The sequence below is a fragment of the Laedolimicola intestinihominis genome, from assembly GCF_040096155.1.
Lineage (GTDB): Bacteria > Bacillota > Clostridia > Lachnospirales > Lachnospiraceae > Laedolimicola > Laedolimicola intestinihominis.
Window position 1 is genome coordinate 115343 of the sequence record NZ_JBBMFE010000006.1, and the last position, 56869, is coordinate 172211.

Genomic DNA, 56869 nt, shown 5'->3' on the forward strand with positions numbered 1-56869 from the left:
GTCCGTCGAAAAGGAGAGGAACATTATGAAACTGATTATTGACAACGCCAATATTGATGATATTCGTTCCATGTATGAGTATTTTCCCATGGACGGCGTAACCTGTAACCCGACCATTCTGGCCAAGGAGAAGCGCCCGCCCTATGAGGTACTGAAGGAGATTCGTGATTTCATCGAGGAAGGCGAACTGCATGTGCAGGTTCTGAGCGATCAGGCCGATGGTATGGTGGAGGAGGCCTACAAGATACGCCGGGAGCTGGGCGATGATACATTTATCAAGATTCCGACCACCAAGGAGGGTCTGAAGGCTATCCGTATTCTGGCAGCGGCAGGGATTCATGTAACAGCGACGGCCATCTATACCCAGATGCAGGCGTTCCTGGCAGCCAAATCCGGTGCCCAGTATGTAGCGCCTTATATTAACCGTATTGACAATCTGGGATCCGACGGCGTTCGCACTGCCAAGGAGATTCATGACATGTTCCGCAACTACGGCTTCAAGACCGAGGTGCTGGCAGCCAGCTTCAAGAACTCCCGTCAGGTGATTACTCTGTGCGAGTATGGCATTGGCGCGACTACCATTTCCCCGGATGTACTGGATCTGCTGATCAAGAACGACTCTGTAACGGCAGCTCTGAACGTGTTCCGCAGAGACTTCGAGAAGGTCTGCGGAAAAGGCAAGACCATGTTGGATTGCTAATTACGGATTCATATAAGAGGATATCTTATGATAGATTTGCATTTGCATTTTGATGGTTCCCTGCTTCCGCGCACCGTATTGGAGCTTGCGCAGGAGCAGGGAATCCTGCTTCCGGCCACAGAACCGGACGAGCTAAAGCTGTTTCTGGCAGCGCCGGAAGAGTGTGGAAGCCTTAACGAATATCTGGAAAAATTTGACCTGCCCCTGCAGGTGCTGCAGACGAAGGAGGCCGTGCGCAAAGCCATGTACATTCTGGTCAGCTCCTTAAAGGAGCAGGGGATGCTCTATGCGGAAATCCGATTTGCGCCCCAGCTTCACACGAAGAAGGGTATGAGCCAGGAGCAGGTGGTGAAGGCGGCTCTGTCAGGCATGCAGGAGGCGCTTATCGGTTCGTTTTTCAACTGTAAGCTGATTCTCTGCTGTATGCGAGGGGCGGACAATCTTGGGGAAAATCTGCTGACGGTCCGGACGGCGGCCACTTTTCTGGGACGCGGCGTGGCGGCAGTGGATCTGGCCGGAGCAGAGGCTCTGTATCCGACAGCGGATTTCGCGGACGTCTTTGGTCTCGCGAAAGAGCTTGGTGTGCCTTTTACGATTCACGCAGGTGAGGCCGACGGGCCGGAGAGTATTCAGGCGGCGCTTGCCTTTGGAGCCAGCCGTATCGGTCACGGCGTGCGCGCGGCGGAAGATCCGGAGCTGCTTGCTCGGTTAAAGGAGCAGCAGATCCCATTGGAAATGTGCCCCAGCAGCAATGTGCAGACCAAAGCGGTGGCGACCCTTGCGGAGCATCCTGTACTTGATTTTCTGCGCCGGGGGCTGAAGGTGACGATTAATACGGACAATATGACGGTGTCGGATACCACCATCGAGAAGGAATTCGGACTGCTTAGCCGGGAACTTGGCATGACGACGGAAGAACGGAAGACGCTGCTTCTGAACGCGGCGGACGCGGCCTTTTTAACGGCAGAAGAGCGGTGGAGACTTCGTGATGTGATAGAAAAAATATGCTGCTGAATTTAGGAAGGCTGAAAGTGACTCAAGAACGCAAAAGCTGCAGATTGAATGAATAGCCCGGAAAATGGGTAATTGCAGACAGGGAGAAGAAAATGGCAAAGAAGAACGCAAGAAATACAAGAGGAAAGATCGTCAGCGCGGCCTGGAAGCTTTTTTATGAGCAGGGCTACGAGGATACAACCGTGGAGGAGATCATTGCCCTTTCCGGTACGTCCAAAGGTTCCTTCTATCATTATTTCGATGGGAAGGACGCCCTTCTTTCCACCCTTAGTTCCCTGTTTGATGAAAAATATGAGGAGCTGATGGAGGAGCTGACTCCGGACATGACAGCCATGGATCAGCTGCTCTTTCTGAATCAGGAGCTCTTTAAAATGATTGAGGACAGCATTTCCCTGGATCTGCTGGCCAGACTCTATTCCACTCAGCTGACCACCAGCGGCGAGAAGCATCTCCTGGATCATAACCGGATTTACTATAAGCTGTTGCGGAAAATCATTGCCAAAGGCCGGGAGAACGGGCAGCTGAGTCGAACGTCCGGCGTCAGCGAGATGGTAAAGCTCTATGCTCTCTGCGAGCGGGCCCTTCTGTACGACTGGTGTCTCTGCGCCGGGGAGTATTCGTTGGTGGAGTACAGTAGCCGGGTGCTGCCGGTGTTTCTCAGCAGCTTCCTGCCGCAGAACTAAATATGGATTTGAAGCGCGCCTGTTTTATTTTTTGTACAATAGAAATTTATTATTTGTATCCTTTGTTTTATAAAATATCGTCTAGTTATAAAATGCGATTAAATCAATAAAAATATGTATTTTTAGAAATAAAAGTACAGTATTCATTCTATACATTATTCTGTATTGTAGTCTATTTTTCTCTGTGCTATAATAAGCCCCATGTGCGGGGCAGAAGAAGCTGTTTTCCGCGATCGAAAGATAAATGAGGAGGATGTAACTATGGCAGGACAGGTGGGAATTCTCGCGGCGATTGTGATTTATCTGGTCGCAATGGTGTACGTGGGATTCTATTTCAGTAAAAAGGGCAGCGGCGATTCGGCAGATGAATTTTATCTGGGCGGACGAAAATTAGGACCGCTGGTAACGGCGATGAGCGCGGAGGCTTCCGATATGAGCAGCTGGCTCCTGATGGGATTGCCGGGCGTCGCTTATCTGACCGGCATCTCTGACGCTGGTTGGACCGCTATCGGCCTGGGTCTGGGAACCTATCTGAACTGGCTGATTGTGGCGAAGCGTCTGCGCCGCTATTCTGTAAAATGCAACGCGATTACCATTCCGGATTTCTTTTCCAGACGTTTCCGGGACGAGAAAAACATTCTGATGTGTATCGCGGCGATTGTAATTCTGATTTTCTTTATTCCCTATACGGCGTCTGGCTTTAAGGCGATCGGAACACTGTTCTCCAGTCTCTTCGGAGTCGAGTATCATGTGGCGATGATTGTCGGAGCGGTAGTAATCGTAGGTTACACCGTCATGGGCGGTTTTATGGCCGTATCCACCACAGACCTGATTCAGAGTATTGTTATGAGTATTTCTCTGGTGGTTATCGTATTTTACGGAATCCATCTGGCAGGCGGCTGGGACGCGGTTATGGCAAATGCGAACTCACTGGCCGGATATCTTTCCATGGCGCAGATGCATGATGGCGCCACCAATACGGCTAGCCCCTACAGTCTGCTGACGATTGTATCTACCATGGCGTGGGGACTGGGGTATTTCGGAATGCCTCATATCCTGCTTCGTTTTATGGCCATCGAAGACGAGAATAAGCTGACGCTTTCCCGCCGGATTGCCAGCATCTGGGTTGTAATTTCCATGGCAGTGGCTATCCTGATCGGTGTGATTGGCTGCGCGGCTTCCGTACAGGGCGCGATTCCGACCTTTGCGACCAGCGCGGAGTCCGAGACCGTCATTATCCGTTTCGCCCATCTGCTGGGACAGCATAATTTCCTGCTTTCCCTGGTTGCAGGCGTGGTTCTGGCCGGTATCCTGGCCTGCACCATGTCTACGGCAGACTCTCAGCTTCTGACGGCGGCTTCCGGCGTATCCCAGAACCTACTGCAGGATTTCCTGAAGATTAAGATGAGCGCAAAGGCTTCCATGATGGCAGCGCGTCTGACCGTAATTGGCATTGCTGCTGTAGCGATTTTCCTGGCATGGAATCCGGACAGCTCCGTATTCTATATCGTATCCTTTGCATGGGCAGGCTTCGGCGCAGCCTTCGGACCGCTGGTTCTCTTCGCGCTGTTCTGGAAGCGTACCAATATGCAGGGCGCTCTGGCCGGTATGATCGCAGGCGGTGTGATGGTATTCGTATGGAAGTATCTGGTTCGTCCCATGGGCGGTATCTGGAACATCTACGAGCTGCTTCCGGCGTTCATCGTATCCGCGCTGGCAATTGTCATTGTTTCTCTGCTGACAGCGGCTCCCTCCAAGGAGATCTGTGAGGAATTTGATTCCGTAGGAAGATAAGAAATGAACGGTGTGACTGTGAAGGTCACGCCGTTTTTTTGTGCCCGTGGGTAGTGCAAAAGCAGGACAGATCTTTTCGTGTTCATATTCTCATGGTATAATTAAAATAAGAACGTGACAGGGGAATACAGCATTGCGCAGAAGGCAGTCGTTGTAATTCACAGCAGAAGGAGATACGCATTATGCCAAAACCGAAATGGAATTTAAATACCATTTACATATCAGAAAGGCTGCAGGAGAGTCTGCGGCCCATCTCCCGTTGCGCCATGACCACCGTGGTCGCCCCCATGGGCTACGGAAAGACCACGGCAGTAAACTGGTATCTGGGTGAGCGTGCCAAGTCGGAAACCCTGAAAATTATCCGCATCAGTGTGTACTCTGACAATCTCGCGATCTTCTGGAAAAGCGTGCAGGAGGCGTTTGCCCGGGCCGGTTTTGATGTTCTGTGTAACTATCCCTGTCCTACGGACGCCGCAGGCGGCGGACTGCTGGTGGACGATCTCTGCCATTCGCTGGCAGATGAGACGACCTGCTATCTTTTTATTGATGATTTCCATCTGCTGACCGACAAGCGCGCCTCGCTGTTCCTTTGTATGCTGGCAAACCGGCTGCCTGCAAACGTGCATCTGATTGTTGCCAGCCGGGACCGTTTTTTGCCTGCCGCGGAGGCAGTGCGGCTGGGGGCCAAGGTGTATCAGATTGGCACGGAGCAGCTGCGCCTCAACCATACGGAACTGGCCATCTATGCCCACCGCTGCGGAACGGAGCTTTCCGACGCGCAGGTGGAGAGTCTTCTCTACTCCAGCGAGGGCTGGTTCTCCGCCGTTTATCTGAATCTGCGGACGCTCTTTGAACGCGGCGTGCTGCCCAGCCGTCATTCTGACATCTACGCCACCTTTACTGCCGCTATGATCGATCCGTTGCCGGAACAGCAGCGGGAGTTTCTGGCGGTCATGGGGCTTGCCGATGAATTCACCGTCCAAATGGCGCAGTACGTCACAGGCAACGCGGACGCCGGGCAAATTCTTTCTGCGCTGACGGAGCAGAACGCCTTTGTCACACGCCTGCCGGACGGCGCGACTTACCGCTTCCATCACATGATGAAGGAGTGTGCCGAGCGCAGCTTTCTGGCGATGCCGGCGGAAACGCAGCGGCTCTATTGGGAGCGCTTCGGCCTGTGGTACGAGCAGCACCGACAGTATCTCCACGCCATTGCCGCCTACCGGAAGAGTGAGAATTACGATGCGCTGCTGCGGGTCATTCGCAGCGATGCGGGCATCCTGCTGGCGTCGCTGAAGCCGGAGGATGTGTTGAACGCGCTGGATAAATGCCCTGCAGAAACGCTGAAAGCATCCCCCTTTGCTATTCTGGTGCTGATGCGCCGGATGTTCACCTGGCGGAAAGTCCCGAAAATGTTGGAGCTGAAAGCGCTGCTGCTGACGGCCATCGAGGAGCATCCGGAGCTGTCCGAAGAAGAGCGCGGCAACCTGCTGGGGGAATGCGACCTCATTCTGAGCTTTCTCTGCTACAACGACATCAGTGCCATGAGCCGCCTGCACCGCAGCGCCAGCGCCCGGATGTCCCGCCCCGCCATCAGCATCCAATCGAGCGGCGGCTGGACCTTCGGATCGCCGTCTGTTCTGATGATGTTCTACCGCGCGCCGGGAGCGATGGAAAGCGAGCTTGCCGAAATGGACGAATGTATGCCCCATTACTATCAGGTCACCAATCACCATGGGCAGGGCGCGGAAACCATCATGCGCGCAGAGGCACTGTTCTGTCAGAGCCGCTTTACCGATGCACATATCGAAGTGGAACGTGCCTACGCACAGGTCAAGGACAACGGACAGATTAACATGGAACTCTGCTGTGATTTTCTTTCGCGGCGGCTCTCGCTGTACACCGATGTAGAACAGCGCTATACCTTTGAGGAGCGATATGCGGATCTGCTGCGCTATCACGACGCCTCGTGGATCAACCTTTGGAGTGCCACCAGTGCTTACTACCATGCGCTGCAGGGTAAAGTGGACAAAATTCCGGAGATTTTTTCGCAGCACCGCCTTTCTGATATCAACATGCTTGCGCCGGGCAAGCCCATGATGGAAATGATCGAAAATCAGGTGTATCTTGCCCAAGGCGCCTATGCCAAGGTAGTGGGACGCAGCACAGAACTGCTGGCCGTCTGCGAGGCGATGCACTACGCATTGGTAGCGTTGCATATCCGTATCCAGACGGCGGCAGCCTATGAGCAGCTGGGCAAGAGCGAGGAAGCCCACATATGGTTAAGAAAGGCGCTTTCTGATGCCGCGCCGGACGAACTTGTGATGCCGTTCGTGGAAAATTATGAGCATTTGAAGCCCCTGCTGGTGCGGGAGATCAAAACGGAACTGCTCGCAAAGATCACCGAGCTTGGCGAAGGGGCAGGGGCGCGAAACGCGGCAAGCGCCCGTCCGGCAGTCTTTGACGCGCTGACGATGCGGGAATTTGAGATCGTGGAGCTGATGGCACAACGCCTTTCCAACCGAGAGATCGCGGAAAAGCTCTATCTCTCCGAGGGCAGTGTCAAGCAGTATGTGAATCAGATCTATTCCAAGCTTCATATCGAGGGCGACACCCGAACCAAGCGGAAACGGCTAGCCGAGCTATTTGGACAAAAGACATAACCTTTGGTTAATGGTTATCCCATAGGATCCACCGTACAATATTTGTACGGTGGATTTTTATTTTTGCGGAAAGGAGGGTACGCACTTGGACCGAAGGTATCTCACAGCCGTCACGCCGCTGCCCAACCATGTTTTGCAGGTAGATTTTGTGTCCGGAAGCCGGCTTTTATTGGACATGAAGCCATATCTGGACAAGATCCGGTTTCGCCCGCTGACAGATGCGCGGGTGTGGAACAGCGCTGTGACCAACGGCATCTTTGTCCGCTTCGGCGATGTGGAACTGAGCCATGACGAGATCTTGTCCATGGCGGAACAGGAGCATTGACTCCGTTTATCTGAAAAAGGAGAAGAAAATGATGAAACACTTAAATAAATATCTGTCTTTTGCTTTGGCGCTGGCGCTGTGCCTGAGTCTTGCCGCCTGCGGCGAGAGTAACGAAGACTATGGCGATGACGGCAGCGATTACAATTTATACGGCGTTCCGGATTCCTTCGAGGGGCTTGTCAAGGACTCCGAGCAGATGGCGAACCTCTACCTCTACGGAGGCGCGTGGACGGGCGAGGACGGCGGTACACTGATCTCCGCCACCAGCGAAGCCGGCGACGAGGTACGCTTTGCGCTGTACGATGCCGACGAAGAGGTGACCGCCAGCGGCTTCATACAGTTCGTGCCGGACTATGACTATGATTATTTCTACAATGAGCATGACGGCGTGGCTTATCGCAGTTGGTTCGACGAGGTCGGCGCGCTGCACGTGGCTGAGCTTGGTACCTTTACGCAGGTGACCGGCGACGGCCGGGGTGATGTGATCGCACAGGACGACATCCCGGTTTTGATGGGTGGCGCACTGCCCTTTACCAATATGCAGAAGCTGCTCTCCGAAAACCATGATGACGGCACCTACCGTTATGAGGACATCACCGAGGACGGGCAGCTCCTTGTGGTCAATACGGCGGAGCAAAGCTGCTTTGTTCCGGATGTACAGGAGCTGGGCGATTATCTGGCAACCTGTGCTCTGTCTTTAAGTGATGCGGATACCTATGAGCTGTTGTCTGTCGAAGAAAATGAGGAATACAGCAAAAACTTAAGCTATCCGGTTTATATCGTAACCTATACCGCCGGTGAGAACGAAGACACCCGGGAATGGACCGTATTTGTCGTGGACACCGACGTTTGCACCTATCTTTACGGATTCTGCGTATCTCCCGATGCTGCGGCGGATATGGGTGAGATCTATCAAAATATTTTTTCGCAGCTGTATTTGAGCGACGAAGAATAAGGAGGATGTTACATGAAGAGAAAAAAGCCATATCTTCTGGCAGGACTGGTGTTACTGCTTTTCCTGCTGTGCACAGCCTGCGGTGATACGGAGGGACAAATCGCCCCGCAGGACGACCCCAACGAGGGCCTGGGAGGCGACCTTACCGAGGACACCGTCAACGACTTCAGCGGCTTCGAGGGTATCTGGCTGGGCGAAGCGAACAATGACTACGATTCCATGGAGATCGACGCCGAGGGCAACTGGACCCTCTATCTCAGCGGGGAAGTGGTGGATGAAGGCTACCTCCGCTATGAGCCGGAGTGGGAGGCTATCTATGCCTACAGCAACCTGGATGATTCCGGCAGCCTCATTGCCATGGAGGAAGGCCAGCTCTACAGCGCCGCTTACGGTTACTTCAACTACGGCGATGGGATGGAGTACCTCTGGTATGAGGACGGTGGCAGTCCAGATGGAAACCCGGACTCCTATTGGAGCTGGGATTCCGACCTCTGCCAGCGGAATGTCTCGGAATTCAAGGGCATCTGGTACTATGACGGCGATCTTTCGTCTGAGACCTATATCGTCATTGACGGTAATGGAAACTGGAGCTATTACCAGCGCGTTCCCGGCGTTGAGCCTGCGGAAATGGACTGCGGAGTGTTCACCTACTCCATGGACGAGGTGAGCACCTATTATGCGGACTCCACCATGTATGACGGCGTTTCTTACCGGGTCTTTGAGGTTGACGAGGATGCTCTGGTCTGGGGCGATGAGGGCGTTTACTACATGATGGAATGATGGAAAGGAGGGAAAACCATGAAGAATCGATGGAAACATATTTTTATCTCTGTGCTGGCTATGGTAATTTGCCTGAATCTTGCCGCCTGTGGCAATTCTGACGATGTAGTGGGAGATGACTGGCGCACCACCGGCGTGGTGGCTGGCAGCGGTACCATTACCCATGATGGTGAGAGCGTGGACGTGCTGGTCACGGTGAGTGAGAGCAGCGCGGCCTTCTACCGGGATCTGCCGGAGCAGATTCTCTTTGACAGCGTGTCTTTTCCCATGAATATTCCCGATGCGGAGCAGGCATTCAACGCCATCTCCTTCGAGGATATCGACGGCGATGAGGAAAGCGATGTGCTGGTAAGCTTTATCCACGAAAACGGCGACGCCACCGAGCTGATCTGGATCTGGGATCCGGTGGAGCGCTATGTCTTCCGGGAGGATCTCTCCACCGTTGCCCTCAGCGGCGGTGACTTAAGCGGCGATGATCTCAGCGAGTATGTGGGCCTTTGGGAGTATCAGGGGGAGAATCTCTGGCTGCGCATCCGCGATGACGCCACATGGGAATTTGTGAACGACCAGGATGATGTTATCGAATACGGCACGCTGTGGGTGGAGGAAAATGGCTTGACGCTCCACTTCGACGGCAGCGGCGACACCTTGCAGCTGGACCGCACCGTCAGCGGCGACCTCATCGACAGCGTAAACGGCGGCACGCTCCTGCCTGTGGAGGGTATCCAGTCTAAGGAGCCGTACTTTACAAGAAACGGGCTTGCGATCAATGCCGCCGTGGAGATGGGGACCTTCCTGCTGAAAGATGGGGTTTGCAGCTATGCGGGACTTGGCGACGGCTACAACACCGACGACTGCTATTGGGAGATCATAAAGAACGGCGATTACACCCACGACGGCATCCGCGAGCTGCACTTTGACGCCATCTGTTATGTTCCGGAAGGCTCCATTCCCTACTTTGATCAGCAGTATACGACTGTTACCAGCAGTGAACTCTATGACTTCTATACCGGTATGTGGCTCACCACCTCAACGGCCTACGGCAACAGCCAACGCGGGGACAACTATTATCTCCACACCGTCAGCTGGCAGGGGAACAGCTACCTGATTGAATTCGCGTATTCAACCGACTGGCAGTACAACGTGGGGGACTGGGCGCAGGTTCTGACCAAGAGCTACGCCGTCTATCTTCCGGAGGACTATGACGGACTCGTTTTTGCCGCAGAGGCCCAGCCGGACAACTATAAAGACAGTGCCAAACGTATGCAGCTGGACAGCATTTCGCCCGAAGCTGCCCTTATGGATATCGACACGGTAGAGCCCTATCGCAGCCTGTACTTCAGTCTGTGTTACTAAAAGGGAGGAACGGCTATGGGAATGAAACGCAATGACTTTGGCACGCCGGGAGCAGGGCGCATGACGGATGCGGAGCTGTCAAAAAAGCTGGGAAGCTATCAGAGAATGGAGAGCATCGGCATATTGCTGGGCGTTATTCTGGTGATCACCGGGTGCATCATGATGTTTGTGTATCGCAATCTCATGGTGATCTCCATTCTGGTCTTTACTGGTGTGGCGCTGTTCCTGTTGGTGGCAAAGCCCGCCCAAACGAAGAAAAAAGCGTTGATGCAGCAAGAACTGGGCGGCTATTTCTGCGCAGAGCTGACAAAAGCCTTCGGCCCGGAGCCGGATCCGGCCACGTTGCCCATCGACTGGGCGTACCTGGAGGCAGCAAAGCTGTCGGCGGTCTCTTTTACGGAGTGTACCGTGACGGACTTTCACGAGGGCGAGCACAAGGGGCTGCGGTTTTCCGCTGCCAACGTGGAGCTGCGCCGCACGGTGGAAGAACGCTCCGGCCCCGACAACGACAACTGGATGACTCGAACCGAGACGCTGTTCCGCGGCATCGTGGTACGCTGCAAGGGCATCTGTGACCCGGCGCTGGATATGACCGTAAACGACATGTTCCAGGAGCGGAAAAAGGACGATATTACCGATTCCGTTTTGTTTAGAAAGCATTTTTCTGCCCACAGGTCGGACGGGAAGGCGGCGGACGATCAGGTGACGCAGCAGCTTCGTGAGCTGGTGCAGAAGCTGGAGGCATCTTCCAACAGTTCCAAGCTGTGCGGTCTTATCCTCCGTGACGGCGATCTGACGCTGGCCCTGAACACCCGGTATGTGTTTGCGGGCGTTCCGGAGGAGCTGGATCTGCGGGATATCGACGGCATCCGAAAGTGGTTCACCGCCTCGCTGACCGGTATGGGCAATCTGCTGGATCTGATAACGGAAAGCCCCGCTCTGACAGGCACGACAGAATAAGGAGAAGAATATGGAAGAAAGGGACATGAACATGACGGATGAACATATGGCGCAGGAGCTGCGTAAGAGTAAGGGTAGCAAGTTGGGCGGAAAAATTCTTTCGCTGCTGGGCGTGGTGATTGCCGTGGTGGGCATCATTCTGGGCGGCAACCTTGTGATGATTGTCATCGGCGGTGTGGTTCTAAGCCTGGGGCAGATGGTGCAGGGTAAGTCCAAGGACAAGGCAGGCCGGCAGACCTTCGACGCCATCGCGCCGGACATCGTGGGCGCTGCCCTTGAAAACGTGCAGATGAACCCTGCGCCGCATCTTCTGGACGCAGAGGACACGAACATTCCCCTGCCCGGCCACACCCATTGCAGCGGCAGTGGGTATATCCGCGGAACATATCGCGGCCTGACCACGGAACTATGTACCGTAAGGCTGACGGAAGTCAGCGAGTTTCAACGGGAGGAGACCGGCCTGTGGGAAAAGAACGAGCAGGTGGTTTACACCGGCCAGTGGATGCTGTGTGAACTGGGACAAGAATTTCAAACATGGCTGACCATCTGGCCGCGGGACAAAATGGATAAGCTGTTCAACGCCCGAACGATCAAGACAGGCAATGAGATGTTTGATAAACGATTTAATCTGAGCAGCGGCGATGCGCAGGCGGTCCTTTGCATCCTGAATCCCGGCTGCATCGAGCAGATCCTGGCACTGGCAGATGCCTCCTTCGGTAAATTTGCCGTGAATCTCAATCCGGATGGCAGGCTGTATCTTGCCGTCCACAGCGGTCGCGGTTTTTTTGATATCGGCAAGGGTCGGGAGATGCCGGATCAGCTGCGCCGGCGCTTTGCCTGTGAACTGCGCTGGTTCACAGATTTGATCGACGTATTCCGCGGCGTATAAGGGAGGTGGGGCATATGCCTTTTTGGCTCGCTGTTATGTTGCTGTTGCTATCGATGTTGGGGAGTGTTCTCTCACACCGTTACTTGCGGAAACCGGTTCAAATCGTCTGCGTTATGCTCTGCGTCCTGCTGGCAGTGGTATGTGCCGCTTATATCGGACTGACTATTTTGTTTGTGGATGCCGTGCGGAACCAACCGTCGGTGTCGTAGGAATCCCCGCCCATGGCGGCAGGAAGGAGGACGTATGAAGAATATGAAAGTAATCGTGATTGGTTTCATTCTTGCGGTAGTGCTTGTGGCATGGCCCGTGGAATATACGCGATATATTACAGCGGGAACCGGCTTTGTTCTCGGGGCTGTACTGGTGGCATGGCTCGGGGTCCGCCAGCGGAAAGGCGCATGGAAGGGATACAAGGATGACGTGCGGCGGTACACGGGCACCACGATGATGAAGGTGGTATGGATCGAGGAATCGGTCGATGAAAGGTGGGAGCACCAGGAGGACGGCAGTGATCGGCTGCGTCGGGAGACGGTCTATCTTCCAACCTATGAGTACACTGTAAATGGCAGGACCTACCGCTACGCAAGCCGTCAGACGTTGTCCGGCAAGCGGGAGCTGGGGCGGCAGGTGGTGGGATATTATGACCCCAAGCAGCCCGACCGCATTACGGAGGACAGACCTCGAAAGCCCGTTTTCGGCGGATTCCTTTTCTTCGTTTTTGCTGTGTTCCTGCTGTGGTTCGGCATTATGACCTTCACCGGTCAGGTCTCTATTTCCTGATACCGAATATCCAGAATCAAATAGAAGCAAAAAGCGAAGGCATCCAAAATGCCTTCGCTTTTTGCTTCTGTTTTTTACAGCTTAATATTCTTGAAAAGGTCTCCCAGGGTGGTGGTCAGCTCCTCGGCCTTCGGGATTTCGATTTTTTCTTCCGGAAGATCTTCCGCAGCGGTTTCGTTCAGCGCCTTCATGCTCAGGGACAGCTTGCCGTCCTTGATAGCGATAACCTTTACCTTTACGGTGTCGCCGACCTTCAGCACCACATCCGGGCTCTTGATGCGCTTTTCAGAAATCTGGGATACGTGAACCAGTCCGGAGAGACCGTCGCCCAGATCGATGAATGCGCCGTAGGGCTGGATGCTCTCGACCTTTCCTTCCGTTACCAGACCGACCTGTACGCTGGCCAGCTTTGACCGACGCTCCTCGGCAGCCTTCTCGCGAAGCAGCTCTCTTGCGGAGAGAACCAGCTTCTGGTTCTCCGGATCTGCAGTGATAACCTGTACCTGGATCTTCTTATTCAGCCAGTCCTCCAGGTTCTCCACATAGCCAAGAGAAAGCTTGGAAGCCGGGATAAAGCCGCGGATTCCTTCTACGTAAGCGACTACGCCGGACTTGACAATGCCGCCGATTTTTACGGTGAGAACGGTCTTGTCCTCCAGATACTGTACCAGAGTCTGCCACGCCGGATCTGTGATGTCAGCCACATCATTCTCCTGTGTATCCTGGAAGGAAGCCTCCAGCTCTTCCTTGAAATCGTCCATTGTTGTTTTTTCTTCCATTTCCCAATACCTCATTTCCTATAAAATTCAGATTACAGACAGATTTCTGAGAAATCCGCTGTCCAATAGTTTTATTATATGGTAAAATGGTGCAAAAAGCAAACGGAATCAGGAGAAAAATAGATGAATCGAGTGAAAATAAGAAAGATTGTTTTTGGAGAAGGAAGACCGAAGATCTGCGTTCCGATAACGGGCCGCACCAGAGAGGAGATTGCGCTGCGGACGGCAGAACTGAAAGCGGCGAAGCCGGATCTGGCGGAGTGGCGCGCCGACTGGTATGAAGAGGTATTTGACAGGAAAAAACTGGAAGAAATGTTGGAGCGGCTGCGCGGAGAGCTGGGTGAACTTCCGCTTCTTGTGACTTTCCGCACAAAAGAAGAAGGCGGTGAGCAGAGTATCGGCGCTGAAGCTTATGCGGAATTTCTGCGGACTGTGCTGGCGTCCGGGCAGGCGGATCTGATTGACGTGGAACTGTTCCGGGGAGAGGCGCTGCTCCGGGATATCTGTGAGGAGGCCAGAAAAAAAGGGATCAGAGTCATTGCGTCCAGCCATGATTTCGAAAAGACGCCTGCAAAAGAGGAAATTATCGAGCGGCTGACCCGGATGCAGGACTGCGGCGCGGATCTGCTGAAGCTGGCTGCGATGCCCCGGGACGCAGGCGACGTACTGACTCTTTTGTCTGCCACTTGGGAAATGAAGGAGCAGTATGCAAAGCAGCCCGTTGTCACCATGTCCATGGGAGCAAAAGGAGCGGTGAGCCGTTTGGCAGGAGAAGTCTTCGGCTCTGTTATGACCTTCGGAAGTGCAGGCGTAGCTTCCGCGCCGGGGCAGGTGAGCGTGCCGGAGCTTAAGATGGCGCTGGAGGTGCTGCGGCAGCAGGAGTGAGAGGCTTTTATATCTGCTGCTCTGACTTTTGATGGAATTAGAAAAGCATAAGATAATTTTTTCTAAAATAATAGATGGCAAAATAGGGAGCCAGGTATAGATCGTGCATAATCTGTGAATAAGAAATAGAAAATGTGGTGATTTAATGAACAATCCCACCATAGAAAATGTACTGAACCTGGCCCTGGACGCCACCCCACAGGAGCGCGCCCGCTCTGAAAATCTGGACGTAGGCTTCGACAGTGCGGAAAAAACCTGGGAGCTGATTGTGAAATATTCCGGGCCGCTGGATGAGCTTCAGCAGGCTGGCATTACGGTGACGGAGCTTCTGAATGAATATGCAGTGCTGCTTGTGCCGGAAAATCTGGTGGAGCTTCTGGCAGGCGTTCCGGAAATAGAATATATCGAAAAACCAAAGAGGCTGTTTTTCTCTGTAAATCAGGGAAAGACAGCTTCCTGCATTACAGCGGTGCAAAGCGGGCAGTATGGCCTGTACGGGGAGGGCGTGCTGGTGGCGCTGCTGGATTCGGGGGTGGATTACGCCCACCCGGATTTTCGAAATGAGGATGGTACAACGCGGATTGTGGCGCTGTGGGATCAGACGATACCAGGCAGACCGCCGGAGGGCTACCGTATCGGTACGGAATATACGGCTCAGGAGATCGATGAAGCGTTGACGGCAGAGACGGAGGCGCAGCGTTACGCCCTGGTGCCGAGCCGGGACATAAGCGGCCATGGCACCAGGGTTCTCGGCATTGCGGCGGGCAATGGCCGGGCCAGCGGCGGACGCTACCGGGGAATCGCAAGCCGCAGTCCGATCCTGGCCGTGAAGCTGGGAACGCCCCGGGAGGACGGCTTCCCCAGGACCACGGAACTGATGCAGGGCTTGGATTACTGCATTCGAAAGGCACTGGAGCTTCGCCTGCCCGTGGCAGTGAATATCAGTATCGGCAATACCTATGGAGCTCATGACGGCACATCCCTTCTGGAAACCTATATTGCGGACATCGCCAATGTCTGGAAATCTGTTATATGTATCGGTACGGGAAATGAAGGGTATGCAGCCGGGCACACTGCGGGTGTTCTGCGGCGACAGACGTCGGAGATGATAGAGCTGGCTGTGGGCGAATACGAAACCGCTTTCAATATCCAGATCTGGAAATCCTATCTGGATGAAGTTGATATCACACTGATAAGTCCGGGCGGGAGAAGAGCCGGACCAATCCAGAAGGTTCTGGGGGCTCAGCGCTTTTTGCTGGAGGAGACAGAGATTCTGCTGTATTACGGGGAACCTTCGCCCTACAGCCAGTCCCAGGAGATTTATCTGGAATTGCTGCCCCGGAGCGATTACGTGGACACTGGCATCTGGACACTTGAACTGTCCGCCGGCGAGATTCGCGATGGCCGCTATCACCTGTGGCTCCCCAGCGCTGTCGCCCTGAACGGCGGCACCCGGTTCTTACACCCATCTGCAGACACTACCCTCACGATTCCATCCACCGCCCGCCGTGTCGCAGCCGTCGGCGCTTATGACAGCCGCACCCTTACTTACGCCGATTTCTCCGGCCGTGGTAACACCCGTGATCTTCGTGAGAAACCGATTCTCGTTGCCCCGGGCGTCCGTGTTCTCACCACCGCCCTCGGTGGCACCTACGCCGAAGCCACCGGCACATCCTTCGCCACCCCCTTCGTCACCGGTGCGTCCGCCCTTCTGATGGAGTGGGGCATCACAGACGGCTACGACCCCTACCTATACGGTGAAAAGGCCATTGCCTACCTAAAGAAAGGCACCCGGTCCCTGTCGGCCTTTTCGGAGTATCCGAATCCGCAGGTGGGGTGGGGAGCCCTCTGCATAAAACAAAGTCTTCCCGAAATATAAAACTATCCTTTCGAATAGTGTCCTCTGCCTGCGGCATCTGTTATAATACTATCATAGCGGGAAAGGAGGAATCTGCCATGTCAAAGAACACCAAAACCACCGATGATAAATACATCTGCCCGGAGAAAGCGGTGCGGAAGCTTCGGTCGGGCCGGCGGTTTCGGACGCCGTTGTATCTGTATGGCGTGACCGGAGTGGGAAAGACATCACTGATTATCCATAATCTGAATATGAAGCGATGCATTTACTACAGTGCGGCAGAGACGGAAGCCAGTCAGATCGCGGTCCGGGAGCAGGGCGTGGAGCATACGGTCGTTATTGACGACCTGCAGAGTGTGACAGGCGTGGAAGAACGGGAGGCCTATTATAAGGTGATTCAGGAATTGTTGGGACGGGAAGATGTCTGGCTGATTTTGATTGCGCGCTGTCCCTTCCCCCGTTGGCTGCTCACCCTGCGTACCAAATACATCTTTGTGGAAATAGAAGAATCCGATTTTCTCTTTTCCATTGAAGAACAGCGTGCATACCTGGAGCAGTACGGGATCTGTCTTCCGGACGAGCTCCATGAGAGGGCATGGAGAATGGGCGGCGGCAATCCGCTTTCGTTGCTTTTCTTTGCCATGGAAAAGGGCGATCTGGAACGTACCCAGAAACGTGAATGGGATTATCTGGAAAGCCATGTATATGAGCAATGGGATGTGGAGCTACAGGAATTCTTTATGAACATCTGCATCGTGGAGACCTTTACAATCAGGTTGGCGGCTATGCTGACCGGTCGAAGCGATGTGGAGAAAGTGATCGCCAAGGCAGAAGAAACCGGCAATTTCTTTGAGACAGCCGGAGTGGACGGTGTCTGGAAATGCCGCTGGCCCATGCGGAAATCCATGCGTCAGAGACTGGGCAGAAGGAAAACGCTGGAACAAATCCGCCGGCTTTATTATACTGCCGGATTATACTATGAATTGGAGAATCAGATACCGGAAGCGCTGTCCATGTATGAGGAGTGCCGGGATATGGAGAGCATTTCGCGACTTCTGATTTCCAATGCAAATAAAAATCCGTCCAGCGGGTGGTATTATGAACTGCGCCGCTATTATCTGGAACTGCCGGAACAAATCATAGAGGAGAGTCCTGCGCTGATGGCGGGGATGAGTCTGTTGCACTCCATGCTTATGAACATCGAGGAGAGCGAGCGATGGTATCAGGCATTGGAGCAGTATGCAGATACGCACACAGGCGGCCAGCGAAGGGAAGCCAGAAGCCGGCTGATATATCTGAAAATTGCGCTGCCCCATCGGGGAAGCATGGATATGATTGATTTAATTAAAAATGCGGATCTGTTTCTGCGTGAGTGGAGAAGTACGCTCCCGGATCTGTCTGTGACCAGTAATCTGCCTTCCATGATGAATGGCGGGAAGGATTTCTGCGAATGGAGCAGAAAAGAACGGGAAATGGTGGTGAGTATCGGAAAGCCCGTTGAATTTATTCTGGGAAAATATGGTAAAGGCTTGGTGTCACTGATACTGGCAGAGAGTTTTCTGGAAAAAGGCGAGGACACCTTTGAGATATTTTCTCAGGCGGAAAAAGGAAAAATGGAGGCCGAAAGCGGCGGAAAACTGGATCAGGTATTCGTGGGCATTGGGACACTGGCCTGGTTGTCGGTGCTGAAAAATAATGCGGAAGGGGCAGCGGCATCCCTTGCAGGCTTTCGGACGCGCGCGGAAAAGGAAGCGCCGAATTTACTGACAAATATCGATGCCTTTCTATGCCGGATTTCCCTTTATCAGGGAAATGACGGGGCGTCCTGGATGGAGCAGGCGCCTGACGAGACGCTGGAATTCAGTATCCTGGAACGTTTTCGTTATCTGACCAAGACACGCGTGTATATTCAACAGAAGCGTTATGAAGAAGCGTATTGTCTGTTGCAGCAGCTGCTTTATTACGCGGAAACCATGAATCGGACCTACATTCTGATGGAGTTGCATCTTCTTCTGGCAGTGGTGCAGTACCGAACCGGACAGGAGGAGTGGCGGGAGAATCTGCAGGCATGCGTCAGTCAGGCAGAAAGCTATCATTTTGTGAGACTGTTGAGCAGGGAAGGGAGCGTTCTGCTTTCGATGCTTGAAGAAGGAGAACCGACCTGGAAGGATCGCTCATTCCGTAAGCAGGTGCTGGAAGAATGCGGACAGATGAAGGAATTTTATCCGCGGTATCTTGGCGGCAGACAGGAAGATGAAATTATTCTGAGTGAAAATGCGATAAAAATTTTGAGATATCAGTCCGAGGGGCTTTCCTCAGCGGCCATTGCGGAAAAAATGAAGCTGTCAGAAGCTACAGTGAAATACCACAGTCGGGAAACTTACAGGAAATTAGGCGTGAAAAATAAAACAGCGGCTATCGCAGAGGCAAAAGAGAGAAAAATGATTTAGATACTTGACTTATTTTCCAGAATCTGGTATTCTTCGTGTATCAGAGATTCTTACTGATTCACAGAGGAGCATCTCCTCACGATTCCACGAAGAAGAAAACATGCAGACAAAGCGGCAGGAAAGGCAGGTAGTCAGGTGTAGAAGAACGGAGGACGCTGGACGACGGTTACTTACGAAGGAGGATGATACGAAAAGAAAGAAAGGACAGATCATGGAATGAAATGGAAAAAGTGGTCCGGGAAGCGACTGCTGACACTGATGCTGGCATTGACGCTGTCAGTGTCTTCTTTGGGTCCTCTGATTGGAGGAGGAAGCATAAGCTATGCGGCAGAAATATCGGAGACACCGGATGTATCAGAGAGTCCCGGAAAGGCCGGGGAGACGGAAGTGACCGTTCGGCTGGAAGAACCGACAGAAGAAGCGACAGATACAGAAGAGCCGGATTTGGATACAGAAGATCCGGCAGAGAGCGTCAAACAGCCGGAAAACAGCGGGGTATCGGAAACGACAGAGCAGGAGGAACCGGAGGAGCCCGGAGAGTCTGAAAAAGGACTCCGGACACTTCGGATCCGCTGTGAGGATCCGAACGGCAATCCTTCCGAAACGCTGTCGGCAGAGGCGGACAGCGACGAGCTTTACGAAGGAACCAAGGTAAAGATCCGTGTGACCAACACGGGAATGAATATCTGGGCAGCTGAAATCACCTGTGAGGATGGCGAACTGGAGGCCGGAGAGGAAGAAGATATCCTGACCTTTGAAATGCCGGATGCAGACGTGGAAGTTCGTATTTATGAACTGGAAAGTCAGGAGCAGGGGGAGCTGTCCGGGGAAGACAGCAGCATTCCCGGAGATTTCCAGGGAAATCAGTCCCATACAAGGAAAGACAATGAGCCGGATATTGAACTTGAAAAGTCTGCCCGCTGGACCAATATCGAGGATGGTTACGCGGAACTGACGATCACAGAAAAAGATACTTCAGATTATTCTAATATTCCCACCGATTATATTATCATTCTGGACAGAACGAGAACCATGGCGCTGAGCGATTACAATCATGAAGACGGAAGCGCGTATAATTACATGGGTTATCATTCTCCATGCATCAATCCCGCCCATTATTATTACAAGGGTGGTATTTATTTGCACATGATAGATTACTTTACAGGGTATGATTACATAAAAAATGTGTGGTTTTATAATCTGCCGGGCAGCTTTGATTTCTGGGAGCGCCATTACAACCAGAATGGAACCAAAATCATGCCGACACTGGAAAATGGCTGCTATGATCGGCTTTCCATGGCAAAAAAGGGAATCCAGGAGCTGGTGGATATGATTGCGGCCCAGAATGCGAAAGTGACCGGAGACGGACTGCGTTCCCGGGTGGCGTTCTGGAGTTTTGCGGATGAATACAGTAAAATCACAGGCGATAAGCGGGATAAAGGACTGTATAATTATACGCCGTTGACGGACAATTACGAGCAGGTGAAGCGGGCGGTCAGCGAGGTGAAGAATTATTCCGGAACCTATTATCTTTCGTCCCTTCAGGAAGCGTATGATATTATCACAACACGAAACGCCACGGACAGCCGTCGGAAAAATGTATACACCAAGGTCATATTTATCTCGGACGGCGAGTGTGAAACGGATTTGGCAAATGTGAGGGCGAAGGCAGCACAGATTCGCAGTCTGCCCAATACGGAGCTGTTTACGCTGGCAATAGGCATGACCGCAGACGCGTCAGGTGCGAAACTCCTGCAGGAAATAGCGGGAAGCGCCGATCATGCAGCCAATTTCTGGCAGACCCTATCCTTTGACGGAGGAAATGGTTCCGCATTTGCCCAGACACTTTTAAATATTGAGAAAAAAGCGTCAGAGGTTAAGGCAGTTCAGAAGACGCTGACGGATCAGATTGAGACGAAATATTGGGAACCGGTGGAAATTCTGAGCGCTGACGGCGGACAGGCATCCCTTAACCGGGCCAATGGAAAGCTTACCTGGAAAGTGCCGGATGAAGCGGGAACGACCTATCGCTGCACCGTGAAGCTGCGTTTGAAGGAGAAGTACCGTTATCTTCTGGCGGATGCTGTCTATCCCACCAACAGGGATGAGACAGGCGTAGGACAGCCGGAGATTTCGGCAGATCCGGTGAAGGCAGGCGCAGTGCTGGATTACGCCATTGAAGGCGGTATGTATCATCAGCAGACGCGAAAGGCAGGCGTGGTCACACCAACGCTGAAGTATGGAACCTTGCAGTTTCAGGGGAAGAAGAACTGGACTGTTTCAGGTTCCCGGGCAGACAGTCTGGTTGTACGCCTGATGCGGACACTTCCGGGACAGACCACGGCTACGCAGGTCAATAATACACGAACTAACGGAAGCCGGGGATGGCGTTACAGCTTTAATCGACGCGTCATGCCGGATGGAAGCGAGAAGCCGCTTATCAAATATGACGAAAGAGGCAGACTCGTTTCCTATCAGGTGACGGAACAGACGCCAGGCTATTATACGCAGCTGGAGAGTCTGGTGACCGGTGGAGACGTGACAGATACCCAGTTGTACAATGAACCCTTCAAGGTAAAGGTTCAGGTGGAAAAGACCGACAGCGAGACCGGCAATCCCTTGAGCGGCGCGGAGTTTTCTGTCTTTATGTGGAGCCGGCGAGCCGGAAAATATCTGCCCTATAAGGGAACCACAGAAGGAACAGGCCAGACTTACGAGACAGGGACGTTGAACGGCGGTTCGGAAGGCATGAAGCTTACGGAAAACCAGAAAGGGATATACATAAGCCCGGCCTGGCTGTACTACGCGCCGGATAATCAGGGTAAATTCCGGGTTATCGAGACGCAGGCGCCGGAAGGCTATTACGGAGACTGGAAGGGGGAGAACGAAAAAAATGTCTATGACCTGGTGATTTCGCCGGATGCGGCGAGAAACCGAGAGACGATTTCGCTGACCAATGGGGACAGCGGAACCTTTGAAAATCAACGGGTCAGGGGAAAAATCCGGTTTACGAAAAACGACGCGGAGGGAAAGGAGCGCGTTTCCCAGGGCGAAGCCAGTCTGACCGGTGCAGCCTACAAGCTGTTCGCAGCGGCGGATTTGATCCATCAGGACGGCGCCACAGGTGCTCTGTACCGAAAGGATGAGGAGATTCGACTGCGCTTTACCGGAAGCCGGGACGGTGTGCGGTACTATCGGCAGGATCCGTCCGGAAGGGACACGATAGAGATTGGGACGGGCTGTCAGATCTGCATCGAAAATTTGGAGCTTGGCTGCTATTATCTGCAGGAGCAGGAAGCAGGCGAGGGCTACCTGGTCAATCCGGAGAAAGCGGAATTTACCCTGGAGTGGCAGGGCGAGGAAGTACCAGAGGTGGAAATCAGGGATTTCAAAGTCTATGAGCAGGTGAAAAAGCAGCGGCTGACCTTCTACAAGGTGGCAGGAACGGATCGGACCGACCGGTTGGATCCTCTGGAGGGAGCCGGATTTTCCATTTATGCCCTGTCAGAATTCGCAGATGGAAGATATGCGGATCTTTCCGACGTGGAGGTGGTGCAGGCAGTCATAGATGATTTTCGGGACGGGCAGACATTGGATTACCGTGCCGTGCGCGCTTTTTGCCCGGCACAGGTCTTCGCGGAGGCGGACAGTGCGGAAGTGAAGGCTGGAAAGCTGGTTAAGAAACTGGACTATGGAGAGGGATATGTCTATGAGGCAGAGAGCCCGAACGAGTATCTGACAGGCGAGCTGTTCAGCGACAGTCGCGGTATGGTGACGACGCCGTCCCTGGCCTATGGCCGTTATCTGATTGTGGAGACAACAGTTCCGAAGAACCGGATTGCTACCCGGCCCTTTGTGGTGCAGATAGCGGGTGACGATCGGGACGGAACGGTCGAGGGAGACGGACGGGGACGGAAGCTTTCGGATCTGGTGATTCTTCAGGACCGTCCGGTCAATGCCCTGGTACGGATAGAAAAATACGACAGTGTCACGGGAAAGCCGGTGCAAAAGCCGGGTGCGTCCTACGTGATCCATGATACGGAGGGAAAATGGTTCTCTTATTACACAACGGAATGGAGCTCGGCCCAGAAGAAGGCCTATCAGGAGCAGTATGGCGATCTGGTAGTGCAGTACAGCCAGGGTGCGCAGCTTGGAACCTATACAAAGCCGTATACGACCCGGCAGGTGAAGAAGGATGGAACCTGCTATGTGGATACGCCCACAGCGCTTCCGACCGGTATCTATGAGCTGGAGGAAGTGTCCGCCCCAGACGGATATATCCTGCAGGGGCATGAGGGCGTCATTGCCAAAAAGAGTATTTTCGAAAGTGGAAACGGAACCTTTTACGAAACGGAGGCCGATGGAAAATGGAGGCCGACGCCGGAAGGCTCTGTGAAATTCATCATTTCCTCGGGAGAGGCAGTTTATGACAGCGAAGCAAAGGCTTTCGTAGTGAAGGTGCGCCAGAAAAACACCCCGGCAGTGGGTAAAATCAGTGTGTACGCGGAGGGGGAACAGCTGAAAGGAGCACAAAAGACGGAAACAGGATATCAGTTTACCTATGAGGCTCAGCCGGTGGCGGGCGCGGAATTTGAAATCCGCGCGGCAGCAGATATCTATACGCAGGAGGGAGTAAACAAAGAGAAGCTATACGAAGCCGGAGAACTGCTCATGACCCTTGTGACCGATGCAAAAGGCCAGACCTGGACCGGACAGAAGGATCTGGAAGGAACCGATATTCCGTGGGGGCTTCCGCTTGGAAGCTACACGGTGACGCAGGTGAAGGCGGGCGCAGGTTTTGCCCTGAGTACGGAAAACGCGAAGCCCCGCAGTATTGAGATTACCTGGGCGGGCCAGGAGGTGCCGGTCATTTACCGGGATACGATGTATCAGAATCCCCGGCAGCAGGTGCGGCTTGCCATAGAGAAACAGGACGCCGAGACCGGGAGGGTGCTGGCCGGAGCAGCATTTGGACTATACGCGGCGGAGAATATTGCCGATTACAGGGGAAAAATCCTGGTGAAAAAGGATACCCTGCTGGGTCAGGCGGCCACGGCGCTGAACGCGGAAGGAAAGGTAGAACGCGCGGTCTTTGCCGTAGATTTGCCACTGGGCAGATATTACGTGAAAGAGCTTCATGCCCCGGCAGGATACGCAGGCAGCTCCATGCGCGTCAATGTGGACGCTTCCTACCGGGCGGATCAGCGGGAAACCATCAGCCTGAAGGGCGTGGTAAAAAATGCCCCGATCCGCGTACAGATTAACCTGATGGACTGGTTTACGGAAAACGAGCTGACCGGCGCAACTCTGCAGCTTTTGGACGAAAATGAGTCCGTTGTGGAAACATTCACGACTGTTTCAAAAAACAATCCGATTATCCGGAAGCTGGAGCGGGGAAAAACCTACCGGGTAAGGGAACTGGTAACTCCGTCGGGCTATGAAGAAGGATTCCTGCTGAAGGACGGCTATGTAACGGACAAGACAGACAGCCTGGAGTTGTCCAAGCAGTATGCTTCGAATAACGGGAAAAAGGATGTGGCCTTTACCGTACTGGATACGGGAAAGCTCCAGGTGGTGAGCCTGTTCATGAAGCCGGAAGCCGGTGTTCTGGAAATTACGAAGGAGGGACCGGTTCCGGTGGGAACGGAAAAAGAAACCGATGAAAATGGTAACCGGATTGAGACCCCGATATATGAGATTATGGGACTTCCGGGAGCGGAATATGTGCTTCAGGCGAAGGAACAAATCGGCTATCCGGACAGCCAGGAGGGGGTACTTTTTGAAAAAGACGCATTGGTGCTGGAACAGTATGCGGAACAGAAGAAAACCGGAGCCATGCAGTATTTTACCATAGATGTGCCGGAAGGAAAGGGCGAGCTGGTGAAAGCAGAACGCATGCTGCCGGATGGTACGGAGGCAGCGCTTGTGCTGCGGACCGGGCAGGATGGCAAGGTGCAGGTAACCGGACTTCCGGCGGGAAGCTACCGTGTCGTGGAGGTGAAGGCTCCGGCTGGCTATTATCGGGATCCGGGAATGTGTACGCAGACGGTGGATCTGGGAGACATCATTTCCGTACGGTTTGAGAATCCGAAACAGGAGATCGAAAAACCGGGTGAAGATCCGGATAAGGATCCAGATAAAGATCCGGATGCTCCCCGCCGGATCGGCATGCTGGCAGAAAAATACGGTGTGGACGGAGAAGAACGGATTCCGGTATCCGGCGCCGCCTTTACCCTATACGCGGCAGAGGACGTCCGCAATATTTTTGGTGAGCTGATTTACCGGGAAGGAACGGAGGTGGAGACGGCCCTGTCCGGAGCGGACGGGCTGGCGCGCTTTGTGACAGATGTTCCCATCGGTCTCTACCGCATCCGGGAGACGAAAGCGCCGGACGGCTACTACAGCAGCACGAAGGAGATTCTTTATGACGTGGCGAAGGACAGGGAGGATGATTCCGTTCATTACCTGAATTTCAGTGATTTTGTGGAAAATGCCCCGACGAAGCTCACGATCCGCCTGCAGGACGATCTGACCCATAACGAACTGGCGGACGCCTGCCTGGAGATTACGGATGAGAAGGGAGAGCCTGTGGAAACCTGGATGACCAGAGTGGATAACGGGTATACCATCCGGGGGCTCTCTGTGGATAAGTGTTACACCATCACAGAAAAGCTGCCGCGGGAGGGCTATCTGGTGAAATTTACAGAGAGCTATACAGAGAGCGGCAATGTGGAACTGCGGGAGCCGGAGGGAGCAAAAGTGGAGTTTCGAATTCCAGACGCGCCGGGCAGTGTGACAGAGGGCGGCCATCTGAACCCGGCCTCAGTGCCGGAGACGGGCTGCATTGTCCTGGAAAATCCCTTTGTAACCGGCGATGTGCATCTGCAAAAGGACGGAGAAATTCTGGAAAGCTGGACACCGGCACAGCATGTGGGCCAGTGGCTGCGTTCGACCTTTGGATACCGGGAAAAGGGTCTGGGTCAGGTGGAATTCGCAGTCTATGCGGCGGAGGACATTGAACATCCGGACGGCGTCACGGGAATTTGCTTTCGGAAAGGTGAGCAGGTGCTGACGGGTGTACGCTCTGAAAAGCAGGAGGCCCGGGGCGTTACAGATAAGAGTGGCATACTGGAGTTCAAAGAACTTTATCTGGGCCAGTATGAGATTCGGGAACTGAAGACAGCGGAAGGCTATGTGCGCGATGAAAAGCCGATTCTCTTCACCCTTGCCTACCGGGACGGCTACACCAGTACGGTAGATGCGCGGCAGGGAAGCGTCCGCTGGCTCAATCCCCGTCAGAGGAGTGAAGTGACCGTGCATAAGACAGATGCCGCCGACGGTAAAGCCCTGGCGGGAGCAGAAATCGGCCTGTATACGGCAGAACCCGTCAATCGGGCGGATGGCACCTGTCTCCTCACGGCGGACACGCTTCTGGAAACAGGCGTTACAGACGCGGACGGCACCCTTGTTTTCGCAGCAGATCTGCCCTTTGGCTGCTATTATGTGAAGGAGATCACAGCTCCGGATGGGTATCTGCTTTCAGAGGAGAAGCAGCCGTTTACCCTTACTTACGCCGGGGAAAATACAGAACTGATAAAATTAAGCCTGACGATTCAGAATATGAGAAAACCGGAAGAACATGCAGGAGGTCCAGGCGCGCTGACCAGTGCCCAGGCTGCGCCGACCGGGGATGAGACGCCGGTGGAAATCTATCTGTTTCTGCTGCTTGTAAGCTTTCTGGCAGCGGGCAGAATCCTTATGGAAGTACGGGAGAGAAAACGCCAAATGAAAAACAGGGATTGACTTTTTATCTTTTGTTGTTATGATTTTAGTATCAAAGGATTCTAAAATCAGCACCTGGAATTCAGGCGCGATAAAGTAGGAGGACGTATGGATTTTATTACAATTGGAGAGATGGTAATTGATTTTCTTCCCGGCCAGGAAGAAGGAAGCTACATTCGTAACGCAGGCGGCGCGCCCGCAAATGTAGCAATCAGCGCGGCAAGAAACGGACTTCAGGCAGGCATGTACTGCAAGGTGGGCAATGACGATTTCGGAAAGTTTCTGCTGAAAACCCTGCGGGAGAATCATGTAACGCCTCTGGCGCCGGAGATGACAGATGAGGCTACTACGACCATGGCGTTTGTGTCTCTGAACGAGCACAATGACAGAAGCTTTACCTTTGCAAGAAAGCCCGGCGCGGATATGCTGCTGGACAAGAGCGAGATCCGGGACGAGGATCTGAAGGACTGCCGTATCGTACAGGCAGGCTCCTGCAGCCTTTCTGCAGGACCGGCGGTGGAGGCTACCGAGTATGCCATGGCCAGAGCAAAAGAGCTGGGCAAGCTGGTAGGCTTTGACATCAATTACCGGAATCTGATGTGGAAGGATGACAAGAAGGCCTGCACCGAGAAGGTGCTTTCCATTCTGAAATACGTGGATTTCCTGAAGCTCTCCGATGAGGAGATTGACATGGTAGGGGGACATGATAACCTGTTAAATGTGATGAAGGAGTATGACGTTGCAGTAGCGGTTCTGACCCTGGGCGGCGATGGCGCGGAGGTATTCTACGACGGAAAGTCTTATGTGGTTCCGGGCTTTCCGGTATCCCATGTGGCAGACACCACGGGAGCCGGAGACGCGTTCTGGGGAGGTTTCCTTTCCTGTGTGCTGAATCACGGGGTATCTTCTGTAGACCAGCTGAATGTGGAGCTTCTTAAGGAAGCGGTAAAATACGGCAATGTGAGCGGCTCCCTTTCCGTACAGGAGAAAGGAGCGATCTCATCTCTGCCTACCAGAGAGAAGGTTGAGAAGTTTCTCGCAGAGAACTGATAAATGCTATGGCTAGACTAGGGGTAAATAAAGATTATCTGAAAAAACGAAACCGAGGTCTGGTACTCCAACTGATCGCTACGGGAAAATGCACCTCCAGAATCGAACTGGCAAGAGAGGTGCATCTGACCAAAACGGCGATCTCCGCGATTGTCAATGAACTGATTGAGCAGGGATACTTAAGAGAAGCAGCAGTGACGACGAAGGCAAAGCTGGGAAGAACACCTGTAAAGCTGGAGATTAGTCCTGAAGCTCCGAAATACATAGGAATTCTGTTTGGACGCGGCTGCCTGGAGGCGGCGATCTGTGATTTGAACATGAATATCATTGCCTACGAACGGGTAGAACGGGAATGGTCGGGCGGACAGGAAATCATGGAGGTCGCCTACCGTCTGTTGGATCGCCTGCTGGAGCGGGAAGAAAAGATCATTGCCATCGGAGTAGCGACGCCGGGACCGGTAGATGTGAAGAAGGGCCGGATTATCAATCCGGGTTATTTTCACGGAATACAGAATCTGGATGTGGCAGAGCCTATACAGAAGCGCTATGGAATTCCGGTGTTCCTGGATCATGATGTCCAGAGCGCGGCACTGGTGGAACAGCTCTACGGAAACGGGCAGGGATATCAGGATGTGCTGGTACTGGGTATTGAAAAGGGCGTCGGAAGCGGTATCATGACCAATGGGCACAGATACCAGAGCAATTCCGGTTATCCTCCGGAGATGGGACACCTTTCCATCAACCATCATGGCCGGAAATGTGTCTGCGGCAATATCGGCTGCCTGGAGGCTTACATCGGTTCTGACAGAGTGCAGGAAAAGATAGAGGCCGCCTTTGGCAGGAAGATTCCGTATCGGGAATTCTGTCAGATGGAGGATCCGGAAGCAGAGCGGATTATGCAGGAGCTGATTAACGACTTGTCCTGCGCGATCATCAGCCTGCAGAATATCATGAACTTCGAGATTATTCTGTTGGGAATGGACAGCATCTACTGGCAGGAAAAGTATCTGAAGCGGCTGGAGGACATCATCAATGAACGGAAGTTTGCCAACAAAAAGGTACGGACACTGGTGAAAAAGGTAAAGTTCATGGAAAAAATGCCGGTCCTCGGCGCTGTATGCAATGCGGTAAGCAAGACCTTTGAAGGTGAAATGCTGGATTAAATGTTAAAATAAAATCAATGTACAAAGGAGAAGAATGCTGATGGGAGAATGAACCAGCAGACTTCTCCTTTTTTGTGTAATTTATACAAAAAAGAAAACAGCTTTTGTGTAAAACATAAAAATTGGAATTGCCGGATTGACAAATGATGAGAATGATGTATAATTTGTTCATATAAAGTTAGTAAGGGCAATGCACTAATATGCAAGATGTAGGAGAAAAGGGAAAATGAACGAGAAAATTTGGGCAAAATCCTGTCATATCTCTCCATCTATGATTACACTGGATATGTGTAACCTGGAACAGCAGTGCCGGATGGTAGAGGAAGCCGGACTGGAGATGATTCATGTAGATATTCTGGACGGACATTTCAGCCCGAGCATGCCGCTGGGTCTTGATACGGTAAAGCAGCTTCGAAAGAAAACCAATCTGGAGTTCGAAGCGCATGTAATGGTAACAGAGCCGCAGTTCTTTATCGATGAACTGATTGAGGCAGGCGCTTCTCAGATTGTATTTCACATAGAAACCTGTGACCACGTGGACGGTATGCTGAATTACATTCACAGCAAGGGTATCCGCGCTGGTGTGGCTCTGAAGCCGGCGACGCCGCTGTATGAGCTGGAGTACATCCTTGATAAATGCGACGCAGTGCTTCTGATGCTGATTAATCCGGGCTTTGCCCAGGTGAAAGGCGAGGCACAGACAGCTTACTCGGCAAAGAAGATTCATGATTTACATGAAATGATTACCGCCAGAGGGCTGGATACCAGAGTGATTCTGGACGGAAGAATTTCCCCGGAGAATATTTCTACCTACGGAATGTCCGGTGAAGCGGATATCTTCGTAGCGGGAAGCACCTGTATCAAGAAGGATGACCAGACCGGAAGCCTGAAGAGACTGAAGGCCATGGAAGATGAGATTAACAGCAAGAGGTCATAAAGATGGGATATTACAGTGATAATTATAATGAAACCGTAAAATCAGTCCTGGGTGAGCTGGACAAGGCTCTGGGAGCCGTAGAACCGGAAACGGTTGAAAAATTTGTACAGGCAGTTCTGGAAGCAGACCAGGTTTACTTTGTAGGAGTCGGAAGAGTACTTCTTTCCTTACAGGCTATCTGCAAGAGACTGGCGCATCTGGGAATCAAAACCCACTATGTGGGAGAGATCACCGAGCCGGCTATCACCGATAAGGATCTTCTGATTGTAGGATCCGGAAGCGGCGGCTCCCTGTTCCCGTTGGGAATTGCGAAGAAGGCACATGGAATCGGCGCCAAAATCGTACACATCGGTTCCAACCCCAACAGCGAGATGAAGGACCTGTGCGAGTTCATGGTTCGTATTCCGGTGAGAACCAAGAATTATCTGGAGGACGAGATTGATTCCGTACAGCCCATGACATCCCTGTTTGAGCAGAGCCTTCTGCTTTTCGGAGATGTGGTTGCGAAGATGATTATCGACGAGCGTAAGATTGATATGAAGAGCCTCTGGAGATATCACGCAAATCTTGAGTAAGCGGTTGAGAGGATGACAGCAATGGATAAGAAGCTGATGAAATATTGCGGAAGCCTGCAGCAGATGGTATACGCCCGTCCGATTGTTTATAAAGAGGGACGCGCGGAGCACATGAACGCCATTGAAGCAAAATGCGGCGACATTTTCTTCCATTCCGCAGCGGATAAGGCGCTGGATATTACGGATTTTTCCTATAAGGGCATGAACATGACATTCCTTGCGAAGCCCGGGCTGGAAGGAAGAAATCAGTATGACACCAACGGAGAGGAAGCGCTTCGAAGCATCATGGGTGGGTTGTTCTTCACCTGTGGCCTGGAAAACATCTGCGCTCCCTGCACCGTAGACGGAAAGGATTATCCCATGCACGGCCGTATGCGTACCACACCGGCCGAGCATGTATGCACAGATGTGATTACCGAGGGCGAGACCTGCAAGCTGGTGATTTCCGGCGAGATGCGGGAGGCAGAGCTGTTCGGTGAGAATATGGTCCTTCGCAGAAGGATAGAAAGCGTTCTGGGAGAAAACAGTATTACGGTAACGGACGAGATTGAAAATCAGGCGTTCCGTCCGGAGCCGCTGATGCTCCTGTATCATTGCAATGTGGGATATCCGTTCCTGAATGAAAACTGCGAGCTTTACGTACCTTCCAAAAAGGTGGTCGGAAGAGAAGAATTTTCTGAGAAGCACGTAGAACGATGGAACAAGCTGGAGACGCCCATTGACAATGAGTGCGAGTACGTGTTCATCCATGATATGCAGTCCGACGACAAGCTGGACACTATGGTACTGGTAGCCAACCATGAGCTGGACATCGGCCTGACCATTGAGTTCAACCAGAAGAATCTTCCATATTTTATGGAATGGAAATCCATGGCATCCGGAGATTATGTCCTGGGTCTGGAGCCGTCCAATTCCAGCGTATATGGAAAGCTTCATCATATTGAAAATAATACCGTACATTATCTGGAACCCTTTGAGAAGGAGACCAACGTTCTTAAGTTCTCCGTCATCGAGGGAAAAGATAAGATAGATGCAGCAATAGAAAAAATCAATGCGATAAAAGCATAGAAGGAGTCAGAGTTATGAAGAGATCAGAAATTAATGCAGTTATCAAAAAATTTGAGGCATTACTGGCAGAGTACAAATTCGCGCTTCCGCCGTACTTAAGCTTCACTCCGGAGGAGTGGGCAGAGAAGGGTCATGAGTATGATGAGATTCGTGACAATGCTCTGGGCTGGGACGTAACAGACTACGGTGAGGGTCATTTCGATACCCTGGGTCTGGCGCTGATTACCATCCGTAACGGTAATGTACATAACCCGAAATATAAAAAGCCCTACGCAGAGAAAATTATGATGTGTGATTCCGGTCAGGTTTCTCCGATGCATTTCCACTGGAATAAGATGGAAGACATCATCAACCGCGGCGGAAACGACATTATCTTTACATTCTATAACGCAGATCCGGAGACAGGAGATTTCCTGGATACTGACGTTATGATTTGCCAGGACGGCAGACAGTACACCATGCCGGCAGGAAGCAAGGTAACCCTTCACCCGGGCGAAAGCATGACACTGTATCCGTACCTGTATCATGAGTTCATCATTCCGGAAGGCGGCCCGTCCCTGATTGGAGAGGTTTCCGCAACCAATGATGACAACACAGACAACCGCTTCAAGAATCCGCTGGGAAGATATCCGTCCATCGAGGAGGATGAAGCACCGTACAGACTGCTCTGTACAGAGTATCCGGCAGCAAAATAAGAGAGACCGGAATAAAAGGGAGAAAGTGTATACTTCCGGAGTGGGAAGTATTTAAATACACTCTAAAAAATCTTTTCAAAATTAGGAGGATGAAAAAGATGAAGAAAAAAGTTTTAGCAGCTCTGATGGCAACAATGATGGTTGCATCTCTGGCAGCATGCGGCTCCAAGCCGGCTGAAAGCACAGACGCAGCAGCAGACACAAAGACAGAGGAGACCGCAGAGACTCCGGCAACTGACGCTGACGCTGACGCTGACGCAGCAGGCGAAACAAAGGATCTGGCAGACCTGAAGCTGGCATTCATCGTTGGTACAGAGAACGACGCTTTCTATCAGAGCGTTGAGGAAGGTATCAAGTCTCAGTGTGAGAAGCTCGGTATCCCGGCTCCGACACTTGGCGACCAGGAGCTTGACGGAAACAAGTGCTCCGACCTGATCAACAACTACGTAGGCGCAGGCTATGATGCAGTTGCACTTTCCGCAAACGACCCCGCAGGAACCATGCCGGCTATCCAGGCAGCTAACAAAGAGGGCGTTAAGATCTTCACATTTGACTGTACACTGGATGACCAGTATCTGGATCAGTACCTTGCATTCGTAGGCTCCAACAACAAGGCTGGCGGTGTTACTGCTGGTGAGTACGTTGCTGAGCATGCTCCGGAAGGATCCATCGTTGGATGTATCACATACGCTTCCGCACAGTCCACTCAGGACCGTCAGGCTGGTTTCGAGGAGACCATCCAGGCTGCTATCGACGGCGGCAAGGATCTGACTCTGATCGAGTCTCAGGATGCTGATAACGACCAGGCAAAGGCTGCTGATATCATGCAGAACCTGATCACAAAGTATGGCGATGACCTTTCCTACATCTTCGTAGTAGGTGACCCGACCGGTTACGGCGCACTGTCCTCTATCCAGGCAGCAGGCGCAAGCACAAAGATCGTTGGTTTCGATGCAGGTGAGACAGCTTGCCAGTACATCGCTGACCCGGTTGTTGGTAAGATTTGGGAAGCAGAAGTTGCACAGGATCCGGTTGGTATCGGCGCTGGTATCGTAGATAAGATCGCTGAGTACTTCACAACTGGCGCAATCGCAGGAGATCAGAAGGACCTGATCGAGTGTAAGCTTGTAACTGCTGAGAACGTTGCAGATTACCTGAAGTAATTTCTATAGGAAATCAGACTAAGTAAGTATTGGTCTAAAGTGCCCAGGCCATTGGTTCTGGGCACTTTTTAATAAAGAGGGAAATGGAGGACAGATATGGAACCGCTCTTACAGGTAAAAAATATTGCCAAAGAATTTCCGGGCGTAAAAGCGTTGGAGGATATCAGCATTGATTTTTATCCGGGTGAATGCCATGCTCTGGTCGGTGAAAACGGCGCCGGAAAATCTACACTGATTAAAATTATTGCTTCAATTTATAAGCCCACAAGGGGCGAAGTCATTCTGGACGGAAAAGTATGTAACTTTAAAACTCCGAAGGATGCTTTGGATGCAGGTATCGCAGTTATTGAGCAGGAGACAGCAATTGCTCCCCATCTGACCGTAGCTGAGAACATGTATCTGGGATGTGAGCCGAAACAGAAAAACGGTTTACTGGATCGTAAAAAAATGGAGGCCGATGCGCAGGCCGTTCTGGACGAAATGGGTCTGGAAGTAGATGCGCATACCCTTTGTTCCAAACTGACCGCTGCACAGCTGCAGATGGTTGAGATTGCAAAGGTTATTTCCAAACACGCAAAGGTAGTAGTCCTTGATGAGCCGACTTCCTCACTTTCTGAGAAAGAGATTGATTCTCTTTTTGAGCAGGTCCGGAAGATGAAAGCTGCCAACACCACAATGATTTATGTAACACACCGTATGGCAGAGCTTCCTATCATCTGCGAGAAGTGTTCTATCTTCCGCGATGGTCTGAAGGTGGCAGAATATAAAGTAAATGAGGTAAGCGAGCAGACCATCGTCAACAGCATGGTTGGCCGTGAGCTGGGCGCTTATGTGAAACCGGAACATACCGCGAAGGAAGAGATGCTTCGCGTTGAAAACCTTACTCAGAAGGGTGTATTTGAAAATGTAAGCTTCCATGCCAATGCCGGCGAGATTGTAGCGTTCTCCGGTCTGGTTGGAGCAGGACGTACCGAGGTTATGGAGGCGATCTTCGGAGCTACCAAGATTACTTCCGGTAAGGTATTCCTGTATGGAGAAGAAGTACATATTAAGAACCCGGCGGATGCAATTCGGCGAAAAGTCGGACTTGCTACTGAGGACCGTCGTCGTACCGGACTTCTTCTGAAAAAATCAATTGAAGAAAATATTGCGCTGCCGAACCTGCCGTTCCACGCAAAGAATGGTTTTGTCAATGTTCCCTGGGAGGTATCCACCAGTGAGGAGTACATGGACAAGCTGAAGATTAAAGCGCCGAACATCAAGGCACTGTGCGGAAATCTGTCAGGTGGTAATCAGCAGAAGGTTATCCTTTCTAAATGGCTGGCAGCCGGTGTAAAGCTTCTGATTCTGGACGAGCCTACCAAGGGTATCGACGTAAATGCGAGAGCAGAGTTTTATGCATTGATGAACCAGTTTGTTGAAAACGGCGGATGTATTATCATGATTTCCTCTGATATGCCGGAGGTTATCAAGGTTGCTGACCGTGCTTACGTTATGTCAGAGGGACATCTGACAGGTGAGCTGAACCGTGAGGAGATTACAGAGCTGAATCTGATTTCTCTTGCAAATCCGGTTACCGATGGTTCAGACAAGCAGTAATACCGAAAAAAATTGGAAGGCTTATAGATATTCAAAGCTTATAGATAAGAGAGGAAAATAAAATGAAAGAAAAAAATATTAAACAGTTTATTACTGATAATATTGTAATTGTCGTACTGGTTCTTCTGGTTATCGGTTTTTCCATCGGTAACACGACCTTCCTGAAGACAGCAAACGTAATCAACCTGTTCGGACAGATGTGTCTGAACGCAATTCTGGCAACTGGTCTGACCTATGTAATCATCCTGGGCGGTATCGATATCAGCGTTGGTTCCTCCATGGCGATTACCGGTATCCTGGCAGCACAGGTTGTACTGGCACTGAACATTCAGTCTACACCGCTGATTATGGCAGTCCAGATTCTGGTTGGTCTGGCAGGCGGAGCCCTGATTGGTCTCTTTATTGGCTGGCTGGTAGCGTATAGAGGACTGGTTCCCATGATTTGTACCCTGGCTCTGATGCAGGCATTCCGTGGACTGGCTTACATCATTTCCGGCGGCGGTCCGGTTTATGGTCTGCCCAATGGCTTCTCTGTACTGGGCGCAGGACGTCTGATTGAGACAGAGAGCTTTAAGACAGGTATTATTCCGGTTATCGTTCTGTTTACCATTATAGTTGTTTTAATTTTCCACATTATTCTGACCAAGACTGTATTCGGACGTCACGTATTCGCAGTTGGTTCCAATGCCTCTGTAGCGCATATGTGTGGTATCAATACAAAGATGGTAACACTGAAGTGCCATATGATCTGTGGTATTACAGCAGGTCTGGCAGGTATCGTAGCAGCTTCCAAGGTAAACAATGGACATCCGGCAACCGGTGACGGATATGAGATGTTCGCTATCGCGGCAACCGTTCTGGGCGGAACTTCCCTGGCCGGCGGTTCCGGATCCGTAGCAAGAGCTATGTTTGGATGCGCTATTATTGCAGTTATCAACAATGGTATGACTCTGATGGAGATTTCCGCATACTGGCAGAAGGTCGTAATCGGAGCAATCATTATCCTGGCAGTTATGCTTGATATGGCACAGAAGGGCAAAGAAGAGTAAGTATGAAGTACTATTTGATTATTGATATCGGCGGAACGAAAACGACCTCTGTAGTGTTCAATGATCAGGGGGAGCCGATTACTGAATTTAAGGTAAAAAAGTCCAGAACCTATGAGGGTGAGGATGCTGTATTCCAGAATACCATTGAGCTTGCTTATGAGGTTCTGGAGGAAGCCGGAAAAACAAAAGAGGATCTGGCGGGTGTTGGCGTTGCGGCGCCCGGTCCGCTGGATTACCGTACCGGTCTGATTATTGATGTACCGATGATGGGCTGGAAGAATTTTCCACTCGGAGATCGACTGAGAGAAGAGTTCGGCGTTCCGGTTTATGTGGAAAATGATGGAAATCTGGGCGCACTGGCAGAGGCAAATGTAGGTGTGGCTAAGGGTGAGCAGGTAGTTCTTTATCAGACCATCAGCACCGGCTGCGGCGGCGGTATTGCCATCGGAGGAGAGATTTATCACGGACGCTCCGGATTTGCCGGAGAGTTCGGACACATGACGATTAATTTCGCAGGTCCCCGATGCGGCTGCGGCGGAAGCGGATGCTTTGAGCTGTATGCCTCCGGAACTGCAGTAAATCAGCGCATGAAACGGGATATTCGTTCCGGAATCAAGTCCGCTGCTTTTGAAAGCATTGACTATGATCCGGAAAAGGTAAATGGAAAAATCCTGAGTGACGCAGCGGCGGAGGGGGATGCTTATGCCATTGACATGCTGCGGCAGGAGGGATACTATATTGGTGTGGGATTGTCCAACCTGATTAACCTGCTTGATCCGGATGTGATTGTTCTGGCAGGCGGAATGGCAAAGGCAGATAAGTATTTCCGTTACAGCATGATGAACGAGATACGCAGACATGCCTGCTTCCCCTTTGACGAGGACAGAATCCGTGTTTCCGAGCTGAATGACAAGGTTGTAGCTTACGGTGCGTATGTCATGGTGAAAAAAGCCATTGACGGAAGCCTGTAAGGTCAAATTTAAGAAAAGAGGAGAAATATTATGCCGTTACTTACAATGAAACAGATTATGGCTGACTCTGTAAAGCTTGCTACTACAGATGTTGACCCGAAGGAAAGATATGCAGTAGGAGCATTTAATTTCAGCACCATTCCGGAGATGGTTGGCATCGTAGAGGGTGCCCGTGAAAAGAATGCGCCGGTTATCCTGATGGCTTCTCTGGGCGCAATCAAATACATCGGTTCCCTGGAGCTGATTGCAGAGACTGCAAAGGGTATCGCAAAGACTTATCCGGAGGTTCCCTTCTGTCTGCATCTGGATCATGCGACAGATATGGAGCAGATTAAGCAGGCTGTTGTGGCAGGCTTCACCAATGTTATGATTGACGCTTCCAAGGAAGACTTTGAGACCAACATTGCAAGATCCAAGGAAATCGCGGATTTCGCCCATAATCACAGTCCGTATGGTATCAACGGCTGTTCCGTAGAGGCAGAGCTGGGAATGCTGGCAGGTCACGAGGACAATATCCACGTAGAGGAATCCGGAAAAGCATATACCGATCCGTCTCTGGTAAAGGAATTTGTAGAGAGAACCGGTATTGACGCTCTGGCAGTTGCTATCGGTACCGCGCATGGCTTCTATAAGGCTGCTCCGGAAATCAAATTTGACCTTCTGGAGGAGATCCGCAAGCAGACAGATGTTGCGCTGGTGCTTCACGGCGGTACCGGTGTACCGGAGGATGATTTCCGCAAGTGTGTTGCTATGGGTATGAGCAAGATTAATGTGGGAACAGGACTGAAGAAGGTATATACCGACGCAGTCAGAGAGGCAATCAAGACACTTCCGGAGACGGAGTATGACCCGCGTAAGATTGCAGGACCGGGACGTAAGGCAATTGCAGCCGAAATCGCAAGCAAGAGTGATTTCTTCAACTGCAGCGGAAAGGCTCCGGCTGTACTGAAGAGCATTTACGGCTAAATCAGAATGTAAAACAAGAAAAAAGGGCAGGTATTTTGAAAAAAGTATCTGCCCTATGAGTTTAAGGAGGGTTTTATTATGCTTACAAATTATGTAGAAGGTTATCAGCACATCGGAATTCCTACAGATGATATCAAAAAGACAGAGGAATTCTATCTGGGTCTTGGCTTCAAGCTGAAATGGGAGACCACCTACGGAGGACATCCGGTAAAATTCTTTGAGCACGGCAACATTATTATTGAGACCTATGAGAAGGATGGAGGCGCAACCAACGCCACCGGCGCTATCGACCACGTAGCTCTGAACTGTACCGATATCGTAACCTGTGTAAAGGAGATCAGAGAAGCAGGTTATTATATCAATGAAGGACCGGCATTTCTGCCTTACTGGGAGCATGGCGTAGAGTATATCACCATTCTCGGACCGAACCATGAGGTAGTAGAATTTATTCAGAAATTTGCGTCCGAAGAGGAAAAGGAAAAGGCGGTGAAGGCACTTGGCTGAAATTTGGACAATGGGCGAGACCCTGGTTGAGATTATGAGAACAGAGGTTGACAAGCCTCTGAATGAAACAGCACTGTTTTCCGGACCCTATCCGTCCGGCTCCTCCGCAATTATGATTTCTACGGTTGCGCGGATGGGACACAGCTGCGGAATTATTTCCGGTGTGGGAAAGGACGGCTTTGGAGAGTGTATGCTGAATCGTCTGAAGAAGGACGGTGTCGATGTGTCGAAGGTTCTGGTAGATCCGGATGGCTCTACAGCCTGCGCCTTTGTAGCCTACGACAATAAGGGCGACAGAAGATATCTGTTCCATTGGGATGATACTCCGGCAACCAAGGCAGTGATGCCCGATGTGACAGAGCCGTCCCTGAAGGAAGCAAAGTATCTTCATATCATGGGCTGTGCGTTGACGGCTCGTCTGAGCTATGGCTGGGAGATTGTAAAGACTGCCAGAGCCATGAAGGCTCAGGGAACTAAGATCAGCTTTGATCCCAATGTACGTGTGGAGCATCTGACCAATCCGAAGAAGAGTAAGGAATCCTTTGAGATTATCAATGCGGTTTTGGAGATCACCAATCTCTTTGCGCCGGGTCTGGATGAGCTGAAGCTTCTTACCGGTCTGGATGATGTGGACGCGGCAGTGAAGAAATGCTTTGAGAACCCGAACCTGGAGATTCTGATGCTGAAGAACGGAGATAAGGGCTCTAAGATCTATACCCGTGACGGTCTGGTGGTAGAGCAGGGACTTTATAAGGTAAACTGTGTAGATCCCACCGGCGCCGGCGACACTTCGATCGGAGCATTTCTGTGCGCTTTGCTGGAGGGTAAGGAGCTGAAGGAATGCGCAGAGATTGCGGCGGCAGCCGGGGCATTAAACGTGGCGGCATTCGGTCCCATGGAGGGAAAGATCAGCCCGGAGAATGTACAGGCCATGAGAGACGGCACCTTCAAATTTTAGAGGAACTGCTATGAAAAGAGTGTTTCCGAATCAACGGACGCTGCTTATTTTTACGGGCGGACCGGGTACCGGTAAGAGTGGTACGGCTCGCCGTTTTCTGGAATATCTGGGAAATGACGATATCGTAAAAATCAGCTATGATGAGATAAAAGAGAAAAATTGGGATATCTTTGGTTTCGACAATGAGAAGCAGAAGGACAGGTTAAACTGGTGGTGTCTGGAGGAGTTCTATCTGACGATTCAGAAACGGATGTGGGAGAATAAAACCATTCTTATTGAGTATCCCTTTTATCAGCGCCATAAACCGAAGCTGGAGGAGCTGATTCAGGAATCCGGTTATGACGCGGTGACCGTGTATCTGTATACCGATCCGGAGACGGTCTATCGGCGGGGGGCAAAGCGGGATGAGGAGGGTGACAGACATCCGGGACATCTGCTGACCAGCTACCATAAGGAAACCTACCGGCCGGAGATGCTGCATTCCATATCCCGGGTTGCGCCAACCTTTGAAGAATTTACGGCGTCGATCAGCCATAAGGAATATAATATAAACCTGGGGCTGGATATACCGGTGGACGTGACGGATTTCAGTACCGTCAGCTATGAGGATATCTATCAGAAAATTCTGGCATATGAGAGTAAAGCCTGAGATGTAAAAGAAGGAGCGTGTCATCGTTTGATGACGCGCTCCTTCTTGCTCTATAGGAAATGCTGTGCTGCATTAAAACGTGAAAGTTGTGATTTCTATAGAGCAAAAAGCCCCTCCGGGGGATTGCACTGCGGCGGAATGGAATGCTGTCGCTAAAGCGACCCGCCGCAGGCGGAGAATCCTGCAGAGCAGGATTCTATTTTATGCCGGAAATCAAGTTTACAGCAGGTTAATACCGCATTTCGAGCATTTCTCCCGCACCTCATCCGGCCAGATGGATACCTGAACCTCGCCGATGTGAGCCTTGCGGAGATAGAACATGCAGATGCGGGACTGGCCGATACCGCCGCCGACGGTGTAGGGCAGTTTTTTCTCCAGAATGGCCTTCTGGAAGGGCAGCTTCGCTCGGTCCTCACAGCCGGAAAGCTTCAGCTGGCGTGCCAGGGAATCCTCGTCCACACGGATACCCATGGAGGACAGCTCCAGCGCGTGGCCCAGAACCGGGTACCACACGATGATATCGCCGTTCAAGTGCCAGTCGTCATAGTCCGGCGCCCGTCCATCGTGGGGTTCGCCATTTGCCAGCTTGTCTCCGATCTCCATGAGGAAGACAGCGCCCTTTTCCCGGGCAATGATATCCTCGCGCTCCTTGGGCGTCTTATCCGGGTAGAGATCCGCCAGCTCCTGGGTGGTGATGAAGAAGATTTCCTTCGGAAGAATCTCTTCGATGTAATCATAGCGGATAGCCATGTATTTCTCGGTTTTTTTCAGGGCCTTATAAACCTTGCGGACCGTCTCCTTCAGATATTCCACGTTGCGGTCCTCTTTCAGGATGATTTTCTCCCAATCCCACTGATCCACATAGATAGAATGAATGTTGTCGGTGTCCTCATCCCGGCGGATGGCGCTCATGTCGGTGTAGAGGCCTTCGCCGATGTGGAAGCCGTACTGCTTCAGGGCGTTGCGCTTCCATTTGGCAAGAGAGTGTACGATCTCAGCCGGACGCTCATTCTGCTCCCGGATGCCGAAGGTGACGGGGCGCTCCACGCCGTTCAGGTTGTCGTTCAGGCCGGATTCCGGGGTAACGAAAAGCGGCGCGGACACGCGCAGCAGGTAAAGCTGCTCTGCCAGGGACTGTTGGAAAAAGTCTTTGACTGTCTTGATGGCTACCTGGGTGTCATAGAGCCCCAGCGCCGGGGTATAATCCGTCGGTATGTACAGATGTTCCATAATCAGTTGCTCCTCATTCTTAAGATTTTAATGCGTTAATACGAAAAATATTTCGGCAAACAGAACCTGGCACATAAAAATTTAAAAATCACAAAGAAGTCTGAAAAAAACTCTTGCAATTGAAAAAAGATTGTGCTATATTTCTCGCATAAAAAAGTTTGTAACTGCTACAAACGATTATACTATAACGAAATGCAAAGAACAAGACTCGGATTTTCAGAGGCCGACAGGAATATGGCGTCACCGACTGAGAGCGTTATTTGGATTAGGAAATCATGATGTTACTTTTCACAGTCACTATCCCGTGTGGTAGTGTGAACGAAGTGAACAGTACCATCTCGGGAACACTTGGGAGCAGATCGGTCGAACCTGAATTTGCATAGCAGATTCGGACGTAGGCCGGTACGGAGCTGTCCACGTTACGGGCATAAAAGAGGAAATGTGAGCCTGACGAAAGAGCGGACGCATTTCAATGCGGGTGGTACCGCGGGATTTCTGTTGAATATGAAACCCCGTCCCGGAATAGGAATATTCCGGGACGGGGTTCTTTTTGCATAGCAGGAATTTCCTGCTATGCAAAAGCCCTCCAGGGGATCGCACTGCGGCGGAGTAGAAGGATGTCGCTTAGGCGACCCGCCGCAGGCGGAGAATCCTGCAGAGCAGGATTCTATTTGATACCTGCCCGGAAGAGCTTTAAGCCTGAAAAGGCAAATATTCGAAAGGTAGGTAAAAATGATGGAATTCATGACAGGAGTGAAAGAAAAGGAAACCGTAGATCTGGCGGCAGTGACCGCAGAGGGTATGGAAGGAAAGACGGTGAAAATTGAGGGAACCGTCCATACCATTCGCAACATGGGCGAGGTAGCCTTCCTTATCTTAAGGCGGCGTGACGGTCTTTTACAGTGTGTATTTGAGGAAGGCGTGACAGCCTTTGACCTGAAGACATTGAAAGAGGCGTCCAGTATCGTGGCAGAGGGAACGATTTACAAAGAGGAGCGCGCCCCTCACGGCGTGGAGCTTCGACTGACCGGCATCACCGTATTGTCTGAGCCGGCTGCGCCCATGCCGCTGCCTATTGCTAAATGGAAGCTTAACACTTCCCTGGACGCCAAGCTGAACCGCAGATCTATTTCCCTTCGGAACGTAAGAGAGCGTGCAAAGTTCCGGATTCAGGAGGGCGTGGTAAGAGCCTTCCGGGATTTCCTTTACAGCCAGGGCTTCACAGAAATTCACACCCCGAAGCTCGGAGCCAAGGGCGCTGAGGGCGGTTCCAACCTGTTCCGTCTGGATTATTTCCACCGCCCGGCTGTGCTGGCACAGAGCCCCCAGTTCTATAAGCAGATGATGGTAGGCGTGTTTGACCGTGTCTTCGAGACTGGCCCGGTATTCCGTGCGGAGAAGCACAATACCAAGCGCCACTTGAATGAGTATACCAGTCTGGATTTCGAGATGGGTTATATCGACGGTTTCGAGGACATTATGGCCATGGAGACCGGATTTATTCAGTACATGCTGGCCCTTCTGGAAAAGGATTATGCGTCGGAGCTTCAGATTCTCGGTATTACTTTACCGAAGGCTGACAGGATTCCGGCAGTCCGTTTCGATGAGGCAAAGCGCCTGGCTTCAGAGAAATACGGACACAAGATTCGCAACCCTTACGACCTGGAGCCGGAGGAGGAAGTGCTGATCGGACGTTATTTCAAAGAGGAGTACGGTTCTGACTTTGTATTTGTCACCCATTATCCGTCCAAGAAGCGTCCGTTCTACGCCATGGATGACCCGGCGGATCCGAAGTTCACCTTAAGTTTTGATCTGCTGTTCGATGGTCTGGAGATTACCACAGGCGGTCAGCGTATCCATGATTATCAGATGCTGCTTGACAAGATCGCGGCCAGAGGCATGACCGAGGAGGGCATGGAGCAGTATCTGGATACCTTCAAATACGGAATGCCGCCCCATGGAGGCCTGGGCATCGGTCTGGAGCGACTGACTATGAAGCTGGTGGGCGAGGACAACGTGCGGGAGACCACGCTGTTCCCGAGAGATTTAAGCAGACTAGAGCCTTAGCGTTAGCAATGAGCAGTGCAGCCTGCCATAAAAAACAGCGCGCCTGCTTGCAGGAAGCAATGATTTTTTATGGTAGGCTATAGGGCGAAGCCCGTAAAGCGAGGTTTTGCGAAGCAAAATCGAGCGTGCACTGCGAAGCAAAATTGCGCGTGCACTGCGGAGTAAAGGAGAAAAATATGGCAAACATTATTTCCGATGAAACCATTGAATATGTAGGCATTCTGGCGAAGCTGGAGCTCTCCGACGAGGAGAAAGAGGCGGCCAAGAAGGACATGGGCCGGATGCTGGATTATATCGATAAACTGAACGAGCTGGACACTGCAGGCGTGGAGCCCATGTCCCACGTATTTCCCGTGAGCAATGTGTTCCGGGAGGACGAGGTGGAAAATGGGGATGACCACAAGGAGATGCTGGCGAACGCGCCCAAGGTCAAGGACGGTATGTATATGGTACCGAAGACCGTAGAGTAGGAGGTGAGAGAGAATGGAATTTCGTGAAATGACAGCAGCGGAAATTGGACAGAAGATCAAGACCGGAGAAATGACAGCCGTGGACGCTGTAAAAGCAGCCCTGGCTGAGATAAAAAAACAGGATGAGGTTTTGAATAGCTTTGTCACCGTGGACGAAGAAGGAGCTCTGAAAAGAGCAAAAGAGGTGCAGAAGCACATCGACAACGGTGAACTGACCGGTCCGCTGGCAGGCGTTCCCATTGCCGTCAAGGACAACATGTGCACAAAGGGTCTTAAGACCACCTGCTCTTCCAAAATCCTGTATAACTTTGAGCCGACCTATTCTGCAGAGGCAGTTTTGAATCTGGAAAAAGCTGGAATGATTGTGATCGGCAAGACCAACATGGACGAGTTCGCCATGGGAAGCACCACCGAGACCTCTGCCTTTGGCGTTACCCGCAATCCCTGGAACACGGAGCATGTGCCGGGCGGTTCCTCAGGCGGATCCTGCGCGGCTGTGGCTTCCGGCGAAGCACCCTGCGCTCTGGGCTCCGATACCGGCGGATCCATCCGTCAGCCCAGCTCCTTCTGTGGTGTGACCGGCATCAAGCCCACCTACGGAACGGTATCCCGTTACGGTCTGATTGCCTATGGTTCTTCGCTGGACCAGATCGGACCGGTGGCAAAGGATGTGACGGACTGCGCGCTGCTTCTGGAGGCTATCGCTTCCTATGATAAGAAGGACAGCACTTCCGTGAAGCGGGAGTCCTATGACTTCACTTCCGCCTTAAAGGATGATGTGAAGGGCCTGCGCATTGGTATCCCGCGGGACTACTTTGGCGAAGGCCTGGATCCGGAGGTGGCGGCTGCAGTGAAGGTGGCAGCGAAGGTTCTGGAGGAGAAGGGCGCTGTCGTGGAAGAATTCGACTTAAGCCTGGTGGACTACGCCATCCCCGCTTACTATGTCATCGCTTCCGCCGAGGCCAGTTCCAACCTGGCCCGTTTTGACGGCGTGAAATACGGTTACCGCACCGAGGAGTACGAAGGTCTCCACAACATGTACAAGAAGACCCGTTCCGAGGGCTTCGGTCCCGAGGTCAAGCGCCGGATTATGTTGGGCTCCTTCGTCTTAAGCTCCGGTTACTATGATGCTTATTATCTGAAGGCCCTGCGCACCAAGGCTCTGATTCGTCAGACCTTTGACCGTGCCTTTGAAAAATATGACGTGATTCTGGGACCGGCGGCGCCGACCACTGCGCCGAAGCTGGGCGAGTCCCTGTCCGATCCGTTGCAGATGTATCTGGGCGATGTATATACCATTTCCGCGAATCTGGCCGGGCTTCCCGGTATTTGTCTGCCCTGCGGCATGGATTCCAAGGGACTGCCCATCGGTCTGCAGCTTCTGGGCGACTGCTTCAAAGAGGAGCATATCATCCGGGCAGCTTACGCATATGAGTGCAGCCGGGGCCAGACGGCCCTTGCAGGCAAGAGAGATTAGGAAGGAGTGGAGAAAATGAGTAAACAGTATGAGACCGTCATCGGTCTGGAGGTCCATGTAGAGCTGGCCACTAAAACCAAGATTTTCTGCTCCTGCAGCACCGCATTTGGAGGAGCGCCCAACACCCACACCTGCCCGGTGTGTACCGGTATGCCCGGTTCCCTGCCGGTGCTGAACAAGAAGGTGGTAGAGTACGCCATGGCTGTAGGTCTGGCCACCAACTGTACCATTACCCGTCACAGTAAATTTGACCGGAAGAACTATTTCTATCCTGATAACCCCCAGAACTACCAGATTTCTCAGCTGTATGCGCCTATTTGCAGAAATGGTTATGTGGAAATCGAGACGGAGACCGGTGTGAAGAAAATCGGCATCCATGAGATTCACATGGAGGAGGACGCCGGAAAGCTGATTCACGATGAATGGGAAGACTGTTCGTTAGTGGATTATAACCGAAGCGGCGTGCCGCTGATCGAGATCGTGTCCGAACCGGATATGCGAAGCGCGGAAGAAGTCATTGCTTATCTGGATAAGCTGCGTCTGATCATTCAGTATCTGGGTGCGTCTGACTGCAAGCTCCAGGAGGGCTCCATGCGTGCGGATGTGAACCTGTCCGTCCGTGAGGTGGGCACGGAGAAATTCGGTACCCGTACTGAAATGAAGAACCTGAACTCCTTCAAGGCCATTGGCCGCGCCATCGAGGGCGAGCGCCAGCGTCAGATTGAACTGCTGGAGGAGGGCAAACAGGTCATCCAGGAGACACGCCGCTGGGATGATAATAAAGAGAGCTCCCACGCCATGCGTTCCAAGGAGGACGCCCAGGATTACCGTTATTTCCCGGAGCCTGACCTGGTGCCCATCGATATCAGCGAGGAGTGGCTTCAGGAAATTAAGGCCCGTCAGCCGGAGCTGCGGACTGAGAAGCTGAAGCGCTACAAGGAGGAGTTTGAGATTCCCGATTATGACGCGCGGATTCTGACAGGTTCCAAGCAGATGGCGGATATGTTCGAGGCGGCAACAGCCATCTGTAAGAAGCCGAAGAAGGTATCCAACTGGCTGATGGTGGAGACTATGCGTCTCTTAAAAGAGGCCGGACAGGAGCCCGAGGATATGAAGTTTTCCCCGGAGCATCTGGCGAAGCTTATCGAGCTTGCGGACGCAGGAACCATCAACAGCAGTGTAGCCAAAGAGGTCTTTGAGCATATCTTCCGTGAGGATGTGGATCCGGAGAAGTATGTGGAGGAGAAGGGCCTGAAGACAGTCAACGACGAGGGCGCCCTGCGTGAAACCATCGAACGCATCGTGGCGGCCAATCCCCAGTCCGTAGCCGATTACAAGGGCGGCAAGGAGAAGGCTCTGGGCTTCCTGGTGGGTCAGACCATGAAAGAGATGAAAGGAAAGGCAAACCCGGGTAAAGTCAATGAGATTCTGAAGGAATTATTGAAATAATGTAACTGCTCAATACCTGGCCAGTTACACGGAATTGACCAGTTGCGAAATAATTGCGAAAATTCAAATGAAGTTCTGCAAAGAAAAAAGGGGAGCTGCTTCGTGAAATATCACAGAAGCGGCGTCCCCTTTTTTCTAATCTGCTTTTAATTACGATGCTTTCTTTCTAGTCAGAATCCACGGTGTCTGTATAATAGAAAAAGGCACATGATTTACGGCTGATTATAATTTGGTTACGTTGGTAGCCTGCGGTCCCTTTGCTCCGTCAACAACGTCAAACTCTACAGCCTGACCCTCTTCCAGAGACTTGAATCCATCAGATTTAATGCCGGAGAAGTGTACGAAAATATCGTTTCCCTGCTCGTCAGAGATGAATCCGTAACCCTTCTGGTTGTTGAACCACTTAACTGTACCTTTGTTCATTGTGATACCTCCAAAATAATTAAAAAAGGTTTATTACCGCGTTAATGCGGCTGGGTTTAGAGTATCACAAACGGCAATCGGTGTCAATCAAAAACGGGGAGAAAGATTGACTTTTTTCGGGCATTTGAGTACACTTGACAGAGTAGAAATCCTACAGGGCAAATCAGAAAACGGAGGCGGATTTTTGATGTTTGGAGAGTGTCATGCCCATGTGATCATGGATGGAAAAAATTATAAGGCGGCGGTGGCGATACATAAGGAGAAGCCAGACGAGGGAGCCATTCGGGAGCATCTGACGGCCTGGCAGCAGGCGGGTATCACCTTTGTGCGGGACGGCGGCGACGCTTACGGCGTGTCGGAGCGGGCCAGAGAGCTGGCAGGGGAATATGGCATCGATTATCGGTCGCCCATTTTCGCTATTCATAAAAGGGGACATTACGGCGGCATCGTTGGTTTGCCTTACGATGATCACCAGGGCTACCGGGATCTGGTGAAAACGGCGAAGCTGCGTGGCGCGGATTTTGTTAAAATTATGATCAGCGGGATTATGGAGTTTGACACCTTTGGAAAGCTGACAGAGGAAGGGCTGGAAGCCGATGAGATTGCGTATCTGATCGGAACAGCTCACGACGCCGGGCTTCGGGTCATGGCCCATGGAAATGGAGACGCGGTGGCGCAGGCGGCTCTGAACGCAGGAGTAGACACTCTGGAGCATGGCAATTATATGGAAGAAGAAACCCTCTGTCAGTTGGCGGAAAGTGAGACCATCTGGGTGCCCACCTTCTCCCCCATCGGCAATCTCGTCGGCTGTGGACGATTCCCGGACGAGCAGGTAAGGGCTATCCTGAAACGGCAGCAGGAGGCAGTACAGTTTGCTTTCGAGCGCGGCGCGCGGATTGGCCTGGGCAGTGATTCCGGCGCATATCTTGTGTCCCATGGGCAGGGACTTATGGATGAGTATGCGTTTATGAAGGAGGCCGTGGGCCGGGAAAATGTGGGGGCTCTGGATCGGAGACTGGCGGAATCGGAGAAGTGGATTCGGAAAGAAATGAAAGCCAGAAAAGTCTGAGCTCATACAGAAAGGAAACGCGCAGTTTATGAGAAACATAAAAATCAATATTCAATACGACGGCACCCGGTACAGCGGCTGGCAGAGTCAGGAACACGACGAAAATACCATTCAAGGCAAGCTGACAGCCGTACTGAGACGTCTGCTGGAGGAAGAGACAGAACTGGCCGGCTCGGGCCGCACCGACGCAGGCGTTCACGCTCTGGGGCAGGTGGCGAATTTTAAGACATGTTCCTGTATGTCCTGCGAAGAAATTCTGGAAAAGCTGAATCATTATCTGCCTGAGGACATCGCAGTGATTTCTGCGGAAGAGATGGATGGACGCTTCCACAGTCGCCTGAACGCTGTACGGAAGACCTACAGCTATCGTATTTGGAATAGTTCTGTTCACAATGTCTTCGAGCGGCGTTATACCTGGTTCATCGAACAGCCGCTGGACGTGTCTGCCATGCGCCGAGCTGCTGCGGAGCTTACCGGAACCCATGATTTTCGGGCGTTCAGCTCCATCAAACGGGGCAAAAAATCCACGGTTCGCACCATCGAGTCCATCGACATCGACCAGGATGGCTCTGCCATAACGCTTTCCTTTACTGGAAATGGGTTCCTCTATCATATGGTCAGAATTCTCACCGGAACGCTGGTGGAAGTGGGGCTTCATAAGAAAACGCCGGAAGATATGAAGAGGATTCTGGCGTCCCTGAGCCGCGAGCAAGCAGGCGTCATGGCTCCGGCGCAGGGACTGTTTCTGATGGAGGTGGAATATCAGTAAGAAAAGGACGCCGAAAAAGCGTCCTTTTATCATTTGTTTATAATTCTTCTCTGCAGAAATAGCAGGTATAATTTCCGGGATCTGCGCCCTTTGGAATCAGATTATCCGCTGCGCAGTAGCCGCAGCGGCAGACTTTTTTGCCCTCGGGAACAGGCATCCATTCTTCATACCGCTCGCCTGCATTATGCGGGGCCCGGTAACGCCTGGTGGGTTCAATAAAGGAACGGGCGGAGGTTTCTGCGTCGGAAGCTTCTTTTCCCGGATTTGGCCGGTTAGGAACAGCTGTTTTTGTTTTCTCAGGACGGGGCGTCCAGCCGGTTTTCTGTTTCTTTGCAGCCGGCTTGTTTGGCACTGGCGGCTTATAAGACGGCGTCGCAGGTTTGCTTCCTACCGGGGGCGGTGTGGCTCCCTGGGAAGTCTGCTGTTTTCGCTGTCTGTTTCTCTTAGAATCCAGAATAGCGCGGAAAATCACAATAAATATAATAATTTCAAAAATGAAACCAAACATAAATATTCACCTCGGTTAGAATAATTTGTTGTTCCCAGCCATGCTGCGTCAGAAAGGCTTCAGCTTCCGGAGATCGTTATTTAAAATCAGTTCCGTTGGAAAATGCAGCTCTTCCAGAAGCCGGTGCGTGTTCCGCATTGCTGCATTCTATTGTGACGGGCTGATCTCAGTATAATTTAAAATTGGGGAGAACGCAAGATATGTGGGGAGAGGAATGCACGTTTTTTTATTCAGGGTATAGTATATAGTATTCGAAAAAGGAGGCCTCCATTATGAAAAAGCAACATACTACCATATTAACTGCATCCCTCGCAGGCATACTCCTGCTCGGCAGCCTGGCAGCCGCAGGCTGCGGCAATTCGGGCAGCGCCGCAACCGATGATCTGACAAAGGTTACGTTAAACGAAGTAGCCCATTCCATTTTCTATGCACCTCAGTACGTGGCCATCGAAAACGGCTACTTCGCTGAAGAGGGCATCGACCTCGAGCTGGTTACCGGCTTTGGAGCCGACAAAACCATGACCGCCGTCCTCTCCGGTGAAGCCGACATCGGCTTCATGGGCTCTGAGTCATCCATCTACGTATATAGCCAGAATCCCGACGACTACATTGTCAACTTTGCCCAGCTTACCCAGCGCGCCGGGAACTTCCTGGTGGCAAGGCAGCCAATGGCGGACTTTGAATGGGTGGATTTGAAGAGTAAGGATATTCTGGGAGGACGGAAGGGTGGCATGCCCCAAATGGTCTTCGAATATATCCTGAAAAAGCACAACCTTGACCCCGCCACCGATATGAATATTGATCAGAGTATTGATTTCGGTTCTACCGCTGCTGCATTTTCCGGTGGGCAGGGGGACTTTACCGTAGAGTTTGAGCCGGGTGCGTCTACGCTGGAGAAGGAAGGAAAAGGCTATGTGGTGGCTTCCCTGGGCGTGGATTCCGGTTATGTGCCCTACACAGCTTACAGCGCAAAGCAGAGCTATCTGAACGCTCACCCAGAAATCATTCAGGGTTTCACCAATGCGCTTCAGAAGGGAATGGACTATGTACAGAGCCACACCCCGGCGGAGATTGCAAAAGTCATCGCGCCCCAGTTTGCGGAGACGGATCTGGAAGATATTACCACCATCGTAACCCGCTATTATGAGCAGGATACCTGGAAGAATAACCTGATTTTTGAAAAAAGGAGCTTTGAGCTTCTGCAGGATATTCTGGCAGAGGCTGGTGAATTAGGTGAGCGCGTGCCTTATGAAAAACTGGTGACGACAGAATACGCAGAAAAAGCAGCAGGAAAATAGAAAATAAAGCAAACCGGCATGCCGACCCCAAAGATCGGCATGCCGGTTTGCATAAGATAAGCAGAACAAATACATTAATCTTTTCGAATCGTATATTCATCACATACCGTCCAGTTGTCCACCCGGTAAGTCTGAAAATGCAGCTCCTGTTCAGTGATATCAAATCGCATGGCAACCGGAAAATGCTCTTTTTCCACGAAAACTACCCGAATATCCGGATCCGGCTCATGGTACAGACAGCCGCTGGATGTACCGCAGGTCACATAGAGCGTACCTTCCGGATTCACTACAGTGCTGCCGGGTTCGTAATCGTAATCATTGTATGACTCGCAGTCCCGGTTCATAAAGGCTGCCCGGGAATAAATGTGATCGTGCGCGCTGAGCACCAGATCGATATCATTGTCGGCGGCAATGCGGGCCAGATATTCTTTTGTATTGGTATGGCTGTCCTGAGCAGAATAGGGTGAATAGTGCTGCACCAGAATTTTCCAGCGGACATCCGGATGCTCTGCCGTTACCTGGGCTGCAAATTGTTCGTGGACAGTCTCTCCCTGGCTGGTATTGCTGTTCAGAACGAGGAAGAGAACGTTATTTCGGATAAAATAGTAATCCCCATCCTGGTCATACTGACTTTGTCCAAGGGAAGAACGGTTGGGGACATTGAAGTGTTCATAGAAATACTGGTCGCCGGGGTGACCGTTTTCTTCCAGAGAGTAATCATTGGGTACGTCATGGTTTCCTACTACTGGAGCCAGCGCGATTCGGTAGAGCGGAAGATGCTCCAGATAGAGTCGATAATGCTCTTCACTTCCGAAATCAGCCACCTGATCCCCCAGATGGAAGAGAAAATTTGCATCCGGCACATAGGAAATAATGCGGCTCAGGACACTGTCCCAACGTTCAGCGGTAACCGATGCGTCCTCCATATCAGACTGCCCAATCTGAGCGTCTGCGGTGACAAGAAAAGTTAGCTTATCCGGATTGTCCGTCGGAGCGTGATAGGAATAAACCGGAGACCAGCCGTCGTCATTGCCCACCTGATAAGTGTAGGAGGCAGAGGCATTGATGCCGGTTACGGAAGCTTTATTTACATAATATCCGGAAACGGTCGCAGAGGCAGAGGTCCGGGCTTCAAAAGTCTGCATTTCGCCGGAGGAATTGGTCCATTTTATCATTCCGGCAGAAGCACTGGGGGAAAGCCAGTTAAAACGAAGTTCGTCTGATGAAGCGCCGATTTCCAGAGAAAGATCCCGGATAGAGGTAGTGCTCAATAGTGGCGCGCTTTCGTAATCCGGCAGAAAAGCAGCCAGCTGTTCTTCCGGAGTTAAAATAGTGTTTTCAGAAACAGCCGTATCATCCGTATTCGATTCTTCTGAGCCATCAGGCGTTTCCGAGGGGGAAGCCTCAATGTGTTCCTCGAGCGGGGTGGAATTTGCAGAAGTCTCGTCTGAAACTGTCTTTGTATCTTTGATCAGCCGAAAAATGGTCAGAATGATTAAAAGGAACAGAACTACGCCGGTAATCAGAACGCCTGGTGGAAGCTGCTTCTTTTTTCTTGCCATAAATAAACCCTCCTTCTTTGTATAGATATTCAGTATAGCATAAAAAACCGTGTAAAATAATTAAGGTTTTATAAAATCCAATGATCTTCTGGACTTTAAAATTTTACTGTGCTAAAATAAATATATTAAGGACAAAACAAAGAAGGGGAATGTCATGAACAAGAAAATTAGAACGGAAGCCGTTGATTTTCTGTTTGACGCGATTTTGAGTCTTCAGAATAAGGAAGAGTGCTATACATTTTTCGAGGATGTATGCACGATCAATGAGTTACTTTCTCTTTCACAGCGCTTCGAGGTCGCGAAGATGCTGCGGGAGCAGAAGACCTATCTGGAGATAGCTGAGAAGACGGGAGCTTCCACAGCAACCATCAGTCGTGTAAACCGTTCACTGAATTACGGTGAGGATGGATACGACATGGTATTTGAGCGTCTCGAGAAAAAAGAAAAATAAAGGGAGCGAAAGATGAAGATTTCAACAAAGGGGCGCTATGCGCTCCGTTTTATGCTGGATCTGGCTGCCCATGGCGAAGGCCGCTACGTGCCGTTGAAGGAGATATCGGCGCGACAGGGGGTTTCCTTAAAATACCTGGAACAGATAGTATCTCAGTTCGGAAAACTGGGACTTCTGGAAAGCGTCCGTGGACCGCAGGGTGGCTATCGTCTGGCAAAACTGCCAAAGGATTACACAGTGGGTGAGATCCTGCGGTATGCGGAAGGCGAGCTGGCTCCGGTGGCCTGCCTGGAGCAGGAGGTCAATACCTGCCCCCGCCAGGCTGAATGTGCGACTCTGCCGTTCTGGCAAGGGCTTTACAAGGTGATTACCGAATATGTGGACAGTGTGACCTTGGAAGATCTGCTGGAGCAGCAACGGGAACGATCCGGCAGCGAATTTTATATCTGAGAAAATAGCGTAGAACAGGAAAACCCGGCGATTGCCGGGTTTTCCTTATGTTCCGTATTAATTTAAAGCTTTTTTCAGCTTCCGGATAAACTCCGGCGTTGTACCGCAGCATCCGCCGAGAATTGACGCGCCTGCCGCTTTGAGTTTCAGCATGCTCTTAGCGAACTCTTCCGGTTCCATGCTGTAGACAGCTTCACCGGTTTCAGGAGAAATGGTGGGCATGCCCGCGTTGGGTTTTGCGATAACCGGAATGGATACACGCTGCCGGATGCCTGCGATCACAGATTCCAGCTGATCCGGGCCGGTGGAGCAGTTGCAGCCTACCGCGAAGGCGCCCATGGCTTCCAGTTCCTCCACGGTGTCAAATATATTTCCGCCGAAGAACAGGCTGCCGTCCGCTTCCATGGTCAGGGTACAGAAGACGGGCAGGTCGCAGACGGACTGAGCAGCGTCCAGGATAACCAGTGTTTCATTGGAGGCCAGCATGGTTTCGGCCACCAAAAGATCCACGCCGGCATCTGCCAGACAGGAAATCTGTTTCTTATAGGATTCATATAAATCTTCATAGTTCATGGGGCCCAGCGGTTCCATGAGTTTACCGGTGGTAGTCAGATCTCCGGCCACCAGAACCTGATCGCCGACGGCTTTCCGGGACAGGCCCACCAAGGTATGGTTCAGCCGTTCCGTCTCGGCTGCCAGTCCGTGGGTGGCGAGACTGAGTGGATTGGCCATAAAAGTGGGGGCGTAGACGATGTCGGAGCCTGCCTCCGCATAGGCTTTCTGTAGTTCCATAATTGCGTCCGGATGCTCAGCTACCCATTGTTCGGTGCAGATACCCTTTGGCATACCGGCCTTCATCAGGTTGGAGCCTGTGGCTCCGTCCAGAATCAGCGTTCCATTTCCAAGGCGTTTTGTCAGATCTTCTTTTGTCATCATGTGCCTCCTTTTATCCGGATACTGCCTGAAGCAGCATATTTAGTTTTATGATAGTGGAAATCAGGTTGTCCGTCAAGAAACTTTGGAGAAAAATAGTGAGATAGGGGAAATCGGTACTTGCATGGAAAAATTCCCCGTGCTATACTGTAACACGCAGGTAAAGCAGGTGTTCGCGGCTGGCAGGCCGAAAGGTGCCAGGTGAGGAAAGTCCGGGCTCCACAGGGCAGGACGCCGGATAACGTCCGGCGGAGGCAACTCCAGGGACAGTACAACAGAAATGAACCGCGGCTGCGTTTGCAGACGTAAGGGTGGAAAGGCAGTGTAAGAGACTACCGTCCGTCTGGTAACAGGCGGAGCCATGTAAACCCCGTCCGGAGCAAGACCGAAACGAGACATAACCCGGCCCGGGTGTCTCAGGTGGGTCGCTTGAGCCTGTCGGTGACGATAGGACTAGATAGATGAACATCCAATGACATAACCCGGCTTATCGCTTTGCCTTGACGAAAAACGGCGGGCCAGCCGGAAAAAATTTTCCACGCTCGGGGACAAATTAGCCCCTCCTTAGGAAAGTTTTTTCCGGCTGGTCCGCCGTTTTTCTGGTTTTCATCTGTATTTAATTAGTGCATATGTAAGTCGCAGTCATCGTGCATGTCGTGAAAATGGTCCGGATCCGGCATCGCTCCGATGTTCTGGGTGTTCAGGGTGCGGCGCTTCAGGCGCTGGTCTTCGGACTGCTGGAGGATGAAGTCTTTGATGGCGCGGGCGTTTTTGATGTGAGCGAGCTCCAGCTTGGGATGGGTGACGTCGCCGGTGTTGCAGATGACGGTGCCCAAGCCCATGATGCGCTCGAAGAGGCTGGTGGTCAGGGTTACGTCCTGGATTTTGTACATGTAGCAGTCGTCTTCTTTGCGGTTCAGGAAGCCTTCGTCGATGGTGACGATCTCTTCGTTTATCGTATAGGTGGTAAAGGTAAAGGGCAGTCCTAAGAATACCCAACGTTTTTTCTCTTTGAATTCCATAATGAATACCTCGCTTTCCGGCAGGAATCTCCCCGTCAAGAAAAGTATACTTGAAAAAGTACAATTTTGCAAAAGATATTTGTTGAAATCCGCAAAAGTTTGATGTAATATATTACGAGATAAAAATTAACAAAGCCAAATGGGAGGTTATTATGAGACATCTAATGAGCCCGTTGGATTTTTCCGTGGAAGAAGTGGAGAAGGTTTTGGACCTTGCCAGCGACATTGAGAAGAATCCTGCAAAATACGCGCATGCCTGTGACGGAAAGGTTCTGGCGACGTTATTTTATGAACCGAGTACAAGAACAAGACTTAGTTTCGAATCTGCTATGATCCATTTAGGTGGTCAGGTCTTAGGATTTTCCAGTGCGGCGTCCAGTTCCGCATCCAAGGGAGAAAGTGTTTCCGATACAATTCGTATGATTTCCTGTTATGCTGACATATGTGCGATGCGGCACCCGAAAGAGGGAGCTCCGATGGTAGCGTCCGCAGTTTCCGGTATTCCTGTGATCAACGCAGGCGATGGCGGCCATCAGCATCCGACCCAGACCCTGACGGACCTGATGACCATTCGTTCTTTGAAAGGGCGTCTCGATCACATTACCATCGGTCTCTGCGGCGACCTGAAGTTTGGGCGTACGGTGCATTCTCTGGTAAAAGCGCTGGTTCGTTATGAAAATGTGCGCTTTGTATTCATTTCCCCGGAGGAGCTGCGGATTCCCAGCTACATCCGTGAGGAGGTACTGGACGCCAACGGTCAGAATTATAAGGAAGTGGAACGTTTGGAGGACGTGATCGGCGACCTGGATCTGCTGTATATGACCCGTGTTCAGCAGGAGCGTTTCTTCAACGAGGAGGATTATATCCGTCTGAAGGATTTCTACATCCTGAACAAGGAGAAAATGGCTCTGGCCAAGCCGGATATGCTGGTTCTGCATCCGCTGCCCAGAGTCAATGAGATTTCCGTCGAGGTGGACAATGATCCGCGGGCCGCTTATTTCAAGCAGGTACAGTATGGCGTCTATGTACGTATGGCGCTGATTCTCACACTTCTGGAGGTGAATGTATAATGTCAATGTTAAGCGTAGGACGTATCTCCGAGGGCTTTGTGCTGGATCACATTCAGGCGGGCAAGAGTATGGAGATATACAAATATCTGAACCTGGACAAGCTGGACTGCACCGTGGCGATTATCAAGAATGCCCGCAGCGGCAAGATGGGAAAGAAGGATCTGATGAAAATCGAGTGTCCGATTGATTATATTGATATGGATGTGCTGGGTTTCATCGACCATAATATCACCGTCAATATCGTAAAAGACGAGAAGGTCACGGAGAAGAAGACCCTGACCCTTCCCAAGGAGATTCGCAATATCGTAAAGTGCAAGAATCCCCGCTGCATCACTTCCATTGAGCAGGAGCTGGATCAGGTATTTGTCCTGACCGACCCGCGCAAAGAGGTGTACCGCTGCAAGTACTGTGAGGAAAAGTACAAGAGAAAATAGTCTAAAATGTGCAAAAAAATCCGTTTATCCTGAAAAAATGTGGATAAACGGATTTTTTATGGAATAGGAAATTCCGATAGAATTCCCTATTCCAGAAAAAATATTATCGCACTCGGCGCAGCGGTAGATGGTTGCTGAAGCAACCGCGCCTCGGCGCGAGAATGTGCCAACGGCACATTCTTTTTTA

The 56869-nt window shown here is 51.7% G+C and carries 48 protein-coding genes and 1 other RNA gene; 42 read left to right on the top strand and 7 right to left on the bottom strand.

Translation table 11 applies throughout. The features are described from left to right. Positions 1-25: 25 nt before the first annotated feature. From WMO29_RS08470 to WMO29_RS08525, 12 genes are all read left to right on the top strand, one after another. Positions 26-700 carry a transaldolase family protein gene (locus WMO29_RS08470; protein WP_349164493.1) on the top strand — a complete coding sequence of 225 codons (675 nt, stop codon included), beginning with the start codon at positions 26-28 and terminating at the stop codon, positions 698-700. Positions 701-727: 27 nt separating this feature from the next. Then, the gene (add, locus tag WMO29_RS08475; protein ID WP_349164494.1) at positions 728-1714 is read left to right on the top strand and encodes an adenosine deaminase; all 987 of its coding nucleotides are present in this window, start codon (positions 728-730) and stop codon (positions 1712-1714) included. A gap of 92 nt (positions 1715-1806) precedes the next feature. Further along, positions 1807-2397: a TetR family transcriptional regulator gene (locus WMO29_RS08480; protein ID WP_178039617.1), complete on the top strand. Its 591-nt coding sequence runs from the start codon at positions 1807-1809 to the stop codon at positions 2395-2397. A gap of 261 nt (positions 2398-2658) precedes the next feature. Further along, entirely contained in the window at positions 2659-4191 is a 1533-nt protein-coding gene (locus tag WMO29_RS08485; RefSeq protein ID WP_349164495.1) for a sodium/proline symporter, read from the top strand. 182 nt (positions 4192-4373) lie between these two features. Beyond that, positions 4374-6854, top strand: coding sequence for a helix-turn-helix transcriptional regulator (locus WMO29_RS08490; protein ID WP_349164496.1), 2481 nt, complete (start codon positions 4374-4376; stop codon positions 6852-6854). A gap of 85 nt (positions 6855-6939) precedes the next feature. Continuing rightward, on the top strand, positions 6940-7179 hold the full coding sequence (locus WMO29_RS08495) for a DUF2442 domain-containing protein (RefSeq protein ID WP_178039614.1): 240 nt from the start codon (positions 6940-6942) through the stop codon (positions 7177-7179). 28 nt (positions 7180-7207) lie between these two features. Next, the gene (locus tag WMO29_RS08500; protein WP_349164497.1) at positions 7208-8134 is read left to right on the top strand and encodes a hypothetical protein; all 927 of its coding nucleotides are present in this window, start codon (positions 7208-7210) and stop codon (positions 8132-8134) included. Positions 8135-8146: 12 nt separating this feature from the next. After that, the gene (locus WMO29_RS08505) at positions 8147-8914 is read left to right on the top strand and encodes a hypothetical protein (protein ID WP_349164498.1); all 768 of its coding nucleotides are present in this window, start codon (positions 8147-8149) and stop codon (positions 8912-8914) included. An 18-nt stretch (positions 8915-8932) separates the two neighbouring features. Further along, the gene (locus WMO29_RS08510; protein ID WP_349164499.1) at positions 8933-10270 is read left to right on the top strand and encodes a hypothetical protein; all 1338 of its coding nucleotides are present in this window, start codon (positions 8933-8935) and stop codon (positions 10268-10270) included. Positions 10271-10285: 15 nt separating this feature from the next. Continuing rightward, the gene (locus tag WMO29_RS08515; RefSeq protein ID WP_349164500.1) at positions 10286-11230 is read left to right on the top strand and encodes a hypothetical protein; all 945 of its coding nucleotides are present in this window, start codon (positions 10286-10288) and stop codon (positions 11228-11230) included. Between the two features lie 10 nt (positions 11231-11240). Then, positions 11241-12119, top strand: coding sequence for a DUF3137 domain-containing protein (locus tag WMO29_RS08520; RefSeq protein ID WP_349164501.1), 879 nt, complete (start codon positions 11241-11243; stop codon positions 12117-12119). A 243-nt stretch (positions 12120-12362) separates the two neighbouring features. After that, a complete protein-coding gene (locus tag WMO29_RS08525; RefSeq protein WP_178039608.1) occupies positions 12363-12899 on the top strand; it encodes a DUF3592 domain-containing protein in 537 nt (178 codons plus the stop codon). Between the two features lie 74 nt (positions 12900-12973). Here WMO29_RS08525 and WMO29_RS08530 read toward each other — a convergent pair whose 3' ends face one another. Continuing rightward, entirely contained in the window at positions 12974-13678 is a 705-nt protein-coding gene (locus WMO29_RS08530) for a S1 RNA-binding domain-containing protein (RefSeq protein ID WP_178039607.1), read from the bottom strand. Between the two features lie 123 nt (positions 13679-13801). Here WMO29_RS08530 and aroD point away from each other — a divergent pair, with 123 nt between their 5' ends. The 18 genes from aroD to WMO29_RS08620 all read left to right on the top strand — a co-directional run bounded on the left by aroD (position 13802) and on the right by WMO29_RS08620 (position 40000). Then, complete coding sequence (gene aroD / locus WMO29_RS08535) at positions 13802-14563, top strand: type I 3-dehydroquinate dehydratase (protein ID WP_349164502.1); 762 nt, start codon at positions 13802-13804, stop codon at positions 14561-14563. A 145-nt stretch (positions 14564-14708) separates the two neighbouring features. Then, entirely contained in the window at positions 14709-16442 is a 1734-nt protein-coding gene (locus WMO29_RS08540; protein ID WP_349164503.1) for a S8 family peptidase, read from the top strand. A 77-nt stretch (positions 16443-16519) separates the two neighbouring features. Then, positions 16520-18871 (top strand): helix-turn-helix transcriptional regulator, encoded by a 2352-nt coding sequence (locus tag WMO29_RS08545; RefSeq protein ID WP_349164504.1) that lies wholly within the window; start codon positions 16520-16522, stop codon positions 18869-18871. 216 nt (positions 18872-19087) lie between these two features. Then, positions 19088-26674: a SpaA isopeptide-forming pilin-related protein gene (locus WMO29_RS08550; RefSeq protein WP_349164505.1), complete on the top strand. Its 7587-nt coding sequence runs from the start codon at positions 19088-19090 to the stop codon at positions 26672-26674. An 87-nt stretch (positions 26675-26761) separates the two neighbouring features. Next, positions 26762-27703, top strand: coding sequence for a carbohydrate kinase family protein (locus WMO29_RS08555; RefSeq protein ID WP_349164506.1), 942 nt, complete (start codon positions 26762-26764; stop codon positions 27701-27703). Between the two features lie 8 nt (positions 27704-27711). Beyond that, positions 27712-28866, top strand: coding sequence for an ROK family transcriptional regulator (locus WMO29_RS08560; protein ID WP_349164507.1), 1155 nt, complete (start codon positions 27712-27714; stop codon positions 28864-28866). 226 nt (positions 28867-29092) lie between these two features. Further along, positions 29093-29803 (top strand): ribulose-phosphate 3-epimerase, encoded by a 711-nt coding sequence (locus WMO29_RS08565; protein ID WP_349164508.1) that lies wholly within the window; start codon positions 29093-29095, stop codon positions 29801-29803. A gap of 2 nt (positions 29804-29805) precedes the next feature. Continuing rightward, positions 29806-30378 (top strand): 6-phospho-3-hexuloisomerase, encoded by a 573-nt coding sequence (hxlB, locus tag WMO29_RS08570; protein WP_349164509.1) that lies wholly within the window; start codon positions 29806-29808, stop codon positions 30376-30378. 21 nt (positions 30379-30399) lie between these two features. Continuing rightward, on the top strand, positions 30400-31446 hold the full coding sequence (locus WMO29_RS08575; RefSeq protein ID WP_349164510.1) for an aldose 1-epimerase family protein: 1047 nt from the start codon (positions 30400-30402) through the stop codon (positions 31444-31446). Positions 31447-31460: 14 nt separating this feature from the next. Further along, entirely contained in the window at positions 31461-32141 is a 681-nt protein-coding gene (locus WMO29_RS08580) for a D-lyxose/D-mannose family sugar isomerase (protein WP_178039597.1), read from the top strand. 98 nt (positions 32142-32239) lie between these two features. After that, entirely contained in the window at positions 32240-33304 is a 1065-nt protein-coding gene (locus WMO29_RS08585; protein WP_349164511.1) for a sugar ABC transporter substrate-binding protein, read from the top strand. A 96-nt stretch (positions 33305-33400) separates the two neighbouring features. Next, the gene (locus WMO29_RS08590; protein ID WP_349164512.1) at positions 33401-34903 is read left to right on the top strand and encodes a sugar ABC transporter ATP-binding protein; all 1503 of its coding nucleotides are present in this window, start codon (positions 33401-33403) and stop codon (positions 34901-34903) included. A gap of 62 nt (positions 34904-34965) precedes the next feature. Next, positions 34966-35952 carry an ABC transporter permease gene (locus WMO29_RS08595; protein ID WP_349164513.1) on the top strand — a complete coding sequence of 329 codons (987 nt, stop codon included), beginning with the start codon at positions 34966-34968 and terminating at the stop codon, positions 35950-35952. A gap of 2 nt (positions 35953-35954) precedes the next feature. Next, the gene (locus WMO29_RS08600) at positions 35955-36923 is read left to right on the top strand and encodes an ROK family protein (RefSeq protein ID WP_349164514.1); all 969 of its coding nucleotides are present in this window, start codon (positions 35955-35957) and stop codon (positions 36921-36923) included. A 30-nt stretch (positions 36924-36953) separates the two neighbouring features. Then, on the top strand, positions 36954-37889 hold the full coding sequence (locus tag WMO29_RS08605) for a class II fructose-bisphosphate aldolase (protein WP_349164515.1): 936 nt from the start codon (positions 36954-36956) through the stop codon (positions 37887-37889). 78 nt (positions 37890-37967) lie between these two features. Next, positions 37968-38393, top strand: coding sequence for a VOC family protein (locus WMO29_RS08610; RefSeq protein ID WP_178039591.1), 426 nt, complete (start codon positions 37968-37970; stop codon positions 38391-38393). Beyond that, positions 38386-39351 (top strand): PfkB family carbohydrate kinase, encoded by a 966-nt coding sequence (locus WMO29_RS08615; RefSeq protein ID WP_178039590.1) that lies wholly within the window; start codon positions 38386-38388, stop codon positions 39349-39351. Before WMO29_RS08610 ends, WMO29_RS08615 begins: the two co-directional genes overlap by 8 nt. Positions 39352-39361: 10 nt before the next feature. Then, entirely contained in the window at positions 39362-40000 is a 639-nt protein-coding gene (locus tag WMO29_RS08620) for an AAA family ATPase (protein WP_178039589.1), read from the top strand. 219 nt (positions 40001-40219) lie between these two features. On the opposite strand, the gene asnA is transcribed toward WMO29_RS08620, so the two are convergent. Continuing rightward, positions 40220-41230, bottom strand: coding sequence for an aspartate--ammonia ligase (asnA, locus tag WMO29_RS08625; RefSeq protein ID WP_349164516.1), 1011 nt, complete (start codon positions 41228-41230; stop codon positions 40220-40222). A 735-nt stretch (positions 41231-41965) separates the two neighbouring features. Here asnA and aspS point away from each other — a divergent pair. From aspS to gatB, 4 genes are all read left to right on the top strand, one after another. Next, positions 41966-43297, top strand: a complete 1332-nt coding sequence (gene aspS / locus WMO29_RS08630) for an aspartate--tRNA(Asn) ligase (protein ID WP_349164531.1) — start codon at positions 41966-41968, stop codon at positions 43295-43297. A gap of 176 nt (positions 43298-43473) precedes the next feature. Next, positions 43474-43767 carry an Asp-tRNA(Asn)/Glu-tRNA(Gln) amidotransferase subunit GatC gene (gatC, locus tag WMO29_RS08635; RefSeq protein WP_349164518.1) on the top strand — a complete coding sequence of 98 codons (294 nt, stop codon included), beginning with the start codon at positions 43474-43476 and terminating at the stop codon, positions 43765-43767. Positions 43768-43780: 13 nt separating this feature from the next. Next, positions 43781-45244 (top strand): Asp-tRNA(Asn)/Glu-tRNA(Gln) amidotransferase subunit GatA, encoded by a 1464-nt coding sequence (gatA, locus tag WMO29_RS08640; RefSeq protein ID WP_349164519.1) that lies wholly within the window; start codon positions 43781-43783, stop codon positions 45242-45244. A gap of 15 nt (positions 45245-45259) precedes the next feature. Next, complete coding sequence (gatB, locus tag WMO29_RS08645) at positions 45260-46693, top strand: Asp-tRNA(Asn)/Glu-tRNA(Gln) amidotransferase subunit GatB (protein ID WP_349164520.1); 1434 nt, start codon at positions 45260-45262, stop codon at positions 46691-46693. 222 nt (positions 46694-46915) lie between these two features. Here the strand turns inward: gatB and WMO29_RS08650 are convergent, their stop codons facing one another. Then, complete coding sequence (locus WMO29_RS08650) at positions 46916-47116, bottom strand: cold-shock protein (protein ID WP_349164521.1); 201 nt, start codon at positions 47114-47116, stop codon at positions 46916-46918. 187 nt (positions 47117-47303) lie between these two features. Between WMO29_RS08650 and WMO29_RS08655 the strand changes: the two genes are divergently transcribed. Continuing rightward, complete coding sequence (locus WMO29_RS08655; RefSeq protein ID WP_349164532.1) at positions 47304-48185, top strand: amidohydrolase family protein; 882 nt, start codon at positions 47304-47306, stop codon at positions 48183-48185. Between the two features lie 28 nt (positions 48186-48213). Beyond that, positions 48214-48954 carry a tRNA pseudouridine(38-40) synthase TruA gene (truA, locus tag WMO29_RS08660; protein WP_349164522.1) on the top strand — a complete coding sequence of 247 codons (741 nt, stop codon included), beginning with the start codon at positions 48214-48216 and terminating at the stop codon, positions 48952-48954. 37 nt (positions 48955-48991) lie between these two features. Here the strand turns inward: truA and WMO29_RS08665 are convergent, their stop codons facing one another. Further along, a complete protein-coding gene (locus tag WMO29_RS08665; RefSeq protein ID WP_349164523.1) occupies positions 48992-49462 on the bottom strand; it encodes a hypothetical protein in 471 nt (156 codons plus the stop codon). Positions 49463-49734: 272 nt separating this feature from the next. Between WMO29_RS08665 and WMO29_RS08670 the strand changes: the two genes are divergently transcribed. After that, complete coding sequence (locus WMO29_RS08670) at positions 49735-50760, top strand: ABC transporter substrate-binding protein (protein WP_349164525.1); 1026 nt, start codon at positions 49735-49737, stop codon at positions 50758-50760. A 74-nt stretch (positions 50761-50834) separates the two neighbouring features. Here the strand turns inward: WMO29_RS08670 and WMO29_RS08675 are convergent, their stop codons facing one another. Next, the gene (locus tag WMO29_RS08675; RefSeq protein ID WP_349164526.1) at positions 50835-52322 is read right to left on the bottom strand and encodes a purple acid phosphatase family protein; all 1488 of its coding nucleotides are present in this window, start codon (positions 52320-52322) and stop codon (positions 50835-50837) included. 154 nt (positions 52323-52476) lie between these two features. Here WMO29_RS08675 and WMO29_RS08680 point away from each other — a divergent pair, with 154 nt between their 5' ends. Continuing rightward, entirely contained in the window at positions 52477-52773 is a 297-nt protein-coding gene (locus WMO29_RS08680; protein WP_178038280.1) for a YerC/YecD family TrpR-related protein, read from the top strand. Between the two features lie 12 nt (positions 52774-52785). Further along, entirely contained in the window at positions 52786-53223 is a 438-nt protein-coding gene (locus tag WMO29_RS08685) for an Rrf2 family transcriptional regulator (RefSeq protein ID WP_178038281.1), read from the top strand. 57 nt (positions 53224-53280) lie between these two features. Here the strand turns inward: WMO29_RS08685 and WMO29_RS08690 are convergent, their stop codons facing one another. Continuing rightward, positions 53281-54159, bottom strand: a complete 879-nt coding sequence (locus WMO29_RS08690; protein WP_349164527.1) for a homocysteine S-methyltransferase family protein — start codon at positions 54157-54159, stop codon at positions 53281-53283. Positions 54160-54313: 154 nt separating this feature from the next. Between WMO29_RS08690 and rnpB the strand changes: the two genes are divergently transcribed. Then, an RNA gene (rnpB, locus tag WMO29_RS08695) (RNase P RNA component class A) lies at positions 54314-54662 on the top strand. A gap of 114 nt (positions 54663-54776) precedes the next feature. On the opposite strand, the gene WMO29_RS08700 is transcribed toward rnpB, so the two are convergent. Continuing rightward, a complete protein-coding gene (locus WMO29_RS08700; protein WP_435391128.1) occupies positions 54777-55217 on the bottom strand; it encodes a PH domain-containing protein in 441 nt (146 codons plus the stop codon). Positions 55218-55330: 113 nt separating this feature from the next. On the opposite strand from WMO29_RS08700, the gene pyrB reads away from it, so the two are divergent. Then, positions 55331-56248 carry an aspartate carbamoyltransferase gene (pyrB, locus tag WMO29_RS08705; protein WP_178038282.1) on the top strand — a complete coding sequence of 306 codons (918 nt, stop codon included), beginning with the start codon at positions 55331-55333 and terminating at the stop codon, positions 56246-56248. Beyond that, entirely contained in the window at positions 56248-56682 is a 435-nt protein-coding gene (locus tag WMO29_RS08710) for an aspartate carbamoyltransferase regulatory subunit (RefSeq protein WP_178038283.1), read from the top strand. Before pyrB ends, WMO29_RS08710 begins: the two co-directional genes overlap by 1 nt. The last annotated feature ends 187 nt before the right edge of the window (positions 56683-56869 follow it).

Coding starts and splice junctions, on each gene's coding strand:
- WMO29_RS08470 (WP_349164493.1), top strand. CDS start 26: ATGAAACTGATTATTGACAACGCCAATATTGATGATATTCGTTCCATG.
- add (WP_349164494.1), top strand. CDS start 728: ATGATAGATTTGCATTTGCATTTTGATGGTTCCCTGCTTCCGCGCACC.
- WMO29_RS08480 (WP_178039617.1), top strand. CDS start 1,807: ATGGCAAAGAAGAACGCAAGAAATACAAGAGGAAAGATCGTCAGCGCG.
- WMO29_RS08485 (WP_349164495.1), top strand. CDS start 2,659: ATGGCAGGACAGGTGGGAATTCTCGCGGCGATTGTGATTTATCTGGTC.
- WMO29_RS08490 (WP_349164496.1), top strand. CDS start 4,374: ATGCCAAAACCGAAATGGAATTTAAATACCATTTACATATCAGAAAGG.
- WMO29_RS08500 (WP_349164497.1), top strand. CDS start 7,208: ATGATGAAACACTTAAATAAATATCTGTCTTTTGCTTTGGCGCTGGCG.
- WMO29_RS08505 (WP_349164498.1), top strand. CDS start 8,147: ATGAAGAGAAAAAAGCCATATCTTCTGGCAGGACTGGTGTTACTGCTT.
- WMO29_RS08510 (WP_349164499.1), top strand. CDS start 8,933: ATGAAGAATCGATGGAAACATATTTTTATCTCTGTGCTGGCTATGGTA.
- WMO29_RS08515 (WP_349164500.1), top strand. CDS start 10,286: ATGGGAATGAAACGCAATGACTTTGGCACGCCGGGAGCAGGGCGCATG.
- WMO29_RS08520 (WP_349164501.1), top strand. CDS start 11,241: ATGGAAGAAAGGGACATGAACATGACGGATGAACATATGGCGCAGGAG.
- WMO29_RS08525 (WP_178039608.1), top strand. CDS start 12,363: ATGAAGAATATGAAAGTAATCGTGATTGGTTTCATTCTTGCGGTAGTG.
- WMO29_RS08530 (WP_178039607.1), bottom strand. CDS start 13,678: ATGGAAGAAAAAACAACAATGGACGATTTCAAGGAAGAGCTGGAGGCT.
- aroD (WP_349164502.1), top strand. CDS start 13,802: ATGAATCGAGTGAAAATAAGAAAGATTGTTTTTGGAGAAGGAAGACCG.
- WMO29_RS08540 (WP_349164503.1), top strand. CDS start 14,709: ATGAACAATCCCACCATAGAAAATGTACTGAACCTGGCCCTGGACGCC.
- WMO29_RS08545 (WP_349164504.1), top strand. CDS start 16,520: ATGTCAAAGAACACCAAAACCACCGATGATAAATACATCTGCCCGGAG.
- WMO29_RS08550 (WP_349164505.1), top strand. CDS start 19,088: ATGAAATGGAAAAAGTGGTCCGGGAAGCGACTGCTGACACTGATGCTG.
- WMO29_RS08555 (WP_349164506.1), top strand. CDS start 26,762: ATGGATTTTATTACAATTGGAGAGATGGTAATTGATTTTCTTCCCGGC.
- WMO29_RS08560 (WP_349164507.1), top strand. CDS start 27,712: ATGGCTAGACTAGGGGTAAATAAAGATTATCTGAAAAAACGAAACCGA.
- WMO29_RS08565 (WP_349164508.1), top strand. CDS start 29,093: ATGAACGAGAAAATTTGGGCAAAATCCTGTCATATCTCTCCATCTATG.
- hxlB (WP_349164509.1), top strand. CDS start 29,806: ATGGGATATTACAGTGATAATTATAATGAAACCGTAAAATCAGTCCTG.
- WMO29_RS08575 (WP_349164510.1), top strand. CDS start 30,400: ATGGATAAGAAGCTGATGAAATATTGCGGAAGCCTGCAGCAGATGGTA.
- WMO29_RS08580 (WP_178039597.1), top strand. CDS start 31,461: ATGAAGAGATCAGAAATTAATGCAGTTATCAAAAAATTTGAGGCATTA.
- WMO29_RS08585 (WP_349164511.1), top strand. CDS start 32,240: ATGAAGAAAAAAGTTTTAGCAGCTCTGATGGCAACAATGATGGTTGCA.
- WMO29_RS08590 (WP_349164512.1), top strand. CDS start 33,401: ATGGAACCGCTCTTACAGGTAAAAAATATTGCCAAAGAATTTCCGGGC.
- WMO29_RS08595 (WP_349164513.1), top strand. CDS start 34,966: ATGAAAGAAAAAAATATTAAACAGTTTATTACTGATAATATTGTAATT.
- WMO29_RS08600 (WP_349164514.1), top strand. CDS start 35,955: ATGAAGTACTATTTGATTATTGATATCGGCGGAACGAAAACGACCTCT.
- WMO29_RS08605 (WP_349164515.1), top strand. CDS start 36,954: ATGCCGTTACTTACAATGAAACAGATTATGGCTGACTCTGTAAAGCTT.
- WMO29_RS08610 (WP_178039591.1), top strand. CDS start 37,968: ATGCTTACAAATTATGTAGAAGGTTATCAGCACATCGGAATTCCTACA.
- WMO29_RS08620 (WP_178039589.1), top strand. CDS start 39,362: ATGAAAAGAGTGTTTCCGAATCAACGGACGCTGCTTATTTTTACGGGC.
- asnA (WP_349164516.1), bottom strand. CDS start 41,230: ATGGAACATCTGTACATACCGACGGATTATACCCCGGCGCTGGGGCTC.
- aspS (WP_349164531.1), top strand. CDS start 41,966: ATGGAATTCATGACAGGAGTGAAAGAAAAGGAAACCGTAGATCTGGCG.
- gatC (WP_349164518.1), top strand. CDS start 43,474: ATGGCAAACATTATTTCCGATGAAACCATTGAATATGTAGGCATTCTG.
- gatA (WP_349164519.1), top strand. CDS start 43,781: ATGGAATTTCGTGAAATGACAGCAGCGGAAATTGGACAGAAGATCAAG.
- gatB (WP_349164520.1), top strand. CDS start 45,260: ATGAGTAAACAGTATGAGACCGTCATCGGTCTGGAGGTCCATGTAGAG.
- WMO29_RS08650 (WP_349164521.1), bottom strand. CDS start 47,116: ATGAACAAAGGTACAGTTAAGTGGTTCAACAACCAGAAGGGTTACGGA.
- WMO29_RS08655 (WP_349164532.1), top strand. CDS start 47,304: ATGTTTGGAGAGTGTCATGCCCATGTGATCATGGATGGAAAAAATTAT.
- truA (WP_349164522.1), top strand. CDS start 48,214: ATGAGAAACATAAAAATCAATATTCAATACGACGGCACCCGGTACAGC.
- WMO29_RS08665 (WP_349164523.1), bottom strand. CDS start 49,462: ATGTTTGGTTTCATTTTTGAAATTATTATATTTATTGTGATTTTCCGC.
- WMO29_RS08670 (WP_349164525.1), top strand. CDS start 49,735: ATGAAAAAGCAACATACTACCATATTAACTGCATCCCTCGCAGGCATA.
- WMO29_RS08675 (WP_349164526.1), bottom strand. CDS start 52,322: ATGGCAAGAAAAAAGAAGCAGCTTCCACCAGGCGTTCTGATTACCGGC.
- WMO29_RS08680 (WP_178038280.1), top strand. CDS start 52,477: ATGAACAAGAAAATTAGAACGGAAGCCGTTGATTTTCTGTTTGACGCG.
- WMO29_RS08685 (WP_178038281.1), top strand. CDS start 52,786: ATGAAGATTTCAACAAAGGGGCGCTATGCGCTCCGTTTTATGCTGGAT.
- WMO29_RS08690 (WP_349164527.1), bottom strand. CDS start 54,159: ATGATGACAAAAGAAGATCTGACAAAACGCCTTGGAAATGGAACGCTG.
- pyrB (WP_178038282.1), top strand. CDS start 55,331: ATGAGACATCTAATGAGCCCGTTGGATTTTTCCGTGGAAGAAGTGGAG.
- WMO29_RS08710 (WP_178038283.1), top strand. CDS start 56,248: ATGTCAATGTTAAGCGTAGGACGTATCTCCGAGGGCTTTGTGCTGGAT.